This window comes from Candidatus Symbiopectobacterium endolongispinus, assembly GCF_018777385.1.
GTDB lineage: Bacteria > Pseudomonadota > Gammaproteobacteria > Enterobacterales > Enterobacteriaceae > Symbiopectobacterium > Symbiopectobacterium endolongispinus.
Genome location: NZ_JAFJYB010000001.1, coordinates 57,672 through 115,342, shown reverse-complemented (window position 1 = coordinate 115,342; position 57,671 = coordinate 57,672). Strand labels below are relative to the sequence as shown.

General features: G+C 51.6%; 25 protein-coding genes, 2 tRNA genes, 3 rRNA genes and 21 pseudogenes (2 of these 51 cut by a window edge). 25 read left to right on the top strand and 26 right to left on the bottom strand.

Going from position 1 to position 57,671, the window contains the following annotated elements:
• The 3 pseudogenes from JZM30_RS00555 to metH all read right to left on the bottom strand — a co-directional run.
• A pseudogene (locus tag JZM30_RS00555) lies at nucleotides 1-104 on the bottom strand (TonB-dependent siderophore receptor); it reaches 2,035 nt to the left of the window's first position.
• Nucleotides 105-252: 148 nt separating this feature from the next.
• Nucleotides 253-1,242, bottom strand: a pseudogene (locus JZM30_RS00550) (helix-turn-helix transcriptional regulator).
• A gap of 542 nt (nucleotides 1,243-1,784) precedes the next feature.
• Nucleotides 1,785-5,112: pseudogene (gene metH, locus JZM30_RS00545) on the bottom strand (methionine synthase).
• Nucleotides 5,113-5,409: 297 nt separating this feature from the next.
• On the opposite strand from metH, the gene iclR reads away from it, so the two are divergent.
• From iclR to JZM30_RS00515, 5 genes and pseudogenes are all read left to right on the top strand, one after another.
• On the top strand, nucleotides 5,410-6,243 hold the full coding sequence (gene iclR, locus JZM30_RS00540) for a glyoxylate bypass operon transcriptional repressor IclR (protein WP_252317202.1): 834 nt from the start codon (nucleotides 5,410-5,412) through the stop codon (nucleotides 6,241-6,243).
• A gap of 59 nt (nucleotides 6,244-6,302) precedes the next feature.
• Nucleotides 6,303-6,554, top strand: a complete 252-nt coding sequence (locus JZM30_RS00535; RefSeq protein ID WP_252317201.1) for a hypothetical protein — start codon at nucleotides 6,303-6,305, stop codon at nucleotides 6,552-6,554.
• Nucleotides 6,502-6,963 (top strand): CDP-alcohol phosphatidyltransferase family protein, encoded by a 462-nt coding sequence (locus tag JZM30_RS00530; protein WP_252317200.1) that lies wholly within the window; start codon nucleotides 6,502-6,504, stop codon nucleotides 6,961-6,963. The genes JZM30_RS00535 and JZM30_RS00530 overlap by 53 nt, the downstream gene beginning before the upstream one ends.
• Nucleotides 6,960-7,600: pseudogene (locus JZM30_RS24510) on the top strand (lysophospholipid acyltransferase family protein). Before JZM30_RS00530 ends, JZM30_RS24510 begins: the two are co-directional and overlap by 4 nt.
• A pseudogene (locus JZM30_RS00515) lies at nucleotides 7,593-8,525 on the top strand (phosphatidate cytidylyltransferase). Before JZM30_RS24510 ends, JZM30_RS00515 begins: the two co-directional pseudogenes overlap by 8 nt.
• A 27-nt stretch (nucleotides 8,526-8,552) precedes the next feature.
• Here JZM30_RS00515 and aceK read toward each other — a convergent pair.
• The 16 genes and pseudogenes from aceK to rbsD form a co-directional block, all read right to left on the bottom strand.
• A pseudogene (gene aceK / locus JZM30_RS00510) lies at nucleotides 8,553-10,295 on the bottom strand (bifunctional isocitrate dehydrogenase kinase/phosphatase).
• A gap of 46 nt (nucleotides 10,296-10,341) precedes the next feature.
• A complete protein-coding gene (aceA, locus tag JZM30_RS00505; RefSeq protein ID WP_252317197.1) occupies nucleotides 10,342-11,448 on the bottom strand; it encodes an isocitrate lyase in 1,107 nt (368 codons plus the stop codon).
• A gap of 28 nt (nucleotides 11,449-11,476) precedes the next feature.
• A complete protein-coding gene (aceB, locus tag JZM30_RS00500; RefSeq protein ID WP_252317196.1) occupies nucleotides 11,477-13,075 on the bottom strand; it encodes a malate synthase A in 1,599 nt (532 codons plus the stop codon).
• A gap of 262 nt (nucleotides 13,076-13,337) precedes the next feature.
• Nucleotides 13,338-14,265 (bottom strand): annotated as a pseudogene (gene metA / locus JZM30_RS00495) (homoserine O-succinyltransferase MetA).
• 132 nt (nucleotides 14,266-14,397) lie between these two features.
• Nucleotides 14,398-15,698, bottom strand: a pseudogene (locus JZM30_RS00490) (MFS family transporter).
• 297 nt (nucleotides 15,699-15,995) lie between these two features.
• Nucleotides 15,996-16,111 (bottom strand): 5S ribosomal RNA (gene rrf, locus JZM30_RS00485).
• Nucleotides 16,112-16,299: 188 nt separating this feature from the next.
• Nucleotides 16,300-19,204 (bottom strand): 23S ribosomal RNA (locus JZM30_RS00480).
• A 162-nt stretch (nucleotides 19,205-19,366) separates the two neighbouring features.
• Nucleotides 19,367-19,442: transfer RNA gene (locus JZM30_RS00475), tRNA-Ala, on the bottom strand.
• A 104-nt stretch (nucleotides 19,443-19,546) separates the two neighbouring features.
• A tRNA-Ile gene (locus JZM30_RS00470) sits at nucleotides 19,547-19,623 on the bottom strand.
• Between the two features lie 75 nt (nucleotides 19,624-19,698).
• Nucleotides 19,699-21,240, bottom strand: a 16S ribosomal RNA gene (locus tag JZM30_RS00465).
• The 16S, 23S and 5S rRNA genes sit together here with 2 tRNA genes alongside, the layout of an rRNA operon.
• Nucleotides 21,241-21,694: 454 nt before the next feature.
• A pseudogene (gene rbsR / locus JZM30_RS00460) lies at nucleotides 21,695-22,692 on the bottom strand (ribose operon transcriptional repressor RbsR).
• A 3-nt stretch (nucleotides 22,693-22,695) separates the two neighbouring features.
• Nucleotides 22,696-23,622, bottom strand: a complete 927-nt coding sequence (gene rbsK, locus JZM30_RS00455; RefSeq protein ID WP_252317195.1) for a ribokinase — start codon at nucleotides 23,620-23,622, stop codon at nucleotides 22,696-22,698.
• A 67-nt stretch (nucleotides 23,623-23,689) separates the two neighbouring features.
• A pseudogene (gene rbsB, locus JZM30_RS00450) lies at nucleotides 23,690-24,579 on the bottom strand (ribose ABC transporter substrate-binding protein RbsB).
• Nucleotides 24,580-24,608: 29 nt separating this feature from the next.
• Nucleotides 24,609-25,572 (bottom strand): annotated as a pseudogene (rbsC, locus tag JZM30_RS00445) (ribose ABC transporter permease).
• 7 nt (nucleotides 25,573-25,579) lie between these two features.
• A pseudogene (rbsA, locus tag JZM30_RS00440) lies at nucleotides 25,580-27,086 on the bottom strand (ribose ABC transporter ATP-binding protein RbsA).
• A 7-nt stretch (nucleotides 27,087-27,093) separates the two neighbouring features.
• Nucleotides 27,094-27,511 (bottom strand): annotated as a pseudogene (rbsD, locus tag JZM30_RS00435) (D-ribose pyranase).
• 294 nt (nucleotides 27,512-27,805) lie between these two features.
• On the opposite strand from rbsD, the pseudogene JZM30_RS00430 reads away from it, so the two are divergent.
• Nucleotides 27,806-29,526: pseudogene (locus tag JZM30_RS00430) on the top strand (pectate lyase).
• A 40-nt stretch (nucleotides 29,527-29,566) separates the two neighbouring features.
• Here JZM30_RS00430 and kup read toward each other — a convergent pair.
• A pseudogene (gene kup, locus JZM30_RS00425) lies at nucleotides 29,567-31,434 on the bottom strand (low affinity potassium transporter Kup).
• 311 nt (nucleotides 31,435-31,745) lie between these two features.
• On the opposite strand from kup, the pseudogene ravA reads away from it, so the two are divergent.
• Both ravA and viaA read left to right on the top strand, forming a co-directional pair.
• A pseudogene (gene ravA, locus JZM30_RS00420) lies at nucleotides 31,746-33,254 on the top strand (ATPase RavA).
• 4 nt (nucleotides 33,255-33,258) lie between these two features.
• Nucleotides 33,259-34,737, top strand: a pseudogene (viaA, locus tag JZM30_RS00415) (ATPase RavA stimulator ViaA).
• Here viaA and asnA read toward each other — a convergent pair.
• Nucleotides 34,738-35,727, bottom strand: a pseudogene (asnA, locus tag JZM30_RS00410) (aspartate--ammonia ligase).
• Nucleotides 35,728-35,878: 151 nt separating this feature from the next.
• Between asnA and asnC the strand changes: the two are divergent.
• The 13 genes and pseudogenes from asnC (at nucleotide 35,879) to JZM30_RS00345 (ending at nucleotide 47,276) form a co-directional block, all read left to right on the top strand.
• Nucleotides 35,879-36,340: a transcriptional regulator AsnC gene (gene asnC, locus JZM30_RS00405; RefSeq protein ID WP_252317194.1), complete on the top strand. Its 462-nt coding sequence runs from the start codon at nucleotides 35,879-35,881 to the stop codon at nucleotides 36,338-36,340.
• Between the two features lie 91 nt (nucleotides 36,341-36,431).
• Nucleotides 36,432-36,795 (top strand): annotated as a pseudogene (locus tag JZM30_RS00400) (flavodoxin domain-containing protein).
• Nucleotides 36,796-37,201: 406 nt separating this feature from the next.
• Nucleotides 37,202-39,091, top strand: a complete 1,890-nt coding sequence (mnmG, locus tag JZM30_RS00395) for a tRNA uridine-5-carboxymethylaminomethyl(34) synthesis enzyme MnmG (protein ID WP_252317193.1) — start codon at nucleotides 37,202-37,204, stop codon at nucleotides 39,089-39,091.
• 86 nt (nucleotides 39,092-39,177) lie between these two features.
• Complete coding sequence (gene rsmG, locus JZM30_RS00390) at nucleotides 39,178-39,795, top strand: 16S rRNA (guanine(527)-N(7))-methyltransferase RsmG (protein WP_252317192.1); 618 nt, start codon at nucleotides 39,178-39,180, stop codon at nucleotides 39,793-39,795.
• A gap of 612 nt (nucleotides 39,796-40,407) precedes the next feature.
• Nucleotides 40,408-40,785: pseudogene (atpI, locus tag JZM30_RS00385) on the top strand (F0F1 ATP synthase subunit I); the annotation flags it as partial.
• A gap of 27 nt (nucleotides 40,786-40,812) precedes the next feature.
• Complete coding sequence (gene atpB, locus JZM30_RS00380) at nucleotides 40,813-41,583, top strand: F0F1 ATP synthase subunit A (RefSeq protein ID WP_252317951.1); 771 nt, start codon at nucleotides 40,813-40,815, stop codon at nucleotides 41,581-41,583.
• 50 nt (nucleotides 41,584-41,633) lie between these two features.
• The gene (gene atpE / locus JZM30_RS00375) at nucleotides 41,634-41,873 is read left to right on the top strand and encodes a F0F1 ATP synthase subunit C (protein ID WP_252317191.1); all 240 of its coding nucleotides are present in this window, start codon (nucleotides 41,634-41,636) and stop codon (nucleotides 41,871-41,873) included.
• Nucleotides 41,874-41,933: 60 nt separating this feature from the next.
• Nucleotides 41,934-42,404: a F0F1 ATP synthase subunit B gene (gene atpF, locus JZM30_RS00370; protein ID WP_252317190.1), complete on the top strand. Its 471-nt coding sequence runs from the start codon at nucleotides 41,934-41,936 to the stop codon at nucleotides 42,402-42,404.
• 14 nt (nucleotides 42,405-42,418) lie between these two features.
• Entirely contained in the window at nucleotides 42,419-42,952 is a 534-nt protein-coding gene (gene atpH, locus JZM30_RS00365; protein WP_195313256.1) for a F0F1 ATP synthase subunit delta, read from the top strand.
• Between the two features lie 12 nt (nucleotides 42,953-42,964).
• Nucleotides 42,965-44,506, top strand: a complete 1,542-nt coding sequence (gene atpA, locus JZM30_RS00360; protein WP_252317189.1) for a F0F1 ATP synthase subunit alpha — start codon at nucleotides 42,965-42,967, stop codon at nucleotides 44,504-44,506.
• Between the two features lie 52 nt (nucleotides 44,507-44,558).
• Complete coding sequence (gene atpG, locus JZM30_RS00355; protein ID WP_252317188.1) at nucleotides 44,559-45,422, top strand: F0F1 ATP synthase subunit gamma; 864 nt, start codon at nucleotides 44,559-44,561, stop codon at nucleotides 45,420-45,422.
• Nucleotides 45,423-45,454: 32 nt separating this feature from the next.
• Nucleotides 45,455-46,837: a F0F1 ATP synthase subunit beta gene (atpD, locus tag JZM30_RS00350; protein WP_252317187.1), complete on the top strand. Its 1,383-nt coding sequence runs from the start codon at nucleotides 45,455-45,457 to the stop codon at nucleotides 46,835-46,837.
• A gap of 19 nt (nucleotides 46,838-46,856) precedes the next feature.
• Entirely contained in the window at nucleotides 46,857-47,276 is a 420-nt protein-coding gene (locus JZM30_RS00345) for a F0F1 ATP synthase subunit epsilon (RefSeq protein WP_252317186.1), read from the top strand.
• Between the two features lie 288 nt (nucleotides 47,277-47,564).
• On the opposite strand, the pseudogene JZM30_RS00340 reads toward JZM30_RS00345, so the two are convergent.
• Together JZM30_RS00340 and JZM30_RS00335 are read right to left on the bottom strand one after the other, a co-directional pair.
• Nucleotides 47,565-49,767: pseudogene (locus JZM30_RS00340) on the bottom strand (right-handed parallel beta-helix repeat-containing protein).
• 130 nt (nucleotides 49,768-49,897) lie between these two features.
• A complete protein-coding gene (locus tag JZM30_RS00335; protein ID WP_252317185.1) occupies nucleotides 49,898-50,095 on the bottom strand; it encodes a hypothetical protein in 198 nt (65 codons plus the stop codon).
• Between the two features lie 11 nt (nucleotides 50,096-50,106).
• Here JZM30_RS00335 and glmU point away from each other — a divergent pair, with 11 nt between their 5' ends.
• Both glmU and glmS read left to right on the top strand, forming a co-directional pair.
• Nucleotides 50,107-51,480 (top strand): bifunctional UDP-N-acetylglucosamine diphosphorylase/glucosamine-1-phosphate N-acetyltransferase GlmU, encoded by a 1,374-nt coding sequence (glmU, locus tag JZM30_RS00330; protein WP_252317184.1) that lies wholly within the window; start codon nucleotides 50,107-50,109, stop codon nucleotides 51,478-51,480.
• A 179-nt stretch (nucleotides 51,481-51,659) separates the two neighbouring features.
• Complete coding sequence (glmS, locus tag JZM30_RS00325; protein WP_252317183.1) at nucleotides 51,660-53,492, top strand: glutamine--fructose-6-phosphate transaminase (isomerizing); 1,833 nt, start codon at nucleotides 51,660-51,662, stop codon at nucleotides 53,490-53,492.
• A 26-nt stretch (nucleotides 53,493-53,518) separates the two neighbouring features.
• Here the strand turns inward: glmS and JZM30_RS24180 are convergent, their stop codons facing one another.
• The 3 genes from JZM30_RS24180 to JZM30_RS00315 all read right to left on the bottom strand — a co-directional run bounded on the left by JZM30_RS24180 (nucleotide 53,519) and on the right by JZM30_RS00315 (nucleotide 55,215).
• Nucleotides 53,519-53,806, bottom strand: coding sequence for a carbohydrate-binding protein (locus tag JZM30_RS24180; RefSeq protein WP_368858832.1), 288 nt, complete (start codon nucleotides 53,804-53,806; stop codon nucleotides 53,519-53,521).
• A 68-nt stretch (nucleotides 53,807-53,874) separates the two neighbouring features.
• Complete coding sequence (locus JZM30_RS00320) at nucleotides 53,875-54,660, bottom strand: S8/S53 family peptidase (protein ID WP_252317182.1); 786 nt, start codon at nucleotides 54,658-54,660, stop codon at nucleotides 53,875-53,877.
• A 165-nt stretch (nucleotides 54,661-54,825) separates the two neighbouring features.
• Nucleotides 54,826-55,215: a hypothetical protein gene (locus JZM30_RS00315; RefSeq protein WP_252317181.1), complete on the bottom strand. Its 390-nt coding sequence runs from the start codon at nucleotides 55,213-55,215 to the stop codon at nucleotides 54,826-54,828.
• A gap of 1,146 nt (nucleotides 55,216-56,361) precedes the next feature.
• Here JZM30_RS00315 and pstS point away from each other — a divergent pair.
• A complete protein-coding gene (gene pstS / locus JZM30_RS00310) occupies nucleotides 56,362-57,405 on the top strand; it encodes a phosphate ABC transporter substrate-binding protein PstS (RefSeq protein WP_252317180.1) in 1,044 nt (347 codons plus the stop codon).
• A 122-nt stretch (nucleotides 57,406-57,527) separates the two neighbouring features.
• Nucleotides 57,528-57,671, top strand: partial view of a phosphate ABC transporter permease PstC gene (gene pstC / locus JZM30_RS00305; protein ID WP_252317179.1) — the 5' end (the start) only. 813 nt of this gene lie beyond the right edge of the window; 144 of the gene's 957 nt are visible here — the first part of the coding sequence; its start codon is at nucleotides 57,528-57,530; its stop codon lies off the right edge, out of view.

Here is a 57,671-nt window from a genome sequence, read left to right as displayed (position 1 = left end):
GAATTGTCCGTTGCTGAATTACCGTTATCTTGCGCGAGAACGCTTCCGGCAAACCCGCTTGCCAGATAGCCGACCATCAGCGCCAACTGTGTTTTTCTCAACAGGCCCTTCTCCGCCTCACCTGAACTTGTAAATGCGAATTATTACCGTTTTCATGCGAGAGCAAGCTATGCGCGCTGACGGGTTACGTATGCGCAATGACAAAGGTGCGCGTGACAGGGAACCACGAGTAGAATAAACCAGACTTAAGCGCTATGTACGCCGCTGGAAGAAAGGGACATCGCTGGGAGCGATGCCGTAGTGGCGCCGAAAGGCGGTAGCCAGATTAGTGGCATGTTGATATCCAGACATCCAGGCAGCCTGCTGGACCGGGTGGCCCTGTTCCAGCAAACGGTAGGCCAGCGCCAATCTACTGTTGCGCAGGAAATCAAATACCGAAATCCCGTAGGCGTGCCGGAATTTATTGCGCAGGCTGGTCGGACTCATAGCGGCCTGTTGTGCTAACGCCGTCAGGGTGTAGGGTTTTTCCGGATGCAGTTGTAACTGATCGCGCAACGCATCCAACCGCCGCCGCTCACTGAGTGGCGCGGTTATACGCCCTTGCTGACCTACGGGATCAAGCGTCAGGCCATGACCTAGCAGTTGCAGCATCGCGCCTTCCAGCATCAACTGGCGCGCCAGGCTTTCACTCGAAGGGGATAACGCTTGCTGCAAGCCCGCCAGCAGGTAATCGGGCACTGGCCATACAAAGGCCGCGTTCTCTCAGCATTCCCACTGATGCAGTAACGCAGCGAGCAGCGGGGGGAGTTGCAACTGGCCGGGATGAATACCCAACGTCAAGGTGCGCAACGGATGATCGACCGCGTGACGCACATGCATCACCTCCTGCTCACCAAGTCGGGTACTGAAGGCCATACCCGCACGCACCACAAATTCCCGCTGGTTCACCCGCAGGTTGATACAACCGCCCAGCACCACCAGCGTGTAGAGCGGTGAACCTTGCAGCGAAGTGGACTCATAGGGTTGCATCACGCGCACATCGGAACTGGTCAGGCTGATACCGGACGAGAGAACCATCTCTTCCACATGGCCTTGTACTACCACGCGCTGCGCTTTGCGCCGATCGCGGCTGGAGACCAGTTCAGGGAAGCGGTAGTCGATCCCGTAGCGTTCGCCAAAGGCAAAGAAGTCATCAACGGAAAACTGGCGTTCAGGCAGCGAGGGAGAGTAGGCGTTCATCATCGTCAGAGGTCCACCGTCAGGCCAGCGCGGCTGGGGAAATGGTCGAGGGGGAATACCACAGGCTTTACCTTAACACTTGCAGAAAACCGCTTCAACAAAGATGATAACAATTCTCATTAAATTCTGTAACGTGACTTTCTGTCTTTGCCGTGCGTGCACATGCTCACCACCGCACACAAAACAGCCCCCCCAGCGGGGCGTAATACATAAAGTCATTATCTTCCGCTATCGCAATTCCCAGAACAGGAATCTGATGGGTTCTCAATACGATGATATGAAATAAGATGTATAAACAGCGAACCAATATGCCGCAAAACACCGTCATGAGGTAAAAGGAATCGGTGAGCTTTCTCACCCAAAAATACAAAAGGAATGAGTGAGATAAGGGAAAAAAACGAATAGGCATAATTCATAACGCATCCATCGATACGAATTATATGTGATTCGGGCAAGCAAATAGCTTGCTTGCCGAAACAAAAATATCCCGATTGCACCAGGGTTAACAACAAAAGCAAAACAGCATCCTTGCTTATCGTGCGGGGTTAATCCGCATCATACCCCAGATTGGGGGCCAGCCAGCGTTCGACATCGGCCACTGACATGCCTTTACGCGCGGCATAGTCTTCAACCTGATCGCGCTGAATCTGCGCCACGGCGTAATATTTGCTTTCCGGATGACTGAAATACCAGCCCGAGACCGAGGCCCCGGCCACATGGCATAGGATTCAGTCAACTTCATGCCCGTGTGCTTTTCTACATCAAGCAGTTGCCAGATTTGCGCTTTTTCCGTGTGATCCGGACAGGCGGGATAGCCCGGCGCCGGGCGAATACCCTGATAATTTTCACGAATCAGTTCTTCGTTGCTGAGATTTTCGTTAGCGGCATGGCCCCAATACACCTTACGTACTCGCTCATGCAGGTATTCCGCAAACGCCTCCGCCAGACGATCTGACAGCGCTTTCACCATGATCTTATTGTAATCATCGTGCTGCGCTTCCCAAGCCTTCGCCAGTGCGTCTTCCTCCAACCCCCCGGTGACGGCAAACGCGCCGAGATAGTACGGCTTGCCACAGGTTTTTGGCGCAACAAAATCCGCCAGACAGTAGTTAGGGAAATCCGTTTTTTCCGTTTGCTGACGCAAGTGGTGAGTCACCAGCAGCACCTCATCGCGGCGCTCGTCGGTATACACCTCAACATCATCCCCTACCCGATTAGCGGGGAACAAGCCCACCACGCCGCGCGGATTCAGTGTTCCCTGCTCACTGAGAGTATCAAGCATGGCGTTCGCATCGGCAAACAGGCGCTTGGCCTCTTCACCGACCACATCATCTTCCAGAATGCGCGGATACTTGCCTGCCAACGACCAGGTCATAAAGAACGGCGTCCAGTCGATATAATTGCGCAAAGTTTCAATGTTGGCAGTGACGGCCTGCACACCAACACGGTGCGCTACCGGCGGCGTGTAGTCATCCCAATCAAGCTGATTGTGGTTAGCGCGTGCCGCCGCCAGCGTCACCGGTGGAGTACGCGGTTTCTTGCGCCCGTGCTGAATGCGCACGGTTTCATACTCTTTGCGGGTGCGCGCCACAAACTCATAGCGCTGGTTATCCGACAGCAGCGCCGACACCACGCCGACAGAGCGCGAGGCGTTCTGCACATACACAGTAGCACCACTGTAATTCTGTTCGATCTTCACCGCCGTGTGCGCTTTGGAGGTGGTTGCGCCGCCAATCAGCAGCGGCAGCGTGAAGCCCTGGCGCTCCATCTCTTTCGCCACGTTGACCATTTCATCCAGCGACGGGGTGATCAGCCCGGACAGGCTGATAATATCGACGTTTTCTTCGCGGGCGGTTTTCAGGATTTTCTCGGTCGGCACCATCACGCCAAGATCGATAATCTCGTAGTTGTTGCACTGCAACACCACGCCGACGATGTTTTTGCCGATATCGTGCACGTCGCCTTTCACCGTCGCCAGCAATACCTTGCCTGCGCTGCTGCCTTTGGCCTTGCTCGCCTCAATATAGGGTTGCAGGTAAGCCACCGCCTGCTTCATCACGCGCGCGGATTTCACCACCTGAGGCAGGAACATTTTTCCCACGCCGAACAGGTCCCCCACTACGTTCATCCCATCCATCAGCGGCCCTTCAATCACTTCGATAGGACGATAGGCTTCCTGACGTGCTTCCTCGGTATACAGTTCGATAAATTTGGTAATGCCTTTAACCAACGCGTATTACAGACGCTTTGTCACTGGCCAGCCGCGCCATTCCGCTTGCGTTTTGTTGCTCTCATCATCGGTTTTGCTGCCGCGATAGCGCTCTGCCATCTCCAGCAACCGCTCTGTGCCATCGTCACGGCGGTTGAGCACCACATCCTCTACGGCATCACGCAGTTCGGCGGGCAAATCGTCATAGATGGCTAACTGGCCAGCGTTGACGATCCCCATGTCCATCCCGTTGCGAATCGCGTGATAGAGGAACACGGCGTGAATCGCTTCGCGCACCGGCTCGTTACCGCGAAAGGAGAACGACACGTTCGAGACGCCGCCGGAGATCATCGCGTGCGGCAACTGTTCCTTGATATCCGCGCAGGCTTCTATAAAATCCACGGCATAGTTGTTATGCTCTTCGATACCGGTGGCAACGGCAAAGATATTCGGGTCAAAGATGATGTCTTCCGGTGGGAAGCCAACCTCTTGTGTCAGGATCTGGTAGGCACGGCGACAAATCTCGATTTTGCGCGCACGGGTATCCGCCTGCCCCACTTCATCGAACGCCATCACCACCATGGCAGCACCGTAACGCCGCACCAGACGTGCATGATCGATGAAGACATCGAACCAAATAGAGTTCACGATGCCTTTGCCCTGAATACACTTCAGCCCTTTCTCAATCACCTCCCACTTGGAGGAATCTATCATGATCGGTACACGGGCGATATCTGGCTCACCGGCAATCAGGTTGAGAAAGCGCACCATGGCCGCTTCGGCATCCAACATGCCTTCATCCATGTTGATGTCGATAATCTGTGCACCGCTCTCTACCTGCTGGCGAGCAACATCCAACGCTTAGCCGTATTTTTCTTCTTTGATCAGGCGCTTGAAACGTGCCAAACCGGTTACGTTAGTCCGTTCCCCTACGTTAACGAACAGCGTCGCCGCATCAATGGTCAATGGCTCCAGCCCGGCAAGGCGGCACGCCACCGGGATCTCCGGCAGCGGGAGCGCATGGCGCAGTGAGTTGTAAAACGCTTCCGTGGTTTGCCCTGACAGGGTACGACCAGAGGCATCGGTAATGGTACCAAAGATCATCACTGGCAGTTCAATACCGAGCGCTTTGAATTCGGTTTCTACCGCATACACGGCGGCTTTGGCGTTCAGGGTATCAAAGATGGTTTCGATCATGATGATATCGACGCCCCCTCAACCAACGCGCTGGTTGATTCTCGATAGGCATCGACCAATTGATCGAAACTGATATTACGGTAAGCGGGGTCGTTTACATCCGGAGAAATGGATGCCGTGCGGTTGGTTGGGCCCAATACGCCTGCCACATAGCGCGGCTTGGCCGGGTTTTGCGCCGTCCATTTGTCCGCACTGGCGCAGGCCAGGCGTGCCGCCACCAGGTTAATCTCCGCCGACAGTGAGGCCATGTCGTAATCGGCCATCGCGATCGGCGTGACGTTAAAGGTGTTGGTTTCGATGATATCCGCGCCAGACTCAAAATAGGCATCGTGGATCGCAGCAATAATTGCAGGTTGGGTGATCACCAGCAGGTCATTGTTGCCTTTCAGATCGCTGTGCCAATCGGCAAAGCGTTCACCGCGATAGTCGGCTTCCTGCAACCGGTAGCCTTGGATCATGGTGCCCATACCGCCATCCAGCACCAAAATGCGCTGCGCCAGTTGCTCGCGCAAGGCCGCCACCCGATTCACCGCCGTTACCTGTTTTTGCTCTGACACCCTAACCACACCGAACTTGTTAGTCTTATTCAAATTATGATTGCCTATCGTAACAATCTGCCCGTTCCGCGTCACATGAGAGTTTTTCAGTCTTCCCCCCCCTTTTTTTGCGCCTTTCGCTACTAACCTACCTGAAACGTAAAGAATAGTTGCAATCCTTGAGGAAAAAATGAAAACTAATTCCACCATACAGAAAGGGGCCGAAATATGACGCCACCGGACCCCGCCAAACGCGGCAAAAAACCACGGGGGGCGGTCAGCACCAACGTACAGGCGACAGGCCAGGTGCAGTCGCTGACGCGCGGGTTAACGCTGCTGGAACTGATTGCCCAAGCCAATGGCAGCGTGGCGCTTACCGATCTGGCACAGCAGGCGGGCCTGCCCAATTCCACCACCCACCGTTTATTGACCACCATGCAACAGCAAGGCTTTGTGCGTCAGGTGGGTGATTTAGGGTTCTGGACCATCGGCTCCCATGCTTTTATCGTCGGCAGCAGCTTTCTGCAAAGCCGCAACCTACTTGCCATGGTGCATCCCATGTTGCGCAAGCTGATGGAAGCGTCGGGCGAAACCGTAAATCTGGCGGTGTTGGACAACAGCGATCATCAGGCGATTATTATCGACCAGGTACAGTGCACTGCGCTGATGCGTATGTCTGCGCCGATTGGTGGAAAGCTCCCAATGCACGCTTCCGGCGCAGGGAAAGCTTTTCTGGCAAACCTGAGCGACGATCAGGTGAGCAGTCTGCTGCATCGGAAAGGGTTACATGCTTATACCAATGCCACACTGGTTTCACCGGTGCACCTGAAAGAAGATTTGGCACAAATCCGCCGACGCGGCTACTCCTTTGACGATGAAGAACACGCGCTGGGGCTACGCTGCATCGCTGCCTGCCTGTTCGATGAGCATCGTGAGCCGTTTGCCGCCATCTCCATCTCCGGCCCGATATCCCGCATCACGGACGATCGCGTGACCGAACTTGGGGCATTAGTGATTAGCGCCGCCAAAGAGGTAACGCTGGCGTATGGTGGAACGCGTTAATATTTCTGTAAACTTGGCTATAATGTGCGCTCTCGACTTCACTTCACGAGCACTCTGTTATGGAAAAGGACATCCAGGATCGCCGTCCGATTCGGGCGCGCGAGACACGATGGGCAACGGCCGCAGAACGCTATTTACGCCGTAAAGGTTATACACCCAATGCTATCTCACTCTTCAGTATTCTGTTCGCCGCCCTTGGCGCGCTCTGCTTTCTCATCGTGTGGCGCTGTGACAGCGTACTCCTGCAACGGGGGGCTATTGATCGCTGGCGCGCTCGGTATTCAGGGCCGTTTACTCTGCAACCTGCTTGACGGCATGGTCGCGGTTGAGGGAGGAATGCGCAGTACGGCTGGGGCGGTGTATAACGAGTTGCCTGACCGCGTATCCGATACCTTGCTGCTGGGCGTAGGCTACGGCATACTGCAACACCCTTACGCGCCACTGCTGGGTTGGGGGGCGGCACTGCTGACTCTGGCAACCGCGTATATTCGTCTGCTGGGCGGTACCTGCGGATTGGCACAGCGCTTCAGTGGCCCCATGGCGAAACAGCACCGCATGGCGCTGCTCACCGTCGGTGCCGTGGTGGCCGCTATGGTGCCACAGTGGGGAGAATCTATTTTTACCCTTATCCTTTCTGCGATACTGGTGGGTGCGGGGGCTACCTGCATCAATCGTACTCGCCAGATTATCCGCGACCTGTCATCTGGAGAACCGTCATGATATTCAGCCCCGACAAAACGCTGGTGCGTGCGCTGCTGGTTACCGTATGTCGCTTACTGACGGGTATCAAGGCACGCTGCGCGCCATCCCGCAGGCAGAATAGCCGACCATTTATTACGCGAATCACAGTAGCCATCTTGATGGTTTGGTGATCTGGGCCAGCCTACCCGCCACGATGCGCGATCTGGTCCACCCCGTCGCCGCCGCCGATTACTGGCAAAAATCTGCACTGCGCCGCTATCTCTCTGCGCGTATCTTCGGTGCTGTGCTGATTGAGCGCAAACGGAAATCCGGGGCGTCCTTCTCCAGTGAAGATCTGTTGGCCCCGCTGGTAACGGTGCTGGAAAAGCAGGAGTCATTGATATTTTTCCCCGAAGGCACGCGCGGTGGCGGGGATGAATTAGGCTAGTTCAAAAGCGGGCTGTTCCATCTGCTGCAACGTTACCCCGATGCGCGTCTGGTGCCGGTATGGTTGGAAAACCTGAATCGCGTGCTGCCAAAAGGCTCAAGGCTGGTCGTTCCTATTATATGCAGCGCCACCTTCGGCGAGGCCATTGCTGGCCCAGCGCAGGATGAAACCAAAATCGAGTTTCTGAACCGGGTGAAACAGGCGCTGGAGGCGCTGTCACATGCGTAAAGTCAACAATGAATTACTACTGCTGTTAGGCGGTTTGTTTATTATGCTGATGGTTGCCAGCCTGATAGGGTTCATACTTTCACGCCGCAAGCAAAACGACACGATTGCCAACCCCAACGCCAGAATCCTCGCCTGGTGGGTGATGTGTACCATATCGGTGATCGCTATGCTGATCGGCCCGATAGGCTCCGTGGTGTTATTTGCGCTGATGTCGTTCTACGCACTGCGCGAATGCGTGACGTTGACACCCACGCGTCGGGGCGATCATGAAGCGCTGTTCTGGTGCTTCTTTATCATTCTGCCGCTGTAATATCTGCTGGTAGGGATCGAATGGTACAACCTGTTTGTCATTTTCATTCCGGTGTATGCCTTTCTGTTTATTCCCGCCCGCGTGGCACTGGCGAGCGATACCACGCACTTCCTCGAACGCTGTGCCAAGATCCAATGGAGCCTGATGATCGCCGTCTACTGCGTCAGTCATGCCCCAGCGCTTCTGATGCTCTCCATTCCCGGTTTTGAAGGTGAGAACATCAAGCTGGTACTGTTCATGATGATTGTGGTGCAGATTTCGGATGTATTGCAGTACGTGTTCGGCAAGCTATGGGGCAAGTGCGCCATCGTGCCCAAGCTGAGCCCGAATAAAACGGTGGAAGGGTTTGTCGGTGGCATTCTCAGCGCCAGCCTGATCGGTGCCGCGCTGTTCTGGGTTACGCCCTTTAGCCCGGTTGCAGCCTTCTTTATCTCGCTGTTGATCACCCTGTTGGGCTTTGCAGGCGGCTTATGCATGTTGGCCATCAAACGCGATCGCGGCGTGAAAGATTTCGGCGTCATGCTGGGAGGTCACGGCGGCATGATGGATCGTATCGATTCGATGTGCTTCGCCGCCCCGGTGTTCTTCCACGTGGTGCGCTATTTTTATAGCTAAGTGCTATAGCTAGAGCATCGTCCGGCGTCAGCTGGCCTGTTGACGCTTACCGTAGCGCACGCAAAAGCGTTGCCGCCTGCGGTAAGCGTAGACATCCTCCACATATCCGTCGCGAATACGCGCCTGCAAATGACGCCAGTAATCGGCGGAAAACAGCTCGCTGTGCATCTCCTCAAACATCGCCAACTGCGCCTTGTCGGCAAACAGGAATTAGCGAAACTCCTCAGGAAAGACATCGTTAGGTGCGACGCTGTACCAGGGCTCGCTCGCCAGTTCATCTTCCGGGTAGCGCGGTGTGGGAATATCGCGGAAATTTACCTCGGTCATGTAACAAATCTCATCGTAATCATAAAACACCACCCGCCCGTGGCGCGTTACGCCGAAATTTTTGAACAGCATGTCGCCAGGAAAAATATTGGCCGCCGCTAACTGTTTAATGGCATTACCATACTCCTCAATCACATCACGCTGCTGCTGCACCGATGCGCTATCGAGATACAGGTTAAGCGGCGTCATGCGGCGTTCCATGTAGAGATGGTTGATCAGTAGCTGATCGCCTAAATCCTCGAGTTTTTCAGGCACTTCGCGGTAGAGCTCTTCCAGCAGTTCCGCACTGATCCGGCGTTTATCAATCACGAAGTTTTCATACTCCTGAGTATCTGCCATACGCCTCACCCGGTCGTGTTCTTTCACCAACTGATAGCAGAACCTTACCCGCGCGGCGCTAACCTCTTTCTGCGGTGCAAAGCGATCTTTGATCACCTTAAACACCCGATCGAAGGACGGGAGAGTGAAGACCAGCATCACCATCCCCTTAACACCAGGGGCAATAATGAATTGTTCGTGAGAGGCGGCGACACGATTGAGGTATTCGCGGTAGTACTCGGTTTTGCCGTGTTTTTGGCAGCCAATGGCGCAGTAAAGCTCCGCCGTGGTTTTCCCCGGCAAGATATCTCGTAACCAGGCTACCAACGCCCCGGGTTGCGAGGCATACACCATAAAGTAGGAGCGCGCGAAACCAAACACAATGCTGGCTTCCGCTTTACTGATCAGGCAGGTGTCGACAAACAGCGCGCCTTGTTCGGTTTGGTGAAGGGGCAGCAAAAACGGCAGCGTCTCCTCAGGCAATATCAGCTTGCCCACCAGCCACGCCGCCTTGTTCCGGTAAAACAACTCGTTAGCCACCTGTAAGCGCGCCCCGGCTAACTGCTGTGCGCTAAACGTCTGCGTCAGGCTGGTGACAATATTGCCAATGTCCCACGCCAAATCGTCCCACGGCAGGCGCAGTGGCAATTCCGACAGCAGTTTGTCCAGCGTATCATGCCAGCCTTCACGCAGAACAATATCGCGGCACAGCGGCCGTGATATCTCGCCCATCCTTCGCTCAGGTTGCGAACTGAACACAAACAGTTTATCCGTTGTGAGTTCACGATGATTGAACAATCGGCAGTAGACGGAATTAAAGAAACTTTCAGCAATCTCGAAACGGGGATAGTCCGGTAACAAGGTGGTGTACACGGTTTTCACACTGGCGAGAAACGTCGCGCCGTAACAGCGTGGCCCGGTGATACAGCGCAACTGCTCTACCACCAACCCAACGTGGTGGTCGTAAAGGTGGATACGCTGCTTCATCGCCTGCTGCACCGCCTGCCAGTCAGCCTGTTCGAAACGCCGCTGCGCGCCTGCGGTCACCTCTAAAAAGCGGCCATACTGCGCATCAAATCCTTGCAGAATGGTCTGCGCCACCAGTTGCTCCAGATTACGCCTCATGATGTGCTCCGCAACATCGGCCAGCCTGCTGACTGGCCGATGAGGATCAGAATTGCTGCTCTTCCGTCGACCCCGTCAGTGCAGTCACTGACGAAGCTCCCCCCTGAATGATGGTGGTCACTTTATCGAAATAGCCAGTGCCCACCTCCTGCTGATGAGAGGAGAAGGTGTAACCCTTGTTGATAGCGGCAAATTCCGGCTGCTGCACTTTTTCCACGTAGTGTTTCATCCCCTCGCCTTGTGCATACGCATGGGCCAGATCGAACATGTTGAACCACATGCTGTGAATGCCAGCCAGCGTAATAAACTGGTATTTGTAGCCCATTTCCGACAGCGCATCCTGAAAGCGCGCAATGGTGGCATCATCCAGATTCTTCTTCCAGTTGAAGGAGGGAGAACAGTTGTAAGCCAGCAACTTGCCGGGATATTGGCGATGAATGGCATCGGCATCCGTGCGTGCCACCAGCAACGTCGGCACGCCCATCACGTCCGCCGCGAGACGAGCAGCCACCAGTTTCTGAATCGCCTCTTGCGTCGGCACCAGCACTTTGCCGCCCATATGCCCGCACTTCTTCACTGAGGCCAGTTGGTCCTCAAAATGGACCGCCGCCGCCCCAGCTTCAATCATCGATTTCATCAGCTCAAAGGCATTCAGCACTCCGCCGAAACCGGCTTCCGCATCCGCTACGATCGGTAGGAAATAATCCACATGGCGATCGTCATTGGGCTCAATACAGTTGGCCCACTGAATCTGATCGGCCCGGCGGAAGGTATTGTTGATGCGTGCCACCACCGCTGGCACAGAGTTCGCCGGATAGAGCGACTGATCCGGATACATGCTGGACGCTAAATTCGCATCCGCCGCCACCTGCCAGCCGGAAAGATAAATCGCTTCAATGCCCGCTTTCGCCTGCTGCAACGCCTGCCCGCCGGTCAGCGCGCCGAGACAATTCACATAGCCTTTACGCGCGCTGCCGCGCAACAGCGCCCACAGTTTGGCAGCACCGTGCTGGGCCAGCGTCGATTCCGGATTCAACGAACCGCGCAGTGTGATCACATCTTCCGCGCTGTAGGGGCGTTGAATACCAGCCCAACGTTCGCTTTTCCATTCTTGTTGCAGTTGTTCAATTTGTTGAGTACGAGAGGTTGTCATTATGAGGTGTCCTATTTATCAAGCACGGTTAGTCGAGCAGGGTGTAGCCTGGCAACGTCAAGAAATCGATCAATTTGTCTTGTGTGGTTATCTGATCCATCGGACGCGCCGCTTCGTCAAAGCGTCCACCGCTAAAACGCGCCTCGCCTAATTCCTCCTGAATCACCAGCATCTCTTCTGTCAGCATACGTTGGAACAGGGCTTTGGTGACCACTTGCCCATCGCTCAGCGTTTTGCCGTGGTGGATCCACTGCCAAATGGATGTACTGGAAATCTCTGCCGTCGCTGCATCTTCCATCAGCCCGTAAATCGGTACGCAGCCATTTCCGGAGATCCAGGCTTCGATGTACTGCACCGCAACACGAATATTGGCGCGCATCCCCGCTTCGGTGCGCTCACCGGGACAAGGTGCCAGTAATTCTGCTGCGCCAATCGGCGCATCCCCCTCTCTGCTAACCTCAAGCTGATTGACGCGTTCACCCAACGCATCATCAAAAACCGCCATTACGGTATCCGCCAGACCAGGGTGAGCGATCCAGGTGCCGTCATGGCCATTTTTCGCTTCTAATGCCTTGTCCTGACGAACTTTTTCCAACACCCACTGATGACGCGCCGGCTCTTTGCTGGGAATAAACGCCGCCATCCCTCTAATCGCAAAAGCGCCGCGGCGGTGACAGGTTTTGATGAGCAAACGTGAATAGGCATTGAGGAACGGCTTCTCCATGGTGACGGATTGCCGATCGGGCAATACGCGGTCGGCGTGATTTTTCAATGTTTTGATATAGCTAAAGATGTAATCCCAACGGCCGCAATTCAGCCCGACAATGTGGTCACGCATCGCATGCAGAATCTCATCCATCTGGAACACCGCTGGCAACGTTTCAATCAGTACCGTGGCCTTGATGGTGCCGCGCGGCACATTAAAGCGATCTTCGGTATAGCTGAACACTTCGCTCCACCAAGCCGCTTCACGCCAGGATTGCAGTTTTGGCAGATAAAAATAGGGACCACTGCCCTTTGCCAGCAAGGCTTGATAGTTATGGTAAAAGTAGAGCGCGAAATCGAACAACCCGCCCGGAATGGCTTCTCCTTGCCAGGTAACATGTTTTTCCGGCAGGTGCAGACCGCGCACCCGACAAATCAGTACGGCAGGATTCGGTTTAAGCTGGTAGATCTTCCCTTCATCATTGACGTACGAGATGGTGCCCCGCACCGCATCGCGCAAATTGAGCTGGCCATCGATCACCTTTTCCCATGAGGGAGACAGCGAGTCTTCAAAATCCGCCATAAACGCTTTCACGTTAGCATTCAGCTCGTTGATGATCATCTTCCGTTCAACAGGCCTGGTGATCTCCGCGCGGCGATCCTGTAAATCCGCAGGAATACCACGAATGGTCCAGTCAGCATTGCGAATGGAAGCCGTTTCCGAAATAAAATCAGGCAATTCACCTGCATCGATCCTCTGCTGCTGTAGTTGCCTTTCCAGCAACAATCCATTTCTTGGTAACAAGAAGCGGTTGACCAACTCTGCCAGAAAATCGGTGGCCTCTTCTGTCAGAATGCTTTGCTCTGCCATGCCAAAACGTTCACTGAATACCAACTCTCGGCTTATTGTCTGCTGTGTCATCTCTCGGGTTCCTTTTCTCAGTGCCACACTCCCTGTTAACAGAGAGGGGTTATCAAGGGGCGAAATTTTCAACCAACAGAATTAAACGTAATCCAATTACATTAAAAATAAAAAACTATTTCCATTTTTATAAAATAAATAATTTATCTTTATGATTTAAATTAATAAATAAATTAAAAAAACAGGGAAATTATTTTCAATTAACGTGAGCAGGCATAAAAAAGGGTGCCATTCGGCACCCTGAGTAAAACGGCGGGAGGTTTTAGTCCAGCGTCTGGTTCATACGACGCAGATCGAACGGCGTGATCTGATAGACACAGTAGTTAAGCCAGTTAGCAAACAACAAATGCCCGTGGCTGCGCCAGCTCGCTTTTGGCGCATTCTCTGGGTTGTCATTAGGGAAGTAGTTCAACGGCACGGTCGGATTCAAGCCCGCATCGCGGTCACGAAAGAATTCACTGGCAAGGGTATAGATCATATTCAGGGTGCCCGGTGACGAACACCTGACGCTTGTCTTTACTGGCAAACAGATAAGCGCCAGCTTCATCAGACTCAAACAAAATATCCAGATCGGCATACTCACGAATAATATCCGTTGGGAAATCAGCGTAGCGCGAATGGGGAGCCAGGAAGGTTTCATCAAAACCGCGGGTAAGCAGTGCATGCTGCTGCACCGTGTGATGCGTATATACGCCAGAAAGCTTCTTGCTGCTGGTCATCTTGGGGATGCCATACAGCAGATTTAATCCAGCCTGCACCGCCCAGCAAACAAACAGCGTGGACGTGACATGATCTTTTGCCCAATCGATCACTTTTGCGATCTGTGGCCAGTAAACCACATCACAGAAATCGACCAGACCCAGCGGCGCACCGGTGACAATCAGACCATCGAAGTTCTCGTTCTCAATATCCTCAAAGTTACAGTAGAAGTTATTGAGATGTTCTGTAGGGGTATTCTTGGATTCACGGCTATCAATACGCAGCGGTTGGATATCCACCTGCAACGGCGAGTTGGAGAGCAAACGCAGGAACTGGTTTTCTGTCTCAATCTTCTTCGGCATGAGGTTCAATACCAACACCTTCAACGGACGAATTTCCTGAGTACTGGCACGAGAAGTGGTCATCACAAACACATTCTCATTGCGCAAAAAACTTACTGCGGGTAACTCATCAGGAATCCGAATTGGCATGGCACTACACCTCACTGCAACCGTTTATACGTTTAGACATCCAGATGCATGAAGATAACCAGTTTTCCCCTACTTGTACAGCGCACAGGCCGAAGTTGAATAATCTTCATCCTGCGCACTGTGTAGCGCCGTTTACATCTGTACTTCTTTCCCTTTTCGGTGCAGCAGCAGAGAAACAAACATCGCCATCAGACACATAGCAGAGACATACCAGAAGAACGTCGTTTCAATCCCCGCTGATTTTAACGACAGTGCGACATACTCAGCCGAACCGCCAAACAGCGCGTTGCCTATCGCATAGGAAAGCCCTACACCCAGCGCACGTACCTCAGGAGGAAACATCTCGGCTTTCAGCACTCCGCTGATCGAGGTGTAAAAGCTGATGATCATTAACGCCATCACGATAATGGCAAAGGCTGCGTATGGGCTTGTCACATTCTGCAAGGTGCTGAGGATTGGAACGGTAAATAACGCTGCCATCGAGCCAAAAATGATCATCATGGTACGTCGCCCTATTTTATCCGATAATGCACCAAACAATGGTTGCAGCAGCATGAATATCACCAGAGCACCCGTCATCACACCGCTTGCGGTTTTTGCATCCATACCCGCTGTGTTCACCAGATACTTCTGCATGTAGGTGGTGTAGGTATAAAAGCTCAATGAACCTGCGGCGGTAAAACCCAGCACAATCATAAAAGCACGCCGATTACGCCACAAACCAGAAAGCGTTCCCGCATCTTTACGCAGGCGCTTGGTGGTGCTCGACGTTTAATGCAGTGAACGCCGCAGGTATAACGCCACAATCGCCAGCAGACCACCCAATGCAAAGGGAATACGCCATCCCCAGGTTTTCAGCTCTTCAGCGCTAAGCCACTGTTGCAGGATAACCAACACCAACAGCGCCAATAACTGTCCACCGATCAACGTGACATATTGAAAGGAGGCATAAAAACCACGCTTGCCTTCAACGGCGACTTCACTCATGTAGGTTGCGCTGGTGCCATACTCTCCGCCTACAGAAAGTCCCTGAAACAAACGGGCAAGCAACAACAAAGCAGGTGCCCAATGGCCAATGACACTATAGGTGGGTAAACAGGCGATAACGAATGAGCCGCAGCACATCATACAAACGGAAATAAGCATTGAGGTGCGGCGCCCGTGCTTATCGGCAATATAGCCAAATAGCCAGCCACCGATCGGACGCATCAGAAACCCGACGGCAAATACGCCAGCGGTTTGCAGGAGTTGCGTCGTGGTATCACCGCTGGGGAAAAACGCAGAAGCAAAATAGAGTGCGCAGAACGAATAGACGTAAAAATCGAACACTCCACCAGGTTACCGGATGAGGCTCCCACAATGGCGAAAATACGCTTGCGTGTATCATGGGGGTCCAGGTGCTGCTGTGCAAGCGGTGGTGTTACATCTGCCATAGTAAAAATACCTATATAGAGTCATAAAAGCGTGCGAAGGTATGCGCATGCATACGGCACAAGTAAATTGTTATAATTTGGTAAAACGTAGTGAAAACAACGTGCAAAAACGTGTGGTGGAAACGAGTTATTCTCGATGTTGTCACAAACAGAGGGTAAGAGAAAGGTTATTACATTAATAAAACGGGATATAAAGCGTGTCTGGATGCTCTTTTTTTCCGCAAAATAACGAGGAAAGTGAATATCACGCATAGCGAAGGGGCTGTCCTTTCGGACAGCCCCTTCGCTATATTAAAAGCCTGGCAGTTCCCTACTCTCACATGGGGAAGCCCCACACTACCATCGGCGCTACGGCGTTTCACTTCTGAGTTCGGCATGGGGTCAGGTGGGACCACCGCGCTATCGCCGCCAGGCATATTCTGTTTTACATCCACCGCTTCTCAGCCATGAATGCCAATCTGTCAACAAGCTGAACTTCTCGAGCACGTGATTATTCGTATCATCCTGATACTCACCCCTTCGGGGCCAGCGCTCCGCGCTGTTCAAAATCGTTCCAGACGATTTTGTCTCTCAATCAACACCAAAACATCTTCGGCGTTGTAAGGTTAAGCCTCACAGGTCATTAGTACTGGTTAGCTCAATGCATCGCTGCACTTACACACCCAGCCTATTTACGTCGTCGTCTTTAACGGCCTTTCAGCGTCCTCTAGGGACAAGGGAGAACTCATCTCGGGGCAAGTTTCGTGCTTAGATGCTTTCAGCACTTATCTCTTCCGCACGTAGCTACCGGGCAATGCCATTGGCATGACAACCCGAACACCAGTGGTGCGTTCACTCCGGTCCTCTCGTACTAGGAGTAACCCCCCTCAATTCTCCAACGCCCACGGCAGATAGGGACCGAACTGTCTCACGACGTTCTAAACCCAGCTCGCGTACCACTTTAAATGGCGAACAGCCATACCCTTGGGACCTACTTCAGCCCCAGGATGTGATGAGCCGACATCGAGGTGCCAAACACCGCCGTCGATATGAACTCTTGGGCGGTATCAGCCTGTTATCCCCGGAGTACCTTTTATCCGTTGAGCGATGGCCCTTCCATTCAGAACCACCGGATCACTAAGACCTACTTTCGTACCTGCTCGAGCCGTCACTCTCGCAGTCAAGCTAGCTTATGCCTTTGCACTAACCTCCTGATGTCCGACCAGGATTAGCTAACCTTCGTGCTCCTCCGTTACTCTTTGGGAGGAGACCGCCCCAGTCAAACTACCCACCAGACACTGTCCCCAGTCCGGATTACGGACCCAGGTTAGAACATCAAACATTAAAGGGTGGTATTTCAAGGTTGGCTCCATGCAGACTGGCGTCCACGCTTCAAAGCCTCCCACCTATCCTACACATCAAGGCTCAAGGTTCAGTGTCAAGCTATAGTAAAGGTTCACGGGGTCTTTCCGTCTTGCCGCGGGTACACTGCATCTTCACAGCGAGTTCAATTTCACTGAGTCTCGGGTGGAGACAGCCTGGCCATCATTACGCCATTCGTGCAGGTCGGAACTTACCCGACAAGGAATTTCGCTACCTTAGGACCGTTATAGTTACGGCCGCCGTTTACTGGGGCTTCGATCAAGAGCTTCTCCTTACGGATAACCCCATCAATTAACCTTCCAGCACCGGGCAGGCGTCACACCGTATACGTCCACTTTCGTGTTTGCACAGTACTGTGTTTTTATTAAACAGTTGCAGCCAGCTGGTATCTGCGACTGCGCAAAGCTTCAGGAGTAAATCCCTACACCTCGCACAGCGTGCCTTCTCCCGAAGTTACGGCACCATTTTGCCTAGTTCCTTCACCCGAGTTCTCTCAAGCGCCTTGGTATTCTCTACCTGACCACCTGTGTCGGTTTGGGGTACGATTCAATGTTACCTGATGCTTAGAGGCTTTTCCTGGAAGCTTGGCATCTGTCACTTCAGTATCGTAGTACCTCGTCATCACGCCTCAGTGTTAACAGTGACCCGGATTTACCAAAGTCACACCTACACGCTTAAACCGGGACAACCGTCGCCCGGATGACATAGCCTTCTCCGTCCCCCCTTCGCAGTAACACCAAGTACAGGAATATTAACCTGTTTCCCATCGACTACGCCTTTCGGCCTCGCCTTAGGGGTCGACTCACCCTGCCCCGATTAACGTTGGACAGGAACCCTTGGTCTTCCGGCGAGCGGGCTTTTCACCCGCTTTATCGTTACTTATGTCAGCATTCGCACTTCTGATACCTCCAGCAAACCTCACAGTTCACCTTCAACGGCTTACAGAACGCTCCCCTACCCAACAACACCTAAGTGTCGCTGCCGCAGCTTCGGTGCATGGTTTAGCCCTGTTACATCTTCCGCGCAGGCCGACTCGACCAGTGAGCTATTACGCTTTCTTTAAATGATGGCTGCTTCTAAGCCAACATCCTGACTGTCTATGCCTTCCCACATCGTTTCCCACTTAACCGTGACTTTGGGACCTTAGCTGGCGGTCTGGGTTGTTTCCCTCTTCACGACGAACGTTAGCACCCGCCGTGTGTCTCCCGTGATAACATTCTTCGGTATTCGTAGTTTGCATCGGGTTGGTAAGTCGGGATGACCCCCTAGCCGAAACAGTGCTCTACCCCCGAAGATGAATTCACGAGGCGCTACCTAAATAGCTTTCGGGGAGAACCAGCTATCTCCCGGTTTGATTGGCCTTTCACCCCCAGCCACAAGTCATCCGCTAATTTTTCAACATTAGTCGGTTCGGTCCTCCAGTTAGTGTTACCCAACCTTCAACCTGCCCATGGCTAGATCACCGGGTTTCGGGTCTATACCCTGCAACTTAACGCCCAGTTAAGACTCGGTTTCCCTACGGCTCCCCTATGCGGTTAACCTTGCTACAGAATATAAGTCGCTGACCCATTATACAAAAGGTACGCAGTCACACCCCTAAGGATGCTCCCACTGCTTGTACGTACACGGTTTCAGGTTCTATTTCACTCCCCTCGCCGGGGTTCTTTTCGCCTTTCCCTCACGGTACTGGTTCACTATCGGTCAGTCAGGAGTATTTAGCCTTGGAGGATGGTCCCCCCATATTCAGACAGGATAACACGTGTCCCGCCCTACTCATCGAACTCACAACCTGTGCATCTTCGTGTACGGGACTATCACCCTTTACTGTGCGACTTTTCAGACGCTTCCACTGACACACAAGCTGATTCAGACTCTGGGCTCTTCCCCGTTCGCTCGCCGCTACTGGGGGAATCTCGGTTGATTTCTTTTCCTCGGGGTACTGAGATGTTTCAGTTCCCCCGGTTCGCCTCATGCCACTATGTATTCATGACATGATAGTGCAACGAATTGCACTGGGTTTCCCCATTCGGGTATCGTCGGTTGTAACGCTTCATATCAGCTTACCGACGCTTTTCGCAGATTAGCACGCCCTTCATCGCCTCTGACTGCCTAGGCATCCACCGTGTACGCTTATTCACTTAACCTCACAACCCGAAAATGTCTCGGGTGTGAAAGCTTGAGAGAATCACAATATTGGTAGTGAGCCACTATTGCTCGTTTCAATTTTCAGCTTGTTAAAGAGCAAAATACTTCGCAGCATACTGTCAAACAGTACACTCTGAAGTATTGGGTATCAAGACGGTAAATGGTGGAGCTATGCGGGATCGAACCGCAGACCTCCTGCGTGCAAAGCAGGCGCTCTCCCAGCTGAGCTATAGCCCCATCGAATAGTAAACCTTTGCCAAATCGCTCTCAGGCAAGGCGCGAGTTCGCGAAGCATACATCAGTATGCGAGTGGGCGAGCAATGCAGCATTGAGAACGATTTTGGTAGGCCTGAGTGGACTTGAACCACCGACCTCACCCTTATCAGGGGTGCGCTCTAACCACCTGAGCTACAAGCCTATAAGGTCTTCTAACCGCTCGATTTCTTTCATCAGACAATCTGTGTGAACACTTCACAGAATCAGTATCATTAGGTAAGGAGGTGATCCAACCGCAGGTTCCCCTACGGTTACCTTGTTACGACTTCACCCCAGTCATGAATCACAAAGTGGTAAGCGCCCTCCCGAAGGTTAAGCTACCTACTTCTTTTGCAACCCACTCCCATGGTGTGACGGGCGGTGTGTACAAGGCCCGGGAACGTATTCACCGTAGCATTCTGATCTACGATTACTAGCGATTCCGACTTCATGGAGTCGAGTTGCAGACTCCAATCCGGACTACGACGTACTTTATGAGGTCCGCTTGCTCTCGCGAGGTCGCTTCTCTTTGTATACGCCATTGTAGCACGTGTGTAGCCCTACTCGTAAGGGCCATGATGACTTGACGTCATCCCCACCTTCCTCCAGTTTATCACTGGCAGTCTCCTTTGAGTTCCCGACCGAATCGCTGGCAACAAAGGATAAGGGTTGCGCTCGTTGCGGGACTTAACCCAACATTTCACAACACGAGCTGACGACAGCCATGCAGCACCTGTCTCAGAGTTCCCGAAGGCACCAAGGCATCTCTACCAAGTTCTCTGGATGTCAAGAGTAGGTAAGGTTCTTCGCGTTGCATCGAATTAAACCACATGCTCCACCGCTTGTGCGGGCCCCCGTCAATTCATTTGAGTTTTAACCTTGCGGCCGTACTCCCCAGGCGGTCGATTTAACGCGTTAGCTCCGGAAGCCACGCCTCAAGGGCACAACCTCCAAATCGACATCGTTTACAGCGTGGACTACCAGGGTATCTAATCCTGTTTGCTCCCCACGCTTTCGCACCTGAGCGTCAGTCTTCGTCCAGGGGGCCGCCTTCGCCACCGGTATTCCTCCAGATCTCTACGCATTTCACCGCTACACCTGGAATTCTACCCCCCTCTACGAGACTCTAGCTTGCCAGTTTTGAATGCAGTTCCCAGGTTAAGCCCGGGGATTTCACATCCAACTTAACAAACCGCCTGCGTGCGCTTTACGCCCAGTCATTCCGATTAACGCTTGCACCCTCCGTATTACCGCGGCTGCTGGCACGGAGTTAGCCGGTGCTTCTTCTGCGAGTAACGTCAATCAGCAAGGTTATTAACCTTACTGCCTTCCTCCTCGCTGAAAGTGCTTTACAACCCGAAGGCCTTCTTCACACACGCGGCATGGCTGCATCAGGCTTGCGCCCATTGTGCAATATTCCCCACTGCTGCCTCCCGTAGGAGTCTGGACCGTGTCTCAGTTCCAGTGTGGCTGGTCATCCTCTCAGACCAGCTAGGGATCGTCGCCTAGGTGAGCCGTTACCCCACCTACTAGCTAATCCCATCTGGGCACATCTGATGACGTGAGGCCCGAAGGTCCCCCACTTTGGTCTTGCGACGTTATGCGGTATTAGCTACCGTTTCCAGTAGTTATCCCCCTCCATCAGGCAGTTTCCCAGACATTACTCACCCGTCCGCCGCTCGTCACCCGGAGAGCAAGCTCTCCTGTGCTACCGCTCGACTTGCATGTGTTAGGCCTGCCGCCAGCGTTCAATCTGAGCCATGATCAAACTCTTCAATTTAAAGTTTGATTTGCTTCTGCTCGAGAAGCGATGCTCAAAGAATTATTACTGTTAGTTCGTAATGAATTAACTGTTGTTCACTCTTCAAGACTTTTATTTTTTAAGCCCTAAGGCTTTACGATAAAGTCCTGTGAGTGCCCACACAGATTGTCTGATTAATTGTTAAAGAGCGTTGCCACATCTACCGTGGCGCGGGAGGCGTATATTACGCTGCACCGCTGAAAAGTCAACGTTAATTTTTCAATTTCGCGTTTAACTTTCCGACTGTTACCGCAACTGCGTGTCGCTGTTGCCGTGTCAGTGGAGGCGCAGTGTAGACACTTCTCGCACCCTGACAAGGGCTAATTTCAATTTTATTTTCGAGTGCGTATTTTTCGGCGAATCGCATAGCAAACCAGCATAGATGACGCTATTTCATCCCAATCACCCCATTTTACTGCGTCGTAAATCCCATTTACCGATGAGCCACCGACTCGCGCATCACCAACTCTGGCGTTAATACCAGTACCGTTGGCTCGGTTTCAGGATGTACCAAACGGTATAACAACGTATCCACCGCCAGTTCCCCCAATTCATCTTTAGGTTGATGAATCGTCGTTAACGGTGGAGACATATAACGCGCCAGTTCGATATCGTCATAACCCACCACGGCCATATCCCTTGGAATAGACAATCCCGCCTGATAGAGCGCGTGATAAACCCCAACCGCCATCGCATCGTTACTACAGAACACAGCATCCGGCCTTTGCGCCAGCGACAGCATTTTACGCATCGCTTGGTATCCGGTTTCAAACTCGAAATCCCCTAACACCACGTAGTCATCAGGAACGGGCAAACCTGCACGCTGCATCGCCTGCCGATAGCCTAACAGTCGGTTATAGGCAGTTGTTTTATCTTGTAGGCCAGCGATACAGGCGATATTGCGGTAACCTCTGTCGATCAGATGGTGGGTTGCAATATCTCCGCCAAGCAGAGAATTGTCCTTGATAACATCATTCACGCCTTCAAACGGCGACCAGTCCATCATCACCAGTGGAATTGACGGGTAACGGCTAATGGTCTCCGATGAAGGGCGGTGGTTCTCGGTACACATCAGTAACAAGCCATCAACCCGCTTTCGCATCAAGGTTTCCAGGCTACGGTCCAGGCGGTTGTGGTCGCCTTCTGTATTACACAGGATCAGGCTATACCCGCGCTCATAGCAACTGCGCTCCCACGCACCACTTCAGCATAAAATGGGTTACTACTGGCCGTTAGCAACATACCGATAGTTTGCGTCTGATTGATCTTCAAACTGCGCGCCAGCGCAGACGGTGCGTAGCTGAGAGAATCAACTGCCGCCAATACCCGCTAGCGCACCGTGTCACTAACAAAGCGATTATTATTGATTACATGTGAAACGGTTGACGTCGACACGCCCGCCAGGCGAGCAACATCCTTCATTGTGGCCACATATTACCCCTGAGAGTGTAAAAATGCGTCGATCTCATTGCGCCACGACACAGAGGACTGAGCACCAGCACGAGTTACCGCAATGGCAGCGGCAGCATGAGCAAATTTCACGGCGGTTTGCATAGGTTGATTTTCCAAAAGTGCAGTGACCAGCGCACCATTAAAGGTATCGCCCGCCGCAATCGTATCTACGGCCTGAACCTGGAAACCGGGAATACGCTGACCTTCCCCGTTTTCACTCAGACATACGCCGCGACTACCCAATGTAATAAGCACGGTAGTAATGCCTTTATTATGCAACAGTTGTGCAGCCTGTGCGGCATCTTGCTCGTTCTGCACGGTGACACCGGTCAGACGCTGCGCTTCCGTTCCATTCGGCGTAATCATATCCACCAGCGCCAGCAACTCATCCGGCAAGTCACAGGCGGGAGCCGGGTTTAAAATTACACGCGTTTGGTGCTGATGCGCCAACTGAGCAGTGGCAATAACGGTCTCCAACGGAGACTCGAGCTGTATTAATAAAGCAGAAGCATCAATGATTTTTTGACGGTGACGCGTCAGAACATCGGGAGTGATAGCCGCATTGGCACCCGCGTTAATGCCAATCATATTCTCAGCGTCGCCATTCACAAAAATCAGCGCAACGCCCGTGGTTTCATTGGCAACGGTTTCAACAGCAGAAACGTTTATCTGATCACGAGACAACTGCTCGCGAATACGGGCACCAATATCATCCTCACCCACGCCAGCGATAAATGCGATATCGGCACCACTGCGCCCGGCAGCGGCCGCCTGATTGGCACCTTTACCACCAAAAGCGACCTGATATTGCTTACCGATCACCGTTTCGCCCGGTTGAGGGAAGTGTGCCAGATTGAGGATATGGTCGGCATTAATACTGCCCAACACCACGAGTTTGCCCGTTTTCATAAAATCGCCTCAAAAGTGATTAAAAGCGCCGCCTTGTTCCGGCGGCGCTGCTTGTCGTTGTTATGCGTTATTCTTTAGCAACCAGTTTTAGATCAACCGGGATAATCGTCTGTACCTTTTCACCTTTGATGACCTTGTCAGCGGTTTGCACGCCAATTTCACCTATTTTTTCAGGACGTTTGCAACAGTGGCAGCCAGTTTCCCGCCCTCTACGGCTTTTACGCCATCCTGCGTGCCATCAAAACCGACCACAATGACGTCTGTTTTACCCGCAGTTTGCAGGGCACGCAGCGCACCCAGTGCCATTTCATCGTTTTATGCGAACACTGCTTTTACATCAGGGTGTGCGGTGAGCAGGTTCTGCATCACGTTCAGCTCTTTGGTACGATCGAAATCAGCGGGCTGGCTGGCCAGCATGACAAATTTGTTTTTCTCAGCGGATTTCATAAAACCGGCTCCGCGTTCACGGGCAGCAGAGGTTCCGGCGATACCTTCCAACTGAATCACCTTGGCACCTTCACCCAATTTTTTCGCGATGAAATCACCGGCGACTTTACCGCCGAAGGCGTTATCAGACGCCACATGGCTCACGACCGTGCCGCTGCCCGCTACGCGATCCAGGGTAATCACCGGAATATTGGCTTGATTCGCCAGTTTCACCGCATTACCCACGGCATCAGAGTCTGTCGGGTTGATGAGCAGCAGTTTGGTACCGTGCACGGTCAGATCCTGAACATTGGAGAGCTCTTTTGCCGGGTTGTTTTGCGAATCCAACACCACCAGGTTGTAGCCCAATTTATCAGCTTCTTTTTGCGCGCCGTCTTTCAATGACACGAAGAACGGGTTATTCAGGGTAGAAACCACCAATGCTATCGACTCTTTCGCCAGCGCATTGGCGCTAACCGTGGCACTTAATGCAACAGCAGAAACCAGCGTAGCCAGTTTTTTCATATTCATAATCCAATTCCTATGCGTGAGAATGAAGGTTATTTACTGCTTTTGTTATCTACCAAAACCGCCAGCAAAATAACGGCTGCCTTAACGATCATTTGGTAGTAAGAAGAAACACCTAACAGGTTCAGTCCATTGTTGAGGAACCCAAGAATCAGTGCGCCGATGAGCGTGCCGACAATGCGCCCTTTACCACCCGCCAAACTGGTTCCGCCCAGCACCACTGCCGCAATCGCATCCAGTTCATACCCCGTGCCCGCCGTCGGTTGTGCCGATGACAAGCGCGCGACTTCGATAATCCCAGCCAATGCGGATAACAGCCCACATAAGGCGTAGACGATAATCTTGACTTTATCGACGCTGATGCCCGACAAGCGGGGCCGCTTCATTGCCGCCCAGCGCATAGATATAGCGTCCGAGCCGCGTGTGGTGCAGCATGTACCAGGCAGCGATAACGATAACCATCAACCAGATCGGTGTAGGAATCCCCAGAGGGCGACCAATGCCAAACCAGCCGAAGGTATCCGCAACGTCAGAAAAACCGGTGTTTATTGGGCTGCCGTTGGTGTACACCATGGTGACGCCGCGCAGCAGTAACATCATCACCAGCGTGGCGATAAAAGCCTGCACCTTTCCTTTCGCCACAATCACGCCAGTGCCCGCCCCGATTGCCGCACCGAGCGCTAATGCACCAAACACCGCCAACAGCGCATTCACTTCCAGACCAACAATCGATGCCGCCACCGCGCCGGTCAGCGCCAGCAATGATCCGACTGACAAATCGATACCCGAGGTCAGAATAACCAGTGTCATCCCTACCGCCATGATGGCGTTCACCGATGTCTGTTGCAGGATATTGAACAGGTTATTGACCGTGAAAAAGTTAGGGCTCATGGACGAGACCACTGCGATCAGGATCAGCAGGGCAATCAGCGACTTTTGCTCCAACAGCCACTCTTTACTGAACCAGCACTTTGCCGTGATAGATTCGGAACTCATGTCTGACTTACTCCTGCTTTGCGATATATTGCTTGCCAACCGCCGCCGCCATCAGCACTTCCTGAGTGGTCTGCCCAATAGAGAATTCACCGCTCAAGCGACCTTCATGCATCACCAAAATGCGATCACTCATACCGAGTACTTCCGGCATTTCCGATGAAACCAAAATGATGCTGAGGCCTTCTTCCTTGAACTGATTGATTAACTGATAGATCTCTTTCTTTGCTCCCACATCGACGCCGCGCGTAGGTTCATCGAGGATCAGCACTTTCGGCCGCGTCATCAGCCCGCGAGCAATCGCGACCTTCTGTTGATTTCCGCCGGACAACAGGCCAATTGGCTGTGCCATTGAGGGAGTTTTAATATTGAATAAACGGATAAAATCACTAACCGCGGTGCGTTCGTCTTCATGTTTGAGTGCACCAAAGCCACGGCTGAAATAACGCAATGCCGTCAGCGACATGTTCTCTTTGACGGACATCCCCAACACCAGGCCATCACGTTTGCGATCTTCAGATATATAAACGATGCCGTTTGCCAGCCCATCCTGCGGACTGCGCGTCACCACCTCACGGCCATCCAGCGCCACGTCACCGCGCGTACGAGGAAGTGCGCCATACAGGATCTCCATCAGTTCTGTACGCCATGCGCCCGTCAGGCCATAAACACCGAGAATTTCCCCCTGCTGCAGCGTAAAACTGACACCGCCAACACCCGGCCCCGTCAGGTCTTTAACACTCAAGCGAATATCGCCCGGCACGGTATTCAACCGAGGGTACTGCTCTTCCAGCTTGCGCCCCACCATCATTTCAATGAGTTGCTCTTCATGCAGTTGGTTGACCGGTCGCTCACCGATAAACTGACCGTCGCGCAGCACAGTCACGTCATCGCAAATCTCGAAAATTTCTTTCAGGTGGTGGGAGATATAGACGATACCGCAACCCTGTGCGGTCAGCTCTTTAATCACAGTAAATAAGGACGCGGTTTCGGTATCCGTCAGTGCATCCGTGGGTTCATCCATGATGATCACTTTGGATTCAAAGCTCAGCACCTTGGCAATCTCGACCATTTGCTGATCACCAATGGACAACTCGCCGACCAGTCGGCGGCTGTTGTAGCGCAGATTTAGCTTTTTCAGCAGTTTATCGGCTTCGGCGTACATCTTTTGCCAATCAATGCGCCCCAAGGCTCCGGTAAACTCGCGGCCAAGGAAAATATTTTCAGCAATCGTCGGTTGGGGAATCAGGTTAAGTTCCTGGTGAATAATACCGATACCCGCATGCTGTGATGATTTTGGCCCGTTAAAGGCAACTTCCTGCCCGAGAAAGCGAACATGACCGGCATCTTTGCGGTAAATACCGGTGAGCACCTTCATCAGGGTAGATTTCCCGGCGCCGTTTTCCCCCCACCAGCACCATCACCTTGCCGGGATAGACATTCAGGGCAGCACCGGACAGCGCTTTTACACCGGGAAAAGTTTTTACTATTCCCTGCAACTGTAATAAAGGTTCCATCTCAGCCTCAGAAGGTTACGCCAGCACATAAAATAATATTGGCATAGGGCGAGCATTCACCGCTGCGAAAAACAGCACTGTTCTGCCCGCTTTGCATCTTGAATGCCTCATGACTGACATAGTGCAACGCAATGGTATTTCCCTGGTGTTGTTCAAGCTGTTGCAAATGCTCACGAATAACTTCATGGAGCTCTGGGTTCTTCTCGATAATCTCTTGCGCAACAATCGCCGCTTCTACCTGCATCTCCTGCGTAATCACGCTCAGCACCTGTATAAAAGTAGGCACATTGTGTGTTAACGCCAGATCAACACGGGCGGTAGTGGCAGGAATGTAACCCTGCATCACACACCACCACTTGGTCAGTGTGCCCAAGGCGGGCAATCACACTCAAGACTTCGGAATTGAGTAATACGCCTTTTTTCATTATGTCACTCGTTTTGATAACGAAAGCGAAACGTTTCGCTATCAAAAAAAGAGATATAAGAAAAACATTAGGTTAGAAAATAGCCGTTGGCCACCGGTGTCGGAAGATTGATCGCTATCACAAATGAAAAACAAACAATGAAACCGGATAATGCATTTATTAAAACATCATTTCTTTTTTTCGTATGGTTTACCTCACTTCCTAAAACTCACATCACCATACTCACAATTTAAACAATAACGGCACTCTGACGCCTGCCGAAAAAACTCTGGTTTGTTCACAAGGACTCTAACGATGAAAAACATATCCCTCTCTTTGGCAGCCCTATGCTGTATGGCTGCATTCACCACTCAGGCGCACAGCGCCGATCGTTTGACGATCGTAAAACAGTATGCCAATACCGTCTTGGATAAAGCTGGCGACCATTATCACAGCACGCAGCCTTCACCGTTATTGGCGAGCGGTGTCGATCCGCGCACTGGTAAACAGCTTGAGTGGGTTTTCCCCGATGGGCGCACAGCGGTACTCTCCAATTTTTCCGCTCAGCAAAACTTTATGCGCGTACTGGTTGGCCTCTCTAACCTGACGGGTGATGAGCGTTATCAACAGCGCGCCAAAACCAGCGTGCGTTACTATTTCGATCGCTATCAGGATAAAAGCGGCCTGCTGATTTGGGGGGGGGGGGGGGGGGGCACCGTTTTGTCGATTTGAAAACGCTACAGCCCGAAGGCCCCAGTGAAAAAGAGTTGGTTCATGAGCTGAAAAATGCCTATCCCTACTACGAATTGATGTTTGCCGTGGATAAACCGGCGACGGTTCGCTTCATTCGCGCTTTCTGGAATGCCCATGTTTATGACTGGCAAATCCTGGAAACCAGCCGCCACAGTCAGTACGGTAAGGAGATCGGTAAACTGTGGGACAACAACTTTACCCAACAACCGCCTTTCTTCGCTACCAAAGGGCTGAGTTTTCTTAACGCCGGTAATGACCCGATCTATTCCGCATCCCTGCTCTATAAAAATAACTATGAAGCCGGCGCGCTGGTATGGGCAAAACGGCTGGCGGAGCAGTATGTGTTGCCGCGCGATAAAAAAACTGGCCTGGGCGTTTACCAGTTCACCCAGGCATTAAAACGCGCTGAAACCAGCGATGACAGCGATACCAACTCCAAATACGGTGACCGTGCTCAACGTCAGTTCGGACCAGAGTTTGGACCTGCTGCGTTGGAGGGCAACATGATGTTGAAGGGGCGCACCAGCACGCTCTATTCCGAAAATGCGCTAATGCAGCTACAACTGGCGAAAGATCTCGGTAAAGATGGCGACGATATCAAGAAATGGACGCTGGATAGCCTGAAAGCGTTTGCCAAATACGCCTATGACGAAAGCAACAATACCTTCCGTCCTATGCTGGCCAACGGTACCTATCTTTCCAACTACACGCTGCCACGCGATGGTTACTACGGTAAGAAAGGAACGGTACTGAAAGCTTACCCGGCCAGCAGTGATTTCCTATTGTCCTACGCCCGCGCCTACACGCTCGAGAAGGATGCCGATCTGTGGAAAGTGGCACGCGGCATCGCCAAGGAGTTGGATCTGGGAGATATCGGCTCAGCACCGGGTAAAGGCGTCAGCGTCAATGTCAGCACCAAGAACAGCGACCCGTATGCTATTTTTGCGCTGATCGATCTGTGGCAGGCAACGCAGGATAAAATCTACCTGACGGTAGCCGAAAAAGTGGCTGACAACATTGTCAGCAATAATCTGCACAACGGCTTCTTTATGAACTCTGCCAAGTATCAATATGCGTCGATAGATAGCATCGACCCCTACGCGCTGCTGACACTGGAAGCTACACTGAAGAACAAACCACAGGCCGTTGCCCCGTTCCTGAACGGTTCCGGCTTTACCGAAGGGGCTTATCGTATGCCGGACGGCAGCGCCCGCGTATCCACCCGTGATGATGAGCTGTTTGCTCTGAAGAAAGGGGAAACCTTAAAACCGAACGGTAAATAATCACCAAAAATGACGCCCTCTATTTCGAGGGCGTCATACACTAAATCTCTACCTGAATCCCCAGCTCTATCAGCCGGTTTGGCGGTATCTCAAACTGATCGGCCGCGCGCAACGCATTGCGACTCAGCATCATAAACACCTTGCCGCGCACGCGCAGATACCAGGGCCGTTTGCCCATGGTCAGCGACTCATTGGACATGAAAAACGATGTTTCCATCATTTGGCAAGCTAACCCCTCCTGCCAACAGCGGTGAAACACCTCTTCCACGTTGGGCGTTTCCCGCCAACCGTAGTTGGCAATCACGCGCCAAAAGGTCGGGGAAAGCTGTTCAACCGTAACGCGCTGCACGTTATGCACATAGGGAACCGCTTCTGTGCGCATGGTCAGCAGCACCACCCTTTCGTGCAATACTTTGTTGTGTTTGAGATTATGCAGTAATGCAAACGGTATGACGTGCGTCACGCGCGACAGATAGACCGCCGAACCCGGCACCCGTACCGGCTGGTTTTTCTCAAGTGAGGCAATCATCGCATCCAGTGAATTACCATGCTAATGCAAACGACGCAGTAAACGGAAACGCTCGCTCTTCCAGGTCGTCATAATGGTAAACATGATCAATCCTAGCGCCAGCGGCAACCAGCCGCCGGAAAGGATTTTAACCACGTTGGCAAGAAACAGTGGGATATCAATCAACAACATCGCCACCAGCAACAGCCATACCAGATAGCGGTGCCAGTGCCAGTTTTTTACCGCCACGGTCGCGGAAAGAATGCTGGTCAGTACCATGATTCCGGTCACCGCGATACCGTAAGCTGCCGCCAAATTGCCAGAATGCTCGAAGCTGACGATGACAATCACCACCGCCGTATACAGCAACCAGTTTATCGCCGGAATATAAATCTGCCCGGATTCCATGTCTGACGTATGCACAATACGCATTGGCGGCAAATACCCCAGACGTACCGCCTGACGCGTCAGCGAGAATACGCCGGATATAACGGCCTGAGAAGCGATGATGGTCGCCAACGTTGCCAGGATCAGCAGCGGAATCAACGCCCAGTCGGGAGCCAGTAAAAAGAAGGGATTTTTGATGGCTTCCGGGTTACGCAGCAGCAACGCCCCTGACCAAAATAGTTGAGCACCAACGACGGCAACACCACGGTAAACCACGCCAAGCGAATAGGGAATTTACCAAAGTGTCCCATATCCGCATACAGCGCCTCCACCCCGGTGATCGCCAGTACCACAGCCCCCAGCGCGAAGAAAGAGATAAACTTGTATTCCATAAAGAAACGCACGGCGTAAACCGGGTTCAATGCCTGAAGCACCTGTGGCGTTTCCATCACGCTGCGCACTCCAAGCACCGCCAGCGTCAAAAACCAAATCAGCATCACTGGCGCAAACAGCTTACCCACGCTGCTGGTGCCGTGTTTCTGAATGGCAAACAGCAAGGTCAGCACAATCACCGACAGCGGCACGATGTAGCTGTCCAACTCGGGGGCCGCAATCTCAATCCCTTCCATTGCTGAAAGCACCGACATCGCCGGGGTGATCACCACTTAGCCATAAAAAAAACCTCCGCCAATCAGCCCCATGATCACCACGATAGATGTCATGCGATCGCTGGTGTGGCGTCCGGCCAGTGACATCAGGGTCAAAATTCCCCCTTCTCCGGCGTTGTCGGCTCGCATCACATAGGAGAGATACTTGAGCGACACTACCAGTACCAGCAGCCAGAAAATCAGCGAGAGAAAGCCAAATACTGAATGCTGCTCGACGCCAAACCCAAACTGTCCGGAAAGGCATTCCCTTAATGTATAAAGAGGGCTGGTGCCGATATCCCCGTACACCACACCAATAGCTGCCAAGGTAATGGCAGGAAGCGATTGCTTATGCTCTGAGCTCATAGCGCCTATCTTCTGTTGTTTTCACTTTGCGACTTCCGCTGTTTTCACTGCGTAGAAAGCAATGCGTTTTTCGTAGACTTAGCCCGAAAGCGCACAGTATGCATATATTCATGCAAAAACCCATCCCTTCACGCCGTCTCGAAACATCCAGAAATAAACTGGTTTATTGATTAACATAGCCAAAGATGGCAATAATCGACGCAGATACGATTAAAAAAAATCTGTGATCTGCCGTATATTATTGCATCATCGTTGATGACTTTATCGCTTACCACCCTGTTTTGCGTCATCAGAGTAAAAACGGATCCCTTATGCTTCAATCAGCCTCTTTGGCCGATCGTATTACACGCCTCAGCCAAGCCCTTGAACACGGCCTGTATGAACGTCAGCACGCTATTCGCCCTGTGCCTGCTCGCCGCGCTCATCGGCAAGCGTGTTTTGCTGGGGCCGCCTGGCATCGCCAAGAGCATGATCGCGCGTCGCCTGAAGTTCGCGTTTCGTGACGCCCGCGCTTTCGAATACCTGATGACACGCTTCTCTACCCCGGAAGAGGTGTTTGGCCCGCTGTCGATTCAGGCGCTAAAAGATGAAGGGCGTTATCAGCGTCTTACCGGCGGCTACTTGCCGGAGGCAGAAATCGTTTTTCTGGATGAAATCTGGAAAGCCGGCCCGGCCATTCTCAATACCCTGCTGACAGCCATCAATGAGCGGCGCTTTCGCAACGGCAGCCATGAAGAAACTATCCCCATGCGGCTGCTGGTAACCGCTTCCAATGAACTGCCCGAATCAGACAGCAGCTTAGAAGCACTCTATGACCGCATGCTTATTCGCCTGTGGCTGGATAAAGTGCAGGAAAAACAAAACTTCCGTGCATTGTTGACGCACATCGGTAACGATCGCGACAACCCAGTGCCGTTGTCACTGAGCGTCAGCGACAAAGAGTACCAGTCATGGCAAAGCGCCATCGATCGTATCGCCTTGTCGGATGCCTGCTTTGAACTGATTTACGCACTGCGCCAACAGCTGAATACCACCGACAACGCGCCGTACGTTTCCGATCGACGCTGGAAGAAATCGCTGCGGCTGCTGCAAGCCTGCGCGTTCTTCTCTGGCTGTGAAAGCATTGTCCCGATTGATATCATCTTGCTGAAAGATTGCCTGTGGCATGATAGGGATTCGCAAACACTAGTGGAACAGCACACCGAGCAGCTCATCACCGCGCACGCCTATCAACAACAGGCGCTGCTGCTCCGCTTGCAGCAATTAAACGTGAAACGGCAGCAATATCAGCAGCAACAGAGCGAGTTGCAGGCGATCACGGTCGAAAAACAGGGGGCATTTCTCAGCCGTAAAGCCCACTATCTGCTACCTGAAGCGCTGAATAAAGAGACATTAACCGTGGTGTTGCAGCGCCCGCTGGTACTGAATAATTGAATAATATTGATGTGACACATATCGTGTTAGAAAAAAACGCCTTGCAGTTATGGCTGCAAAAAGGCGGAGAAGGCGAAATCATGGGAAAACTCAACGGCATCTGGTTTACCCAGAACCTCGACATGTACGTAGATGACCACCTTCATCTTGCGGTGCGCGATATCAGCCTACAGACCACCATTCTTTCTTTACCTGAAAAACGAGACTGTACCTTACCGACAGAACTTACTGATGAATATGAGAAATTGCGTCAACAACTGCGCGAGCAGCGACGTCTGTTTCACCACCATCAGCCGTGTTTGTTCATCCCTGCCGACTGGCTGGCAAAAATAGAAGACAGCCTGCAACAGGTCGACGAACAGATACAGCTCTCGCTACAGGATTGATCGAATGTTGACGTTGGAATCGCTGGAAATGCTGTTGTCCATTTACGAAAACGAGCTCTTGGACGACCTGGTTATCGCGCTGTTGGCTACGCCACAGCTTGCGGCCTTTCTTGAACAGCACCCGAGAATGAAAGCGGCGCTGCTACACGATCTGCCTGAATGGAAAGCGTCACTCAAGCAGCGCCTGCGTGCAACCGTGGCACCTGCCGATCTGGAGCGGGAGTTTACCTGCTATCAAAATACCCAGACCATCGACAATCTGACCTTTCAGTCACGCATTCCCCGTATCGTTGATACGCTGCAAACGGTGGACTCGCCTTTTCTTTCTCAGGCTAACAAGCTGATCGCCCAGGCAGAACCGACGCTTGGGCAGCGGTTTAGCAACGCCTTCCACGCTTTGTTCTTGCAGCGCTGGAAAATAAGCCTCTCTTTGCAAACGGTCTCCTTGCACCATCAATTGATGGAGGCAGAAAAAGAGATCCTGCCTGATGAGTTACAGCAGCGGCTGACCTTGACCGGCAAACTGGAAGCCGTACTGGCGGAGAACGAGACAGCCGCCGGACGATTATGGGATCTCAGCGCGGGAAAATTGATTAAAACCGAGCTGCAAACCCTGATTAACTTCTGCGACTTTCTACAAAAGCAGCCTTCATTGCAGCGCCTGGCCGAGCGTTTAGGTCGCAGCCGGGAAACCAAATCCATTCTCTCCACCGAAGCACCGCGCGAAGCGTTTCGCGTGATGGTTCGTGAACCGGATACGGTGCCAGAGCAAGTGGATGGCATCCATCAAAGCGGTGATATTCTGCGCCTCCTCCCCACCGAATTGGCCGCAATGGGTATAAAAGAGCTGGAATACGAATTCTATCGTCGCTTGTTGGAACGGCGGTTGCTGACCTATCGGCTACAGGGGGAAAGCTGGCACGAAAAGGTAATAGAGCGTCCGGTTTCACATCAGCAAAACGAGCAGCCGCCCAGAGGCCCTTTTATTGTTTGTGTAGATACCTCAGGCTCGATGGGCGGTTTCAATGAACGCTGCGCCAAAGCCTTTTGTCTGGCACTGATGCGCGTTGCCCTTGCCGATAATCGCCGTTGATACATGATGCTGTTTGCCACCGATATCGTGCGCTATGAGCTGACAGCCGTCACAGGTATTGAACAGGCCACGCGTTTTCTTGGTCAATCGTTTCGTGGCGGCACCGACATGGCGGCCTGTATGTCAGCGCTGCTGGACAAACTGGAAGATGATGTGTGGCATGATGCCGATGCTGTGATGATTTCTGATTTCATCGCACAGCGCTTGTCTGAAGAGACCGTGCAACGCGTTCGGCAACGACAGCAACAACATCACCATCGTTTTCATGCCGTTGCGATGTCACAACATGGAAAACCTGGCATCCTGCACATTTTCGACCATATCTGGCACGTGGATACCGGGTTAACTGCGGCGATTGCGCCACGCCTGAGCGTAGCGCTTCTACAGTGATTACAGCAATGCAGGCACGGCTTCTCTGACTGGCTGTGGCCACACACCGCACTGCACCTGACCAATGTGCGCCAGTTGCAGTAGCAGCATCACCAAGCGGGACTGACCGATACCGCCACCAATGGTTTACGGCATGTCACCACGCATCAGCGCCTAATGCCACTCCAGTGCCAGACGATCGACATCCCCTGTCAGTGTCAATTGACGTTGGAGCGCCTCAGCATCGACACGAATCCCCATTGAAGATGGCTCGAAAGCATCGTTTAACGCCGGGTTCCACACCAGGATATCGCCGTTCAACCCTTTCAGACCCTGTTCACCCGCTGACGACCAGTCATCATAATCCGGCGCACGCACATCGTGACGCTCACCGTGAGACAATGCCCCACTAATGCCGATCAGGAATACGGCACCCAGTTCTTTAGCTATGGCACGTTCACGCCCTTTGGCATCCAGTTCAGGATAACGCTTGAGCAACGTATCGCTGTGGACAAAATGAATGGTTTCCGGCAGGAAAGGCGTCAGGCCAAACTTGCTGCTAACCTCTGCTTCGGTGCTTTTTATTGCCTGATAAATGTGGTTAACGGTGGATTTCAAATAATCGATGGAACGCTCGCCATCCCCCATTACGCGTTCTCAATCCCACTGATCGACATAAACAGAGTGGATCGGGCTCAAGCGATCTTCATCCGGGCGCAGCGCCTTCATGTGAGTGTAGATCCCTTCCCCAGCGCTAAAGTCATAGTCACCCAAGGTTTTACGCTTCCATTTCGCCAGGGAGTGCACCACTTCAAACGTGGCGTCAGGCAATGCTTTCACGTGTACCTGCACCGCTTTCTCGCTGCCGGAGAGGTTATCCTGAGTGCCATCGCCCACGCGGCTCAATATCGGGGCCTGAACTTCAATCAGACCCAGCTTCTGCGCCAACTGTGCAGAGAAAAAGGATTTCACAAACGCAATTTGTTGTTTTTCGATATAGCTCTTTTTCATTTACCCATGTCCGTCGTCACTGTCTATAGCGCAATTAAGCAATAGAATGGCGGTGAAATTCAATAATCCAGCAAAGAAACAGGCATCATGGTTTTGATTCCTCATTTAACGCATGCTAAAAATGAGAAAGAACTAAATATAAGGAAAAATTATGACTGAAATTTATCAGATCGATAATCTCGATCGCGGCATCCTAAACGCTTTAATGGAAAATGCCCGTACCCCTTATGCCGAATTGGCCAAGCAGTTTTCGGTCAGTCCCGGCACCATCCACGTTCGCGTCGAAAAAATGAAGCAGGCAGGCATTATTGTCGGCACCCGGGTTGATGTCAGCCCCAAGCAACTAGGCTATGACGTGTGCTGCTTTATCGGCATCATTTTAAAAAGCGCCAAGGATTACCCCTCAGCCCTGGAGAAACTGAATAACCTGGAAGAAGTGGTAGAAGCCTACTACACCACCGGGCATTACAGCATTTTCATCAAAGTAATGTGCCGTTCCATTGACGCACTGCAACACGTACTTATCAACAAGATCCAGACCATCGATGAAATTCAGTCTACGGAAACCCTGATCTCGCTACAGAACCCGATCATGCGGACGATCACCTCGTAAACGTCAACAGGTATATAAATATTATCCACAGGTAGATAACAGCTCGATCACAGCGTACAATATCGCATCTTTTATTCGGACGGGATCGAGCATAGCAGACATTACGCTTATCAGCGGCAGTACGTTAGGCAGTGCGGAGTATGTGGCAGAACATCTGGCCGAGTTACTGGAACAGCAAGGCTTTTCCACTAATGTTCAACATGGCCCGCAACTGGACGACCTCCCGCAGAGCGGAGTATGGCTACTGGTGAGCTCAACTCACGGTGCCGGTGAATTACCGGATAACCTGCAACCGTTGTTTAAGCAGATTAGCGATCGTTACAGTGGATCGTATTCTTGCGGATCGTGGCGCAAAAAGGATCGGCGAGATGTTGCGGATCGACATCACCGAGCACGATATTCCCGAGGATCCAGCAGAAATCTGGTTGGCTCCGTGGGTAGAATTACTCAATTAAGCGGTTTATTTAGCCACTTAATTGTGTATAACTTTATGTATATCCGGGTGAAAACCGGTAGTTATCCCAATAACAACCATTGTTCGTTTTTTGTCATGTGAATAACCAACTGTTTTGATCCCAAGCTATACGGTACAGGATCACCGATCATTCACAGCAAACGATCATCAACAATTTGTTGATCTTCGTCTGGAAAAAGTACTTATCCACAAGCAGTATGGATCCTAATAGTAGATCCAATAAAAAGATCCCTATATAAAAAGATCTTTCTTTAACTACCGACGATCCAACGGGCTTGTCGTTTGCGTAAACTTGAGTAGAATCCCCTTCCCCAAGGCAAGCAACGATCTTAGGCACACATCGTTAACCCGACTATTCTCGTTAACACCACGCGAGGTGCAGTACCATGTTTTATCCAGATCCTTTTGACGTCATCGTGATCGGCGGTGGCCATGCGGGCACAGAAGCCGCAATGGCTGCGGCACGCATGGGGCGTCAAACCCTGTTATTAACACACAATATCGATACGCTGGGACAAATGTCCTGCAATCCGGCTATTGGTGGGATCGGAAAGGGACATCTGGTTAAAGAGATCGACGCCATGGGCGGCCTGATGGCTCGCGCTGTCGATCGGGGCGGTATTCAGTTTAGAATACTAAACAACAGTAAAGGCCCTGCCGTTCGTGCTACCCGTGCACAGGCGGATCGCGTGCTTTATCGTCAGGCAGTACGCACTGCGCTGGAGAACCAGCCAAACCTGACGATCTTCCAGCAGGCGGTTGACGATCTTATTGTCGAGAACGATCGTGTAGTCGGTGCAGTCACCCAAATGGGACTGAAGTTCCGCACCAAAACGGTGGTGCTGACCGTTGGGACATTCCTTGATGGTAAAATTCACATCGGTCTGGATAACTACAGCGGTGGACGTGCTGGCGATCCGCCCTCCATACCGCTATCGCGCAGACTGCGTGAGTTGCCGTTGCGTGTCAGTCGCCTTAAAACCGGTACGCCACCGCGTATCGATGCGCGCACCATTGATTTCAGCGTGCTGGCACAACAGCACGGTGATAATCCAATGCCGGTATTCTCGTTCCTGGGGAACGCCAGTGAGCACCCGGCGCAGATGCCGTGTTACATCACGCACACCAATGAAAAAACCCATGAGGTGATCCGCAATAACCTCGATCGCAGCCCGATGTATGCCGGTGTGATCGAGGGGGTTGGCCCGCGTTATTGTCCGTCGATCGAAGACAAGGTGATGCACTTTGCCGATCGCAATGCGCATCAGATTTTCCTTGAACCTGAAGGGCTGACCAGTAACGAGATTTACCCCAACGGCATTTCAACCAGCCTGCCCTTCGACGTACAGTGGCAAATCGTTCGTTCGATGCAAGGCATGGAAAACGCCAAGATAGTACGCCCCGGCTATGCTATCGAATACGATTTATTCGATCCGCGCGATCTTAAGCCCACGCTGGAAAGCAAATTTATCCACGGGTTGTTCTTTGCCGGACAGATAAACGGCACAACCGGTTACGAAGAGGCTGCTTCTCAGGGCATGTTGGCTGGCTTGAATGCCGCACGTCTGGCGTTCGATCAGGACGGTTGGTTCCCACGTCGCGACCAGGCGTATCTGGGCGTGCTGGTGGACGACCTATATACGCTCGGTACCAAAGAACCCTACCGCATGTTCACCTCGCGTGCCGAATACCGCCTGATGCTGCGCGAAGACAACGCCGATCTGCGTCTCACTGAAATTGGTCGTGAACTCGGAATGGTGGACGATTATCGCTGGGCGCGCTTCAACGAAAAGCTGGAACAGATTGAGCAGGAACGCCAGCGTCTACGTGAAATTCGTGTTCATCCCCACAGTGAACAGCGAGAGGCGGTGAACGCGTTGCTGAAAACGCCGCTGTCGCGCGAAGCGACCGGTGAGGAACTGCTGCGTCGTCCCGAGATGGATTACGCTACCCTGACCTCGTTATCGATGTTCTCGCCCGCGCTCACGGATGTTCAGGCGGCAGAGCAGGTTGAAATTCAGGTGAAGTATGAAGGGTACATTGCGCGTCAGCAGGACGAGATTGAAAAACAGCTGCGCAATGAGAGTACCGTACTGCCAGCGGATCTGGATTATGGTCAGGTGAGCGGGCTTTCCAACGAAGTGAAAGCCAAACTCAACGACCACAAACCAGGGTCCATTGGTCAGGCTTCGCGTATTTCGGGAATTACCCCAGCAGCGATCTCTATTCTGCTGGTTTGGCTGAAAAAACAAGGGATACTGCGCCGCAGCGCCTGATAACCGATACAGAGAGTGCACTACGGTGTGTCATTTTGTGGCTGTTCCTGGCAGCCACGTTTCATCAGATATGGCAGGGTAAGCGAGTGAAACACAAATTAGACGCTCTGTTGCAGCGGGCTGGCATTTTGGTCAGTGAACAACAAAAAAATTCGCTAATCCAGTATGTCGAAATGCTGCACAAGTGGAACAAGGCCTATAATCTCACGTCAGTGCGCGACCCGCAGGAGATGCTGGTACGGCATATCATGGATAGCATCGTGGTTGAGCCGCATTTGCAGGGCGAGCGGTTTATCGATGTGGGTACCGGACCGGGATTGCCGGGTATTCCACTGGCTATTGTACGCCCCTCAGCGTCATTCACTCTGCTGGATAGCCTGGGAAAACGTGTGCGTTTTCTGCGTCAGGTTCAGCATGAACTCAAGCTGGATAATGTCTTTCCAGTGCAGTCGCGGATCGAGGAATTCACTGCTGAGCCGCCTTTCGATGGCGTTATCAGCCGCGCTTTTGCCTCTTTGCTTGATATGCTGGAGTGGTGCAAACACCTGCCTGCACCGGCAACCGGACGCTTTTATGCCCTGAAAGGGGTAGTGCCAGAAGAATTAGCCGCATTGCCTACGTCGATAGCGGTAGAGCGTATTGTGCGTTTAGAGGTGCCTGAACTGGACGGTGAACGGCATTTAGTGATTCTTAAACCAAACTAATTTTGCGTTTTATCAAATAAATTATAACTAATTGTATCAGAGATACCTTTTAAGTCTGAAGGGTATTATCTGCGGAAAAATGGACACCGATCACCATTTTTTTACAAAACCTGGCAACCTTGCACGCTATTTGTTTTTCTTCGAATAGTAACCAGAGAAATTAATTGCCGTTGTTGATTGCAGATGAAAAACCCAGATGTTAAAGAAATAAAAAAATAATGTTAATACGCAGTGCACGGGATGTTTTTAGGGCGTTTTAAAAAGAGTCGTTATTTAACTATTTGAATTTAATTAAGATAAATAGCTATTTTTGCTAAAGACTTAAAAAAATCAGATCTGATATAAAGCCTATATGTCATTTTTATGTGATTGATATCACATATTATCGGGTTATTGAAAGGCTTACGGGCCGCGGCTGCCGCCTCGATTGTTAGTAAAAATAGAGCTTGAATAAGAGATTTAAATTATTGTTCACCTTTTTGCTACTTATCAATTGAATTCGCAGGCGTGAACCGTATAATTTGCTCGTTTTTTGCCGCTTGACTTGATGGAATAAAGGCAGTTTTATACGACGTCAGTCAGCCTTTGGAAAAGGAATGAAGAGCAAAACGCATGTCTGTCTCCCTTTACAGTAGAAAACCGGCCTTTTTGGGGTTGATGCTACAGGCGGCTACGTTCGTTTTGGTCAGCGCCGTTTTTTGCCTGCGGAGTGTTGAGGCGGGTGCTTCCGCTTTAGCCGGAGGACTGGCGGTATGGCTGCCGAACGTGTGCTTTGTGCTGTTCGCCTTGCGTCATCAGGCGGGTAAGCCCATAGAAGGGCGTGTTGCCTGGTCGTTTGCCATTGGCGAGGCGTTGAAAGTATTTATCACCATCGCGTTGCTGGTGGTGGCGTTGGGTCTGTTCAAGGCGGCGTTTGTTCCCCTTGGTCTGACCTACCTGGCGGTGCTGATTATGCAGATAGTGGCGCCAGCCATCGTTAACCGTTACCGTATTAACAACAACAGGGTAAGGAATATCATGTCTGCATCTACTCCCCAAGAGTATATCGGTCATCACCTGAAACATTTACAGGTAGGTTCGGGGTTCTGGTCGATTAACGTCGATTCGATGTTTTTCTCAATCGCACTTGGGATCCTGTTTCTGGTCATTTTCCGCAAGGTTGCAAAGAACGCGACCAGCGGCGTGCCCGGTAAACTGCAAACCTTTGTGGAGATGATCATCGGTTTTGTTGATGGCAACGTGCGTGACATGTTCCATGGCAAAAGCAAACTTATCGCCCCTCTGGCGCTGACCATTTTCGTTTGGGTGTTCCTGATGAACGCCATGGACCTGTTGCCGATCGATCTTCTGCCCTTTATCGGCGAACATTGGATTGGGTTGCCTTACCTGCGCGTAGTACCGACGGCGGATGTCAACATCACACTGTCCATGGCGCTAGGCGTGTTTATTCTGGTGCTGTTCTACAGCATCAAAATGAAAGGCGTTGGCGGTTTTGTGAAAGAACTGACCATGCAACCTTTCAACCATCCGGTCTTTATTCCCATCAACCTGATTCTTGAAGGTGTCAGCCTGCTGTCCAAACCGGTTTCACTCGGCTTGCGACTGTTTGGCAACATATATGCGGGTGAGTTGATCTTCATCCTGATTGCCGGTTTGCTGCCGTGGTGGTCGCAATGGTTGTTGAATGTGCCTTGGGCAATATTCCACATCCTGATCATTACGCTTCAGGCCTTTATTTTCATGGTTCTGACGGTTGTTTATCTATCGATGGCATCTGAAGAGCATTGATTTTTCTTTCAACACAATAACGTTCTAACTAAAACAAACTGGAGACTGTCATGGAAAACCTGAGTGTGTATCTACTGTACATGGCTGCCGCGTTGATGATGGGTCTGGCGGCGATCGGTGCTGCGATCGGTATCGGCATTCTGGGTGGTAAATTCTTGGAAGGCGCGGCTCGCCAGCCTGACCTGATTCCTCTGCTGCGTACACAGTTCTTTATCGTTATGGGTCTGGTTGACGCCATCCCGATGATTGCTGTTGGTCTGGGCCTGTATGTGATGTTTGCGGTCGTCTAACCCGGTATCGCCGGTTAGGTATTTAACATCAATCATTTAACTTAAAAGAGGCATTGTGCTGTGAATATTAATGCAACAATCCTCGGCCAAGCCATTGCGTTCGTCCTGTTTGTCTGGTTTTGCATGAAGTTTGTATGGCCGCCGTTAATGGCTGCCATCGAGAAGCGTCAGGAAGAGATTGCTGACGGTTTGGCTTCTGCGGAACGTGCCAAAAAAGATTTGAACTTAGCGCAGGCCAATGCCACCGATCAGCTGAAAAAAGCCAAAGCGGAAGCTCAGGTGATCGTCGAGCAAGCCAATAAACGCCGTGCTCAGATCCTGGATGAGGCCAAAGCGGAAGCAGAAGCTGAACGTAGCAAAATCGTGGCGCAGGCGCAGGCTGAAATTGAAGCCGAACGTAAACGTGCTCGTGAAGAGCTGCGTAAACAGGTTGCCATGCTGGCGATTGCCGGTGCCGAGAAGATTATTGAACGTTCCGTGGATGAAACTGCTAACAGCGACATCGTTGATAAACTGGTCGCTGAACTGTAAGGAGGGAGGGGCCGATGTCTGAATTTGTCACGGTAGCTCGCCCCTACGCCAAAGCAGCTTTTGACTTTGCGGTTGAACATCAGGCCGTTGAACGCTGGCAGAACATGCTGGCGTTTGCCGCTGAAGTCACACGCAATGAACAGGTTGCCGCTCTGCTGTCTGGTGCTATGGCACCGAATCTGCTGGCGAGCACCTTCATTGACGTGTGTGGCGATCAGCTGGATGAGCCCGGCCAGAACCTGATTAAGGTGATGGCGGAAAATGGGCGTTTACTGGTGCTTCCTGAAGTTCTGGAACAGTTTGCGCAACTCCGCGCCGCGCAGGAGTCGACGGTTGACGTCGAAGTCACCTCCGCGAGCGCACTGAGTGAACCGCAGCTGGACAAGATTACTTCCGCCATGGAAAAACGCCTGTCACGCAAAGTGAAGCTGAATTGCAAAATTGATAAGTCTGTTGTCGCAGGCGTGGTGATCCGCGCGGGCGATATGGTGATAGATGGCAGCATTCGCGGCCGTCTGGAACGCCTCGCAGACGTCTTGCAGTCTTAAGGGGACTGGAGCATGCAACTGAATTCCACCGAAATCAGCGAACTGATCAAGCAGCGCATTGCTCAGTTCAATGTGGTGAGCGAAGCTCACAATGAAGGTACTATTGTTTCCGTCAGTGACGGGATCATTCGCGTACACGGCCTGGCCGATGTGATGCAGGGGGAGATGATCTCCCTGCCCGACAACCGCTACGCTATCGCCCTGAACCTGGAGCGCGACTCTGTTGGTGCGGTGGTGATGGGTCCGTACGCTGACCTCGCCGAAGGCATGAAGGTCAAGTGTACCGGCCGTATTCTGGAAGTGCCGGTTGGCCGTGGTCTGCTGGGCCGCGTGGTGAACACCCTGGGTGCACCTATCGACGGCAAAGGCCCGGTTGAGAACGAAGGGTTCTCTCCGGTAGAAGCGATCGCACCGGGCGTTATCGAGCGTCAATCCGTTGATCAGCCGGTACAGACGGGCTACAAGTCCGTTGACGCCATGATCCCGATTGGTCGTGGTCAGCGTGAATTGATCATCGGCGACCGTCAGACGGGTAAAACCGCACTGGCTATCGACGCCATCATCAACCAGCGCGATTCTGGCATCAAGTGCGTGTACGTTGCCATCGGCCAGAAAGCTTCCACTATCTCCAACGTGGTGCGTAAACTGGAAGAGCACGGCGCATTGGCCAACACCATTGTTGTGGTCGCAACGGCGTCTGAATCTGCCGCACTGCAATATCTGGCTCCGTATGCCGGTTGTGCGATGGGTGAATACTTCCGTGACCGCGGTGAAGATGCACTGATCATTTACGATGACTTGTCCAAACAGGCCGTCGCTTATCGTCAAATTTCCCTGCTGCTCCGTCGTCCGCCAGGTCGTGAAGCTTATCCAGGTGACGTTTTCTACCTCCACTCCCGTTTGCTGGAGCGCGCGGCACGCGTTAACGCCGATTACGTAGAAGCGTTTACCAAAGGTGAAGTTAAAGGGAAAACCGGTTCATTGACGGCGCTGCCGATCATCGAAACTCAGGCGGGTGACGTTTCCGCGTTTGTTCCGACCAACGTAATCTCGATTACCGATGGTCAGATCTTCCTGGAATCGAACCTGTTCAACGCCGGTATCCGTCCTGCGGTTAACCCTGGGATTTCCGTATCCCGCGTGGGTGGTGCAGCGCAGACCAAGATCATGAAGAAACTGTCCGGTGGTATTCGTACCGCACTGGCGCAGTATCGTGAACTGGCAGCGTTCTCCCAGTTCGCTTCGGATCTGGATGATGCAACGCGTAAGCAGCTGAATCATGGTCAGAAAGTAACTGAACTGCTGAAACAGAAACAGTATGCGCCGATGTTGGTTGCGCAGCAGTCTCTGGTGCTGTTCGCCGCTGAACGTGGCTATCTGGCTGATGTTGAACTGGCGAAAGTAGGCAGCTTCGAAGCGGCGCTGTTGGCGTATGCCGACCGCGAACACGGCGATCTTCTGCAACAAATCGACCAGACTGGTGCTTATAACGATGAGATCGAGGGTAAGTTCAAAACTATCCTTGATACCTTCAAGGCAACCCAGTCCTGGTAACGCCAGTAGGCCTGCCTGATGGCAGGCCTACTGGCGTTGAGGAGATGCAAAGATGGCCGGCGCAAAAGAGATACGTAGTAAGATCGCAAGCGTCCAGAACACGCAGAAGATCACTAAAGCGATGGAAATGGTCGCCGCTTCCAAAATGCGTAAATCGCAGGATCGTATGGCGGCCAGCCGTCCTTATGCAGAGACCATACGCACGGTGATTGGTCACCTGGCGTTAGGGAATCTGGAATATAAACATCCGTACCTGGGAGAGCGTGACGTTAAGCGCGTCGGGTATTTGGTGGTGTCCACGGACCGTGGCCTGTGCGGTGGCTTGAATATTAACCTGTTCAAAAAACTGCTGGCAGACATGAAAACCTGGAGCGATAAAGGCGTGCAGAGCGATCTGGCGATGATCGGTTCCAAAGTGGTTTCGTTCTTCGGTTCTGTGGGCGGTAACGTTGTTGCTCAGGTTACTGGCATGGGGGATAACCCTAGCCTGCCCGAACTGATCGGGCCGGTAAAAGTGATGCTGCAAGCCTACGACGAAGGTCGTCTGGACAAGCTGTACATTGTGAGTAACAAGTTCATCAATACCATGTCTCAGGAACCCCAAGTGGTTCAGCTTCTGCCTCTGCCGCCCGCGGACGATGGCGAACTGAAGAATAAATCCTGGGATTACCTATATGAACCCGATCCTAAGTCGCTGCTGGATACCCTGTTGCGCCGCTATGTGGAGTCTCAGGTTTATCAGGGCGTCGTAGAAAACCTGGCCAGTGAACAGGCCGCTCGTATGGTTGCGATGAAAGCCGCAACGGATAACGGCGGTAGCCTGATCAAAGAGTTGCAGTTGGTTTACAACAAGGCTCGTCAGGCCAGCATCACGCAGGAACTCACCGAGATCGTATCGGGAGCCTCCGCGGTTTAAACCAGGTTTACGAATTACGTAGAGGATTCAAGATGGCAACTGGAAAGATCATCCAGGTAATCGGCGCCGTGGTCGACGTCGAGTTCCCGCAAGATGCCGTACCTAACGTGTACGATGCGCTTGAGGTTGAAAACGGTGCTGAAAAACTGGTGCTGGAAACGCAGCAACAGTTGGGCGGCGGCGTTGTTCGTTGTATTGCAATGGGTTCTTCTGACTGTTTGCGTCGCGGGCTGAAAGTGAACAGCCTGGGCCATCCGATCGAAGTACCGGTAGGTAAAGCCGCGCTGGGCCGTATCATGAACGTACTGGGCGAACCGGTCGACATGAAAGGCGAGATCGGCGAAGAAGAGCGTTGGGCGATTCACCGTCAGGCGCCGAGCTACGAAGAGCTCTCCAACTCCCAGGAACTGCTGGAAACGGGTATCAAGGTTATCGACCTGATGTGTCCGTTCGCCAAGGGCGGTAAAGTGGGTCTGTTCGGTGGTGCTGGTGTAGGTAAAACGGTAAACATGATGGAGCTGATCCGTAACATCGCGATCGAGCACTCCGGTTACTCCGTATTTGCCGGTGTAGGGGAACGTACCCGTGAAGGTAACGACTTCTACCACGAAATGACTGACTCCAACGTTATCGACAAAGTATCACTGGTTTACGGCCAGATGAACGAGCCGCCAGGCAACCGTCTGCGCGTAGCACTGACTGGCCTGACCATGGCGGAAAAATTCCGTGATGAAGGCAGTGACGTACTGCTGTTCGTCGATAACATCTACCGTTATACCTTGGCCGGTACGGAAGTATCCGCACTGCTGGGTCGTATGCCTTCTGCGGTAGGTTATCAGCCGACGCTGGCGGAAGAGATGGGCGTGCTGCAAGAACGTATCACCTCTACCAAAACCGGTTCTATCACATCTGTACAGGCCGTATACGTCCCTGCGGATGATTTGACTGACCCGTCGCCAGCCACCACCTTCGCCCACTTGGATGCGACCGCGGTACTGAGCCGTCAAATCGCGTCTCTGGGTATCTACCCGGCCGTTGACCCGCTGGACTCTACCAGTCGTCAATTGGATCCGCTGGTGGTTGGTCAGGAACACTACGACGTAGCGCGTGGCGTGCAGTCCATTCTGCAACGCTATCAGGAACTGAAGGATATCATCGCGATCCTGGGTATGGACGAGCTGTCTGAAGAAGACAAACTGGTCGTTGCCCGTGCGCGTAAAATCCAGCGCTTCCTGTCGCAGCCGTTCTTCGTGGCAGAAGTATTTACCGGTTCTCCGGGTAAATACGTGTCACTGAAAGACACCATCCGCGGCTTTAAAGGCATCATGGACGGTGAATACGACCATCTGCCGGAGCAGACGTTCTACATGGTTGGCTCCATTGACGAAGCAGTGGAAAAAGCCAAGAAACTGTAACGTCTGTTAGGAGGTTGATATGGCTATGACTTACTATCTGGATGTCGTTAGCGCAGAACAGGAAATGTTCTCCGGCCTGGTGCAAAAGATCCAGGTGACGGGGAGTGAGGGCAAACTGGGTATCTACCCTGGCCACGCCCCACTGCTCACTGCCATTAAACCTGGTATGGTGCGTATCGTTAAGCAACACGGTGAAGAAGAGTATATCTATCTGTCCGGCGGCGTCCTTGAGGTGCAACCGAACTCCGTGACCGTGCTGTCCGATACCGCCATCCGTGGGCAGGACCTTGATGAAGCGCGCGCGCTGGAGTCCAAGCGTAAAGCGGAAGATCACATTCGCAATTCGCATGGCGATGTGGATTTCGCACAGGCTTCCGCAGAATTGTCGAAAGCGATTGCGAAGCTGCGTGTTATTGAGCTGACTAAAAAAGCGATGTAACTTGCGCATTCAGTAAAAAAGGCCGATCTAGCGATCGGCCTTTTTTTATAGACAAAAAATGGCGGGATTATTCCCGCCGTTCAAGCTGATGACAAAGTCACTTTGCCCCACGTTACCCTCGGCCCCACTCTCGTCATTCTCGGCGAAAGCCGGGGATCTCTGTGAGAATAAACGCGTTTAGCCTGTGACAGATTGCTGCCTGCATGGGAATGACGATGGGAGTAAGGCCGTTTGTCAGCAACCTAAGCGGCGGGATAACCCGCCGCTTATTCGGGTTTTTTCAGTCAATCATTTCTTTTTGAGGAAATCACCCAGTACCAGGTTACCTTTCTCATCGCGTGCGAACGTTTCCGGTACTTTAACGGAGACAAAGTTCTTCACGGTTATCTCTTTTCCCTGAGCGTTAACAGAGCGACCGTCTTTGATAAAGAAGTTGCTGTTGTCCACGTTACCCACCACGGCGTCGTCGTACTTGCCTTCTTGGGTTTTCAGGGAGATGTTGTTTTTAAACACACCTTGTTTTTCCGGGCCAGAGTAAGGACTTGGACGGAAAATAAAGTTGAAGCGTTGGTTATCCAGCGCCGTGTTGTTTTCTACCACCAGCGCGCCGGGGTTGAAGTTATCAGTAAAACCATCCAGTTGGTTGCCAACAGCGATGCTGTTTTTCACTTTGTGCGCAACCGGCTGACCTTCGCCACCCATTTTGAAGCCGTTGCTGGTGTTGTTCATGGCAATTGAATTCTCGATCACCACAACGCCGTTAGCGCCGTCTTCAATCTTGTTGAACAGGTCAAAACCATCGTCGATGTTGTTGTGAGAGAATGCACCGCGAATCACGTTGCCTTCACCCACGCGCATTTTCACCGCAAAACCGTCGGCGTTGATTTTGCCAGGATCCTGGTTGCTGTGTGATTCTGAGTTCAGAATCAGGTTGTGACTTGCCTACAGCGGACGGCCTACGTCACCGGAAGAAGAAACCTGAATCCCTGTGTCGTCACAATGGTGCGCCAGTACTTGTTCGATGGTGTTGTAGCTGCCTTCGATACGGAACGGCTTCTCAGTGATTTCGACGCCTTTCACATGCCAATGGCTGGTATTCAGTTGCAGGCCGTGAATCACTGCTTTTTTGCCCTGAGCGAACAGTTTTTTCGATGCTTTCTGGCTGCCGCTGGCGCTGACGGGAATGGAAGAAGCACTGTAATCGCCGTCTGCTAGTCATAAGGTTGCTCCTGCTGGCAATACGTTAATAGCGGTTGCGAAATATAACGGGGCAGCTTTGCTGCCATCGTTGCTTGCCTGACCTTGCGCAGAAACATAGACATTTTTGGCATCGGCCAGTTTGACTTTCTCTACGCTGAACGTTGCTTCTTTTTCTGCTTTATCATCGCCTTCTGTCGGCAGATAAACGATTTTGAAGTCACTGCCTGCGCTCAGCTTGGCAGGAACGCTTAGCGTCTCACCGGCTTTAACGGTATGTGCTGCGCCAAGCGCTTTATCGCCCTGAGTGATGGTAACGGTACCGGCATAGTTGGCACGCAGTTGCACGTCATAGTTATCGCTCGCGCTCTTGGTCGAGGACATCACCTGCAATACTGGGGCAAATGCGGCAAATTTGAATTCCGGCGACGCTTTTGTTTGTGCCGGAGACGTCGTCAACTGCGCATCACTGACAGTGATTTTGGCGTTACGTGATGCGAAGAAGCCCACATAGTAATGATCTTTATCCAGTTTGGTGACGAGGTCCGCCCCTTTCACGTCTTTGCTTACCCAGTTGTCGCTGTCTTTGGGCGCATAGGATGTCACAAAACCGTCGTTGGTACGTTCCACCTTCATACGGAAAGAAGGAGTCTGTTCCAGGTTAATTTTTTCCTGAATATTGGTCTTGGTGATCTTGGCACCCGCGTTACCACACGGTTGCAGCACACCGTTACGCACAATGGCTTGCAACCGGACTTCCGTATGGGATTTCTTATCCTGTGTCATGAGAGATGGCATTCATCACCATGTTGGAAGCAGCAGGGAACCCCCCATAGCCTTCCTTCAACGGATTTTGACGCGGTGCTCCAATAATGTCGCGCACCAGAATCCCAGCCCCTTCCTGTGCGGCCGGTTTAGCGCCATTTTCGGGGCCAAACTGATCGACGGTCACGGTTGCTTGCAAGGTAAAGTTCACATTGGCAGGTAGCGTAGTGTAGAAGAAGGTTAGCCCATCGTGCGTGTTGGCGATTTTACCGCCGCGGCTCTCTATGGTGATCGGCGCTGAGAGGTCGGCCTTATCGTCAACCGTCAGTTTTTTGCCGTTGATGGTGACATCGTTAACGCCAATTTTTTCCGGCAGAACGTTGGAGGAGAAGTTAACGTCGGTCGATTGGCCGAAGGCTATGCTGTGCCATACCGGAGCGGGTTGTTCAGTTGCGTGTGCAGTTATGCTAAGGAACAGAAAGGACGGCGCCAGGGCTACCGTGGCAAGCCGTAAAGCACTTAGTTTCATTGTATCCCCTTGGGTATTGTTTATTGAGTTGTGGGGCTATGATGACACAAATGAAACGCTGTTTCTTTTGTGTTTGTCATAAATGGAAATATATAAAACAAAAGTCTGTTTTTCCTGAAACCTGAATTCACTATCCGCCGTCGCGTTTTAGCCATTTTTTCGGAAAAGATGAATTAAAAAAACCACCAGTAAGGTTTAGACTTGGGTACACTTTTTTCTTGCCTCGCGCGGCATTGTGGTATTTTTCGTTGAAAAATATGTAGTAATCCGCAGCGATAACGGGTTTACTTTCATCCAATTGAATCCGTGGGTTATCAATTCGTTTCATCAGGGTGGTGCATGTCTAACAGTGTCATGAGCGTGGTTATCCTTGCCGCTGGCAAAGGAACACGTATGTATTCCGATCTACCAAAAGTACTTCATCCGCTCGCTGGCAAGCCGATGGTTCAGCATTTGATTGATGCGGCTATGGAAACGGGTGCCAAACAGGTGCATTTGGTCTACGGACACGATGGCGATTTACTGAAAGACAGGTTAACCAACCCGGATTTGAATTGGGTTCTGCAAGCGGAACAACTCGGCACCGGGCACGCCATGCAGCAGGCGGCGCCGTTTTTTGCTGATGATGAAGATATTCTGATGCTGTACGGTGATGTTCCTTTGATATCACCCGCCACGCTGGCGCGCTTGCTGGTGGATAAGCCACAGGGCGGCATTGCGCTTCTGATAGTGAAACTGGACGACCCCACCGGTTATGGCCGCATTGTGCGCGATGATAACGGGTCTGTGGTCGGGATTGTCGAGCACAAGGACGCGACGGAACAGCAGCGTCAGATTAACGAAATCAACACTGGCATTCTGGCAGCAAACGGTCAGGATCTGAAACGCTGGCTGAGCCAGTTAAACAATAACAACGCGCAAGGCGAGTATTACATCACTGACATTATCGCTATGGCTGCTTCAGAAGGCCGCCGTGTTGAAGCTGTACATCCTGATAATCTGAGCGAAGTGGAAGGGGTTAATAACCGCCTGCAACTGGCGACGCTGGAACGTGTCTATCAGCGGGAACAGGCCAATAAGTTGCTGCTGGCGGGCGTCATGTTATTCGATCCCTCTCGTTTTGATCTGCGTGGGACATTAACCCACGGACGTGATGTGAGTATTGATGCTAATGTGATCATTGAAGGCCAGGTCTCATTAGGGAATCGGGTTGAGATTGGTGCGGGCTGTATCATCAAAGACAGCGTGATCGGTGATGACTGTGTCCTAAGCCCGTACACCGTGTTAGAAAATGCGGTTTTGGACGCTGAGTGTACGGTAGGGCCCTTTGCGCGCCTGCGACCGGGGGCCGAGCTGGCACAGGGTGCACACGTTGGCAATTTTGTTGAGTTGAAAAAGGCGCGTTTGGGCAAAGGTTCCAAAGCAGGCCATTTGACCTATCTTGGCGATGCGGAAATTGGTGATGATGTGAATATTGGTGCAGGCACCATCACCTGTAATTATGACGGTGCCAACAAGCACAAAACTGTGATTGGCGATCGGGTGTTTGTCGGCTCTGACAGTCAACTGGTGGCCCCTGTGACCGTAGCCAGTGGCGTGACCATCGGTGCTGGTACCACGGTAACGCGCGATGTGGAAGATAATGCGCTGGTGATAAGCCGGGTAAAACAGCGTCATATTTCAGGTTGGGCGCGGCCCGTTAAGAAAAAATAAGTGATGTCGCCTCCCATTTCGTGGAGGCGGTTTTGCACAGTGTTTTAGGCTAAAGCACTACGCAAAACATAATAATCCCCAACTCTCTACAAGGCTCGGGGACGCCGGAAAAACCGGCACGATCAGGTCTAAGATGTCGAAAGTGACACAATATGTCACGCGTATAGGAATACACATCCATGTGTGGAATTGTAGGCGCAGTTGCGCAACGCGATATTTCTGAAATTCTGTTAGAAGGGCTTCGCCGCCTTGAGTACCGTGGTTATGACTCTGCGGGGTTGGCGGTGGTTGACGCAGAGGGGCACGTTGCCCGCGTACGTCGCTTGGGTAAGGTGCAGATGCTGGCGCAAGCGGTGGAAGAGCATCCGCTGGCGGGAGGTACGGGCATTTCTCATACCCGTTGGGCAACGCACGGGGAGCCGTCAGAAGAGAATGCGCACCCGCACGTCTCTGGCCCTATTATCATCGTTCACAACGGCATTATCGAAAACCATGAACCGCTGCGTGAAACGCTGATCGGGCGTGGCTATCGCTTTGTTTCCGAAACCGATACCGAAGTGGTTGCGCACCTGGTGCGCTGGGAACAGCAACAAACCGGCGGCGCGCTGGTTGACGTGGTAAAACGCGTTATCCCTCAACTGCGTGGCGCTTACGGCATGGTAGTGATGGACAGTCGCGATCCGAGCCTGCTGGTGGCTGCCCGTTCTGGGAGCCCGCTGGTGATTGGCCGTGGTGTCGGTGAAAACTTCCTTGCGTCTGACCAACTGGCTCTGTTGCCAGTGACCCACCGCTTTATGTTCCTGGAAGAAGGCGACGTGGCTGAAGTGACGCGCCGCACTGTGCGCATTTTCAACCGCTCGGGCGAACTGGTTGAACGCGAAGAGATTGAATCCAAAGTCAATTATGACGCGGGTGATAAAGGTGCTTACCGCCACTACATGCAGAAAGAGATTTACGAACAGCCGTTGGCGATCAAAAACACCCTGGAAGGGCGTTTTAGCCACTGTGAAGTGAATCTGTCTGAACTGGGTCCAAAAGCGGATGAACTGCTGGCTAAAGTGCAGCATATTCAGATTATTGCCTGCGGTACGTCCTACAACTCAGGCATGGTATCGCGTTATTGGTTTGAAGCACTGGCGGGTGTGTCCTGTGATGTGGAAATCGCCTCTGAATTCCGCTATCGCAAACCGGCGGTGCGCGCCAATAGCCTGATGATCACCCTCTCTCAGTCCGGTGAAACGGCGGATACGCTGGCAGCACTGCGCTTGTCCAAAGAGCTGGGGTATCTGGGATCGCTGGCTATTTGTAACGTGGCAGGATCATCGCTGGTTCGTGAATCCGATTTGGCGCTGATGACCAAAGCCGGTACGGAAATTGGCGTGGCGTCCACCAAGGCGTTTACCACCCAGTTAACGGTGTTGCTGATGCTGGTGGCGCGTATTGGCCGTCTGCGCGGTATGGATGCCCAGATTGAGCACGATATTGTCCACGGTCTGCAAGCGCTGCCTGCGCGTATTGAGCAGATGCTGTCACAGGACAAGCTGATTGAGTCTCTGGCAGAAGGTTTCTCTGATAAGCACCATGCGTTGTTTCTGGGACGCGGCGATCAGTACCCTATCGCAATGGAAGGAGCGCTGAAGCTTAAAGAGATCTCTTACATCCATGCAGAAGCGTATGCGGCGGGTGAGTTGAAGCACGGCCCGCTGGCGTTGATTGATGCGGATATGCCTGTTGTGGTGGTTGCGCCCAACAATGAGCTGTTAGAAAAATTGAAATCCAACATCGAAGAAGTGCGCGCACGCGGCGGTGAGCTCTATGTGTTTGCCGACGAAGAAGCGGGCTTTACCAGCAGCGAAAACATGCGCATCATTCCGCTGCCGCATGTGGAAGACGTGATTGCCCCAATCTTCTACACCGTGCCGTTGCAGTTGCTCTCCTACCACGTGGCCCTGATCAAAGGTACTTACGTTGACCAACCACGTAACCTGGCGAAATCGGTGACGGTAGAGTAACTGCTACTCTGATTGGTTTGTACTAATCAGAAACATGCTGCTAAATTCTTCTCCAGCGGCGGTCTCCAAGTTATCGCGTGTGCTATATGCTGTTGAATGCATATGTAATTAAGCCCGTCATAGGACACCAGATCCCCTACTAAATACTGTAAACCCACTTGCCATGGACGGAACGGCGGAAGTGGGGGCGGAAGTGGTGCTGCTCCGCTTAATAAATTATCAACCTCTGTGAGCGCTGCAGCCACATTGGGTCTAACGCCGATCCCCTGCCCTTCTGCTTGTCGTGAACCACTGCGCTCTATCACTTGTAGCATATCTCGAGCATCAAATATTACGCGATAAGTCGCTCTGGCGTAGGACTGTATTACTGCCATTGCTCCAGTCAATAGTGCTGTTGCGGCACCGGTTCCAGAAAGTCCTGTCGTGTAGGCGCATAAGGGAACGGGGGATTTTGTAAACTACCGAAACCCGTTGTCGTTACGCTATCACCCCAAGAGTTAGCACTAAGATACAAATTGAAGTTGGTGCTAGAGTTCCTCAATTCATTTAGTGAGATGCAGGCACCAGCCATGATCCCACCACTGTCACCTAAGTTATTAAATAAGCTATATTGTCGAAGGTTTAGTCCACCATCTCCTGCCGCAAAGATGACTATAGCACCACTTCTTGCTAGTAAATTGATTCGGGACCAAAATGCTGCATCGTGCACCATTGGAACACGAGATACATTTCCCAAGACAATCTCATTACTTATTGCGATAACATCTCCAGGGTGAAAATCAGCGAGGATTAAATCTATATTTGATATATCAGTATCATAAAAATTACCTATGCAATCGTAAGCTATACCAGTGACACCAAAGTTATTAAAATTAGCGCGGATAGCCCCCATCAGAGCGGTACCAGCTTCACGATTTGTTGGGCGGTTAGTAAATACTCTTATGCCACCGACCAAATCTTCATGTAAATTATTCACACCAAAGCTAGAAAGATAAACCCCAATATTCCGTCCAGCGGCGCCTCTCGACCAGGCATTCCGCACATTCATTCCTTGCCCACCATCGAGATACGTCTGTAGAATGGTAAAGTTTGGCGTATCAGAAAAAGGTTGCGGTTGGTCACCATTATGTTGAGGATGTGTTGAATTATCCACCACTTCTGCATTCAACGTCGGGGCAGATGCAGCGCAACCCGGTTCTTCATAATTAACCAGTGGAGGCGGAAATACAAGTTTGCTTAACAATTAACAATATTCTACATAGTCGAGTGTTTCAATTTCCTGAGCCAGTGCAAGAAATTGTAATTCAGGGATATTGGAATCAACTTTATAGATTTAGGCACACTGTGTTAATATGGGTGAGATTTTGGAAATTTTCTTTACTGTTTTTTGTGTAAATCTTGGTTCAAAAGTAAGTTGGCTTTTCAAACTATAATAAATTGGGGCGCGTTTTTTCTTTTCATTTTTTAGTTTATCAAGACCACCCTCATAAAATTTTACTTCGAGATAATTCTCTTCTCCTTTAACTAGTGCTAAATGACCTTTTAAACTTTTAACGTGCTGTGGTGGTGGCGGTGGAAGAAGTGGGACGGGTTCTACAACTATATCACCCGTATGTAATTCCTGAACAACGCTATCTGCTGTATATATTTTGGCAGACACAGTGAAAGTAGCTGGTTGTGGGATATTAAAACTCACTATTTCACTACCATACCCTTTTTTCATTAATTACCAGGCCTTGTCGATACAATGAATATACTATTTCCTTATTATCCACATGTCCTTCGCAGAACGCATATATGTTCCCGCTAGTTCTGTAGTCACGATAGTAGTTAAGCGTAATAGCCATGTTCTACCCTCATAGGTTTATACAGACGGCTTTAATTAAAAGAATGAACCCAAAAAACAAACATCAAGATGTAATGTTTTTCACCGGTTTGCTTGGCGAGGTCCACTCTGTAAATTTAATACAGCTTCATGTTAATTCAACCCAATCAAAGGATAGGTTGATTACTATTACTTTTTTATTAATTCCTTATATCATTTTTCTGGGCTGATTTAATTAATGATTGCTCTGATTTTATAGAGGTATTTTTAAATAGAACTTTGTTTTTATAACTAATGATATGCATGCTATATTTTTTAAGATTTAACGTACACTTATGTATAAATTTAATACCATGTTATTTATTTTAAATTTGTTGTTTTTTATTTTAATAAAGTGGCTATTGTTAAATAAAACCATTATTTATGGGGTAAAACTATGTAATGTATATTTATATTTTACTGTAGGCTCTTTGGTTTAGTGTCGTTTCGTTATTTTCTCACCTGGACTTCAATAAGAAAGACCAGAATACTGTCTGAATTGAGCTGATAATTCTTGCTATCTTCGCTACGCTCCAAAGCCACCAATACCTGCAATGCTACCACTAATTATAAAAACTATATTACTCAATAAATTATATGGTGTGTTCTTCTCGTATTGTGTCAGCAGTGAAGAGCAGGGCTACCAGAAAAAATCATGAGATGTGCGCTACCGAGATGAAAATACTGTAACCGACTTAAACCGCCAGGATTTGTCTAGGAGGGCTCCTGTTACTGTCTGCTGTCGCCCTCCCCATTATTTCCTGATACTTTTCAGGTAGATTTATTGGCCTGGTTGCGCGCTATGGCCTGAATCAACGCCGCGCGTGTTCAGGTAAAATGCCGCGTTTAATGCAATTGATCGTGAACAAATTTTGTATGTCATAAAACTGCCACATTCAATGCATTTTACTGTCATGTAATTGTCCTATTTTTCCTCCTGCGAACTACACTCTGATCAATAAAGAATCTGGGTCGACACCTTTAAAAAATCCCACAGGAGGGATTATGAAACTGATGCGTACCACGATTGCCGGTCTCGTTATGGCAACCTTCTCCCTGACGGCGGTCAACGCCTCAGCTGCCGTTAACCTTACCGGTGCAGGCGCTACGCTCCCAGCGCCGGTCTACGCCAAGTGGGCAGATTCTTACCAGAAAGAAACGGGCAATAAAGTTAACTATCAAGGTATTGGTTCTTCTGGCGGCGTTAAGCAGATTCAAGCAAAAACCGTTGATTTCGGTGCATCTGATGCACCACTGGCTGATGAGAAGCTGGCTGAAGATGGCCTGTTCCAGTTCCCTACCGTAATCGGTGGTGTGGTATTGGCGGTAAACGTCCCTGGCATTAAATCTGGCGAACTGACGCTGGATGGTAAAACGCTGGGTGATATCTACCTGGGTAAAATCAAAAAATGGAATGATGCGGCCATCACTAAACTGAACCCGGGCGTTAAACTGCCGGATCAGGATATAGCCGTTGTTCGTCGCGCTGACGGTTCCGGTACCTCTTTCGTGTTCACCAGTTATCTGGCGAAAGTGAACGCTGAATGGAAAGAGAAAATTGGTGCTGGTTCTACGGTTAACTGGCCGACCGGTCTGGGCGGTAAAGGTAACGACGGTATTGCCGCGTTCGTTCAGCGTCTGCCGGGCTCTATCGGTTATGTTGAATACGCTTATGCCAAGCAGAATAACCTGGCTTACACCAAGCTGATTTCTGCCTACGGTAAAGCCGTTCAACCGACCGGCCAATCATTCAGCAACGCGGCCAAAGGCATCGACTGGAGCAAATCTTTTGCCCAGGACCTGACCAACCAGCACGGTGCTGACGCATGGCCAATCACCTCTACCACCTTCATTCTGGTTCACCAGAAACAAGAAAAACCAGAGCAGGGCGCTGAAGTGCTGAAGTTCTTTGACTGGGCGTTCAAGAAAGGCGGTGAGCAAGCGGTAGCGCTGGATTACGCTACGCTGTCAACCGAAGTGGTTGAGCAGATTCGTGCCGCATGGAAAACCAGTGTAAAAGACAGCAGCGGTAACGCGCTGTTTAAATAAGCATTGAAACGCTATGCAAGCCCTTGTGCGGTTAACAAGGCACTGACATAAGTTATGGCGGATGGGCGGGAAGCCCGTCCGCCTTTGCCTGTAAAATGATTAACACTGAAGAAGAGAGCCCTATGGCTGAGTATAAGCCAACCATGAAAGCCCCCGGAAAGCTGGGCGACGTCATCTTTAGCGCACTGGTGAGATTCTCCGTGTTGCTGACGCTGCTGCTGGGCGGCATCATCGTATCGCTGATCGTGGCATCCTGGCCGAGCATT

Coding starts and splice junctions, on each gene's coding strand:
- iclR (WP_252317202.1), top strand. CDS start 5,410: ATGACGCCACCGGACCCCGCCAAACGCGGCAAAAAACCACGGGGGGCG.
- JZM30_RS00535 (WP_252317201.1), top strand. CDS start 6,303: ATGGAAAAGGACATCCAGGATCGCCGTCCGATTCGGGCGCGCGAGACA.
- aceA (WP_252317197.1), bottom strand. CDS start 11,448: ATGACAACCTCTCGTACTCAACAAATTGAACAACTGCAACAAGAATGG.
- aceB (WP_252317196.1), bottom strand. CDS start 13,075: ATGACACAGCAGACAATAAGCCGAGAGTTGGTATTCAGTGAACGTTTT.
- rbsK (WP_252317195.1), bottom strand. CDS start 23,622: ATGAAAACGGGCAAACTCGTGGTGTTGGGCAGTATTAATGCCGACCAT.
- asnC (WP_252317194.1), top strand. CDS start 35,879: ATGACTGAAATTTATCAGATCGATAATCTCGATCGCGGCATCCTAAAC.
- mnmG (WP_252317193.1), top strand. CDS start 37,202: ATGTTTTATCCAGATCCTTTTGACGTCATCGTGATCGGCGGTGGCCAT.
- atpB (WP_252317951.1), top strand. CDS start 40,813: ATGTCTGCATCTACTCCCCAAGAGTATATCGGTCATCACCTGAAACAT.
- atpE (WP_252317191.1), top strand. CDS start 41,634: ATGGAAAACCTGAGTGTGTATCTACTGTACATGGCTGCCGCGTTGATG.
- atpH (WP_195313256.1), top strand. CDS start 42,419: ATGTCTGAATTTGTCACGGTAGCTCGCCCCTACGCCAAAGCAGCTTTT.
- atpA (WP_252317189.1), top strand. CDS start 42,965: ATGCAACTGAATTCCACCGAAATCAGCGAACTGATCAAGCAGCGCATT.
- atpG (WP_252317188.1), top strand. CDS start 44,559: ATGGCCGGCGCAAAAGAGATACGTAGTAAGATCGCAAGCGTCCAGAAC.
- atpD (WP_252317187.1), top strand. CDS start 45,455: ATGGCAACTGGAAAGATCATCCAGGTAATCGGCGCCGTGGTCGACGTC.
- JZM30_RS00345 (WP_252317186.1), top strand. CDS start 46,857: ATGGCTATGACTTACTATCTGGATGTCGTTAGCGCAGAACAGGAAATG.
- JZM30_RS00335 (WP_252317185.1), bottom strand. CDS start 50,095: ATGAAACGAATTGATAACCCACGGATTCAATTGGATGAAAGTAAACCC.
- glmU (WP_252317184.1), top strand. CDS start 50,107: ATGTCTAACAGTGTCATGAGCGTGGTTATCCTTGCCGCTGGCAAAGGA.
- glmS (WP_252317183.1), top strand. CDS start 51,660: ATGTGTGGAATTGTAGGCGCAGTTGCGCAACGCGATATTTCTGAAATT.
- JZM30_RS24180 (WP_368858832.1), bottom strand. CDS start 53,806: ATGCTACAAGTGATAGAGCGCAGTGGTTCACGACAAGCAGAAGGGCAG.
- JZM30_RS00315 (WP_252317181.1), bottom strand. CDS start 55,215: ATGAAAAAAGGGTATGGTAGTGAAATAGTGAGTTTTAATATCCCACAA.
- pstS (WP_252317180.1), top strand. CDS start 56,362: ATGAAACTGATGCGTACCACGATTGCCGGTCTCGTTATGGCAACCTTC.